The sequence below is a fragment of the Plantibacter sp. Leaf1 genome (genome assembly GCF_001421315.1).
GTDB lineage: Bacteria > Actinomycetota > Actinomycetes > Actinomycetales > Microbacteriaceae > Plantibacter.
Genome location: NZ_LMJX01000002.1, coordinates 878,307 through 934,886 on the forward strand (window position 1 = coordinate 878,307; position 56,580 = coordinate 934,886).

General features: G+C 69.5%; 52 protein-coding genes and 1 riboswitch (2 of these 53 running past the window's edge). Of the genes, 29 read left to right on the forward strand and 23 right to left on the reverse strand.

Features of this window, described 5'->3' with window-relative positions:
* Together efeO and efeB are read left to right on the forward strand one after the other, a co-directional pair.
* A protein-coding gene (gene efeO, locus ASE44_RS06375) for an iron uptake system protein EfeO (RefSeq protein ID WP_056778302.1) crosses the window boundary here: on the forward strand, positions 1–957 show its 3' portion. 255 nt of this gene lie to the left of the window's left edge; only the last 957 of its 1,212 coding nucleotides appear in the window; its start codon lies off the left edge, out of view; its stop codon occupies positions 955–957.
* 110 nt (positions 958–1,067) lie between these two features.
* A complete protein-coding gene (efeB, locus tag ASE44_RS06380; protein WP_056778305.1) occupies positions 1,068–2,399 on the forward strand; it encodes an iron uptake transporter deferrochelatase/peroxidase subunit in 1,332 nt (443 codons plus the stop codon).
* Between the two features lie 41 nt (positions 2,400–2,440).
* Here efeB and ASE44_RS06385 read toward each other — a convergent pair whose 3' ends face one another.
* The 3 genes from ASE44_RS06385 to ASE44_RS06395 form a co-directional block, all read right to left on the reverse strand.
* Positions 2,441–2,872, reverse strand: a complete 432-nt coding sequence (locus tag ASE44_RS06385; RefSeq protein ID WP_056778309.1) for a hypothetical protein — start codon at positions 2,870–2,872, stop codon at positions 2,441–2,443.
* Between the two features lie 70 nt (positions 2,873–2,942).
* Positions 2,943–4,850 carry a translational GTPase TypA gene (gene typA, locus ASE44_RS06390; protein ID WP_056007297.1) on the reverse strand — a complete coding sequence of 636 codons (1,908 nt, stop codon included), beginning with the start codon at positions 4,848–4,850 and terminating at the stop codon, positions 2,943–2,945.
* A gap of 159 nt (positions 4,851–5,009) precedes the next feature.
* A complete protein-coding gene (locus ASE44_RS06395) occupies positions 5,010–6,734 on the reverse strand; it encodes an ABC transporter family substrate-binding protein (RefSeq protein ID WP_162235739.1) in 1,725 nt (574 codons plus the stop codon).
* Positions 6,735–7,030: 296 nt separating this feature from the next.
* On the opposite strand from ASE44_RS06395, the gene ASE44_RS06400 reads away from it, so the two are divergent.
* The 4 genes from ASE44_RS06400 to ASE44_RS06415 are packed head-to-tail and all read left to right on the forward strand — an operon-like array spanning position 7,031 to position 11,703.
* The gene (locus ASE44_RS06400; protein WP_056007303.1) at positions 7,031–8,014 is read left to right on the forward strand and encodes an ABC transporter permease; all 984 of its coding nucleotides are present in this window, start codon (positions 7,031–7,033) and stop codon (positions 8,012–8,014) included.
* Positions 8,015–8,018: 4 nt separating this feature from the next.
* The gene (locus tag ASE44_RS06405; RefSeq protein WP_082456051.1) at positions 8,019–8,942 is read left to right on the forward strand and encodes an ABC transporter permease; all 924 of its coding nucleotides are present in this window, start codon (positions 8,019–8,021) and stop codon (positions 8,940–8,942) included.
* Positions 8,905–11,040 (forward strand): ABC transporter ATP-binding protein, encoded by a 2,136-nt coding sequence (locus ASE44_RS06410; RefSeq protein ID WP_056778313.1) that lies wholly within the window; start codon positions 8,905–8,907, stop codon positions 11,038–11,040. Before ASE44_RS06405 ends, ASE44_RS06410 begins: the two co-directional genes overlap by 38 nt.
* A gap of 48 nt (positions 11,041–11,088) precedes the next feature.
* Positions 11,089–11,703: a hypothetical protein gene (locus ASE44_RS06415; protein ID WP_157579811.1), complete on the forward strand. Its 615-nt coding sequence runs from the start codon at positions 11,089–11,091 to the stop codon at positions 11,701–11,703.
* A gap of 79 nt (positions 11,704–11,782) precedes the next feature.
* Here the strand turns inward: ASE44_RS06415 and ASE44_RS06420 are convergent, their stop codons facing one another.
* The 4 genes from ASE44_RS06420 to ASE44_RS06435 all read right to left on the reverse strand — a co-directional run bounded on the left by ASE44_RS06420 (position 11,783) and on the right by ASE44_RS06435 (position 17,113).
* Positions 11,783–13,534 (reverse strand): ABC transporter ATP-binding protein, encoded by a 1,752-nt coding sequence (locus ASE44_RS06420; protein ID WP_056778319.1) that lies wholly within the window; start codon positions 13,532–13,534, stop codon positions 11,783–11,785.
* Positions 13,531–14,469 carry an ABC transporter permease gene (locus ASE44_RS06425; RefSeq protein ID WP_082455862.1) on the reverse strand — a complete coding sequence of 313 codons (939 nt, stop codon included), beginning with the start codon at positions 14,467–14,469 and terminating at the stop codon, positions 13,531–13,533. The genes ASE44_RS06420 and ASE44_RS06425 overlap by 4 nt, the downstream gene beginning before the upstream one ends.
* A gap of 13 nt (positions 14,470–14,482) precedes the next feature.
* Positions 14,483–15,415: an ABC transporter permease gene (locus tag ASE44_RS06430; protein WP_056007318.1), complete on the reverse strand. Its 933-nt coding sequence runs from the start codon at positions 15,413–15,415 to the stop codon at positions 14,483–14,485.
* Between the two features lie 75 nt (positions 15,416–15,490).
* Positions 15,491–17,113, reverse strand: coding sequence for an ABC transporter substrate-binding protein (locus ASE44_RS06435; protein WP_056778322.1), 1,623 nt, complete (start codon positions 17,111–17,113; stop codon positions 15,491–15,493).
* Positions 17,114–17,449: 336 nt separating this feature from the next.
* Here ASE44_RS06435 and ASE44_RS06440 point away from each other — a divergent pair, with 336 nt between their 5' ends.
* Positions 17,450–18,259, forward strand: coding sequence for a CPBP family intramembrane glutamic endopeptidase (locus ASE44_RS06440; RefSeq protein WP_056778324.1), 810 nt, complete (start codon positions 17,450–17,452; stop codon positions 18,257–18,259).
* A gap of 85 nt (positions 18,260–18,344) precedes the next feature.
* Here ASE44_RS06440 and gcvP read toward each other — a convergent pair whose 3' ends face one another.
* Genes gcvP through gcvT form a run of 3 tightly spaced genes read right to left on the reverse strand, consistent with a single transcriptional unit; the run spans position 18,345 to position 22,768 of the window.
* Positions 18,345–21,266 (reverse strand): aminomethyl-transferring glycine dehydrogenase, encoded by a 2,922-nt coding sequence (gcvP, locus tag ASE44_RS06445; RefSeq protein WP_056778327.1) that lies wholly within the window; start codon positions 21,264–21,266, stop codon positions 18,345–18,347.
* On the reverse strand, positions 21,266–21,640 hold the full coding sequence (gcvH, locus tag ASE44_RS06450) for a glycine cleavage system protein GcvH (RefSeq protein ID WP_056778330.1): 375 nt from the start codon (positions 21,638–21,640) through the stop codon (positions 21,266–21,268). The genes gcvP and gcvH overlap by 1 nt, the downstream gene beginning before the upstream one ends.
* A gap of 3 nt (positions 21,641–21,643) precedes the next feature.
* Complete coding sequence (gcvT, locus tag ASE44_RS06455; RefSeq protein ID WP_056778333.1) at positions 21,644–22,768, reverse strand: glycine cleavage system aminomethyltransferase GcvT; 1,125 nt, start codon at positions 22,766–22,768, stop codon at positions 21,644–21,646.
* 160 nt (positions 22,769–22,928) lie between these two features.
* A riboswitch (glycine riboswitch) is annotated at positions 22,929–23,014 on the reverse strand.
* A 146-nt stretch (positions 23,015–23,160) separates the two neighbouring features.
* Between gcvT and ASE44_RS06460 the strand changes: the two genes are divergently transcribed.
* The 7 genes from ASE44_RS06460 to ASE44_RS06490 all read left to right on the forward strand — a co-directional run bounded on the left by ASE44_RS06460 (position 23,161) and on the right by ASE44_RS06490 (position 29,983).
* Positions 23,161–23,943 carry an NUDIX domain-containing protein gene (locus ASE44_RS06460; RefSeq protein ID WP_056778335.1) on the forward strand — a complete coding sequence of 261 codons (783 nt, stop codon included), beginning with the start codon at positions 23,161–23,163 and terminating at the stop codon, positions 23,941–23,943.
* Positions 23,940–25,247 (forward strand): quinolinate synthase NadA, encoded by a 1,308-nt coding sequence (nadA, locus tag ASE44_RS06465; protein ID WP_056778338.1) that lies wholly within the window; start codon positions 23,940–23,942, stop codon positions 25,245–25,247. Before ASE44_RS06460 ends, nadA begins: the two co-directional genes overlap by 4 nt.
* A gap of 1 nt (position 25,248) precedes the next feature.
* Positions 25,249–26,880 (forward strand): L-aspartate oxidase, encoded by a 1,632-nt coding sequence (gene nadB, locus ASE44_RS06470; RefSeq protein ID WP_056778341.1) that lies wholly within the window; start codon positions 25,249–25,251, stop codon positions 26,878–26,880.
* The gene (gene nadC, locus ASE44_RS06475; protein WP_056778345.1) at positions 26,874–27,725 is read left to right on the forward strand and encodes a carboxylating nicotinate-nucleotide diphosphorylase; all 852 of its coding nucleotides are present in this window, start codon (positions 26,874–26,876) and stop codon (positions 27,723–27,725) included. Before nadB ends, nadC begins: the two co-directional genes overlap by 7 nt.
* A gap of 1 nt (position 27,726) precedes the next feature.
* On the forward strand, positions 27,727–28,869 hold the full coding sequence (locus ASE44_RS06480) for a cysteine desulfurase family protein (protein ID WP_056778348.1): 1,143 nt from the start codon (positions 27,727–27,729) through the stop codon (positions 28,867–28,869).
* A gap of 107 nt (positions 28,870–28,976) precedes the next feature.
* A complete protein-coding gene (locus ASE44_RS06485; RefSeq protein ID WP_056007346.1) occupies positions 28,977–29,192 on the forward strand; it encodes a hypothetical protein in 216 nt (71 codons plus the stop codon).
* Positions 29,193–29,413: 221 nt separating this feature from the next.
* The gene (locus ASE44_RS06490; RefSeq protein WP_056778349.1) at positions 29,414–29,983 is read left to right on the forward strand and encodes a carboxymuconolactone decarboxylase family protein; all 570 of its coding nucleotides are present in this window, start codon (positions 29,414–29,416) and stop codon (positions 29,981–29,983) included.
* A gap of 15 nt (positions 29,984–29,998) precedes the next feature.
* Here ASE44_RS06490 and ASE44_RS06495 read toward each other — a convergent pair whose 3' ends face one another.
* Entirely contained in the window at positions 29,999–31,654 is a 1,656-nt protein-coding gene (locus ASE44_RS06495) for an ABC-F family ATP-binding cassette domain-containing protein (protein WP_056778351.1), read from the reverse strand.
* A 209-nt stretch (positions 31,655–31,863) separates the two neighbouring features.
* Between ASE44_RS06495 and ASE44_RS06500 the strand changes: the two genes are divergently transcribed.
* Both ASE44_RS06500 and ASE44_RS06505 read left to right on the forward strand, forming a co-directional pair.
* Entirely contained in the window at positions 31,864–33,147 is a 1,284-nt protein-coding gene (locus ASE44_RS06500; RefSeq protein ID WP_056007354.1) for an ice-binding family protein, read from the forward strand.
* A gap of 45 nt (positions 33,148–33,192) precedes the next feature.
* Positions 33,193–33,540 (forward strand): LysR family transcriptional regulator, encoded by a 348-nt coding sequence (locus ASE44_RS06505; RefSeq protein WP_056007356.1) that lies wholly within the window; start codon positions 33,193–33,195, stop codon positions 33,538–33,540.
* Between the two features lie 42 nt (positions 33,541–33,582).
* Here the strand turns inward: ASE44_RS06505 and ASE44_RS06510 are convergent, their stop codons facing one another.
* Positions 33,583–34,752, reverse strand: coding sequence for a hypothetical protein (locus tag ASE44_RS06510; protein ID WP_056778353.1), 1,170 nt, complete (start codon positions 34,750–34,752; stop codon positions 33,583–33,585).
* 122 nt (positions 34,753–34,874) lie between these two features.
* Between ASE44_RS06510 and ASE44_RS06515 the strand changes: the two genes are divergently transcribed.
* Complete coding sequence (locus ASE44_RS06515; RefSeq protein ID WP_056778366.1) at positions 34,875–35,393, forward strand: hypothetical protein; 519 nt, start codon at positions 34,875–34,877, stop codon at positions 35,391–35,393.
* A 50-nt stretch (positions 35,394–35,443) separates the two neighbouring features.
* A complete protein-coding gene (locus tag ASE44_RS06520; protein ID WP_056778368.1) occupies positions 35,444–36,157 on the forward strand; it encodes a hypothetical protein in 714 nt (237 codons plus the stop codon).
* A 174-nt stretch (positions 36,158–36,331) separates the two neighbouring features.
* On the opposite strand, the gene ychF is transcribed toward ASE44_RS06520, so the two are convergent.
* Positions 36,332–37,405: a redox-regulated ATPase YchF gene (gene ychF / locus ASE44_RS06525; protein WP_056778371.1), complete on the reverse strand. Its 1,074-nt coding sequence runs from the start codon at positions 37,403–37,405 to the stop codon at positions 36,332–36,334.
* Positions 37,406–37,537: 132 nt separating this feature from the next.
* Between ychF and ASE44_RS06530 the strand changes: the two genes are divergently transcribed.
* Entirely contained in the window at positions 37,538–38,119 is a 582-nt protein-coding gene (locus tag ASE44_RS06530) for an exonuclease domain-containing protein (RefSeq protein ID WP_056778375.1), read from the forward strand.
* A gap of 58 nt (positions 38,120–38,177) precedes the next feature.
* Positions 38,178–39,575, forward strand: a complete 1,398-nt coding sequence (gene rmuC, locus ASE44_RS06535) for a DNA recombination protein RmuC (protein ID WP_082455864.1) — start codon at positions 38,178–38,180, stop codon at positions 39,573–39,575.
* 78 nt (positions 39,576–39,653) lie between these two features.
* On the opposite strand, the gene glpX is transcribed toward rmuC, so the two are convergent.
* Positions 39,654–40,652, reverse strand: a complete 999-nt coding sequence (gene glpX / locus ASE44_RS06540; protein ID WP_056778378.1) for a class II fructose-bisphosphatase — start codon at positions 40,650–40,652, stop codon at positions 39,654–39,656.
* A 50-nt stretch (positions 40,653–40,702) separates the two neighbouring features.
* Complete coding sequence (locus ASE44_RS06545) at positions 40,703–41,698, reverse strand: fructose-bisphosphatase class II (protein WP_056778382.1); 996 nt, start codon at positions 41,696–41,698, stop codon at positions 40,703–40,705.
* 76 nt (positions 41,699–41,774) lie between these two features.
* On the opposite strand from ASE44_RS06545, the gene fbaA reads away from it, so the two are divergent.
* Complete coding sequence (gene fbaA, locus ASE44_RS06550; protein WP_056007380.1) at positions 41,775–42,800, forward strand: class II fructose-bisphosphate aldolase; 1,026 nt, start codon at positions 41,775–41,777, stop codon at positions 42,798–42,800.
* Between the two features lie 62 nt (positions 42,801–42,862).
* Here fbaA and ASE44_RS06555 read toward each other — a convergent pair whose 3' ends face one another.
* Both ASE44_RS06555 and ASE44_RS06560 read right to left on the reverse strand, forming a co-directional pair.
* Positions 42,863–43,465, reverse strand: a complete 603-nt coding sequence (locus tag ASE44_RS06555) for a DUF6264 family protein (RefSeq protein ID WP_056007383.1) — start codon at positions 43,463–43,465, stop codon at positions 42,863–42,865.
* On the reverse strand, positions 43,462–44,493 hold the full coding sequence (locus ASE44_RS06560) for a 4-hydroxy-3-methylbut-2-enyl diphosphate reductase (protein WP_056011366.1): 1,032 nt from the start codon (positions 44,491–44,493) through the stop codon (positions 43,462–43,464). The genes ASE44_RS06555 and ASE44_RS06560 overlap by 4 nt, the downstream gene beginning before the upstream one ends.
* Positions 44,494–44,627: 134 nt before the next feature.
* Here ASE44_RS06560 and xseA point away from each other — a divergent pair, with 134 nt between their 5' ends.
* The 5 genes from xseA (at position 44,628) to ASE44_RS06585 (ending at position 48,934) form a co-directional block, all read left to right on the forward strand.
* Complete coding sequence (gene xseA / locus ASE44_RS06565) at positions 44,628–45,887, forward strand: exodeoxyribonuclease VII large subunit (protein WP_056778385.1); 1,260 nt, start codon at positions 44,628–44,630, stop codon at positions 45,885–45,887.
* Between the two features lie 9 nt (positions 45,888–45,896).
* On the forward strand, positions 45,897–46,133 hold the full coding sequence (locus ASE44_RS06570; RefSeq protein WP_056007389.1) for an exodeoxyribonuclease VII small subunit: 237 nt from the start codon (positions 45,897–45,899) through the stop codon (positions 46,131–46,133).
* Entirely contained in the window at positions 46,130–46,825 is a 696-nt protein-coding gene (locus ASE44_RS06575; RefSeq protein ID WP_056778388.1) for a DUF4245 domain-containing protein, read from the forward strand. Before ASE44_RS06570 ends, ASE44_RS06575 begins: the two co-directional genes overlap by 4 nt.
* Positions 46,822–47,463, forward strand: a complete 642-nt coding sequence (locus ASE44_RS06580; RefSeq protein ID WP_056007395.1) for a carbonic anhydrase — start codon at positions 46,822–46,824, stop codon at positions 47,461–47,463. The genes ASE44_RS06575 and ASE44_RS06580 overlap by 4 nt, the downstream gene beginning before the upstream one ends.
* Before the next feature lie 67 nt (positions 47,464–47,530).
* Positions 47,531–48,934 (forward strand): aspartate ammonia-lyase, encoded by a 1,404-nt coding sequence (locus tag ASE44_RS06585; RefSeq protein ID WP_082455866.1) that lies wholly within the window; start codon positions 47,531–47,533, stop codon positions 48,932–48,934.
* Positions 48,935–49,004: 70 nt separating this feature from the next.
* Here ASE44_RS06585 and ASE44_RS06590 read toward each other — a convergent pair whose 3' ends face one another.
* From ASE44_RS06590 to ASE44_RS06605, 4 genes are all read right to left on the reverse strand, one after another.
* A complete protein-coding gene (locus ASE44_RS06590) occupies positions 49,005–49,526 on the reverse strand; it encodes a prepilin peptidase (RefSeq protein ID WP_056007398.1) in 522 nt (173 codons plus the stop codon).
* 167 nt (positions 49,527–49,693) lie between these two features.
* Entirely contained in the window at positions 49,694–51,097 is a 1,404-nt protein-coding gene (locus ASE44_RS06595) for a PhoH family protein (protein WP_235522560.1), read from the reverse strand.
* Between the two features lie 221 nt (positions 51,098–51,318).
* Positions 51,319–52,485 (reverse strand): aminotransferase class V-fold PLP-dependent enzyme, encoded by a 1,167-nt coding sequence (locus ASE44_RS06600; protein ID WP_082455868.1) that lies wholly within the window; start codon positions 52,483–52,485, stop codon positions 51,319–51,321.
* Positions 52,482–53,264 (reverse strand): isoprenyl transferase, encoded by a 783-nt coding sequence (locus tag ASE44_RS06605; RefSeq protein WP_056007401.1) that lies wholly within the window; start codon positions 53,262–53,264, stop codon positions 52,482–52,484. Before ASE44_RS06605 ends, ASE44_RS06600 begins: the two co-directional genes overlap by 4 nt.
* Positions 53,265–53,337: 73 nt before the next feature.
* On the opposite strand from ASE44_RS06605, the gene ASE44_RS06610 reads away from it, so the two are divergent.
* The gene (locus tag ASE44_RS06610) at positions 53,338–54,054 is read left to right on the forward strand and encodes a hemolysin III family protein (RefSeq protein WP_056007403.1); all 717 of its coding nucleotides are present in this window, start codon (positions 53,338–53,340) and stop codon (positions 54,052–54,054) included.
* Positions 54,055–54,099: 45 nt separating this feature from the next.
* Here the strand turns inward: ASE44_RS06610 and ASE44_RS06615 are convergent, their stop codons facing one another.
* Together ASE44_RS06615 and mca are read right to left on the reverse strand one after the other, a co-directional pair.
* Entirely contained in the window at positions 54,100–54,420 is a 321-nt protein-coding gene (locus ASE44_RS06615) for a hypothetical protein (protein WP_056007406.1), read from the reverse strand.
* Complete coding sequence (mca, locus tag ASE44_RS06620; RefSeq protein ID WP_056778390.1) at positions 54,417–55,292, reverse strand: mycothiol conjugate amidase Mca; 876 nt, start codon at positions 55,290–55,292, stop codon at positions 54,417–54,419. The genes ASE44_RS06615 and mca overlap by 4 nt, the downstream gene beginning before the upstream one ends.
* Positions 55,293–55,459: 167 nt before the next feature.
* On the opposite strand from mca, the gene ASE44_RS06625 reads away from it, so the two are divergent.
* Positions 55,460–55,939 (forward strand): DUF4307 domain-containing protein, encoded by a 480-nt coding sequence (locus tag ASE44_RS06625; RefSeq protein ID WP_056007411.1) that lies wholly within the window; start codon positions 55,460–55,462, stop codon positions 55,937–55,939.
* A gap of 152 nt (positions 55,940–56,091) precedes the next feature.
* Positions 56,092–56,580, forward strand: the 5' portion of a protein-coding gene (greA, locus tag ASE44_RS06630; protein ID WP_235522561.1) for a transcription elongation factor GreA. Its footprint extends 3 nt past the window's final position; only the first 489 of its 492 coding nucleotides appear in the window; its start codon is at positions 56,092–56,094; the stop codon falls past the right edge of the window.

A 56,580-nucleotide genomic window follows, 5' to 3' on the forward strand; every position in this document is an offset into this window, starting at 1 on the left:
CCCGGGCAGACCGTCTCGTACGTGGCGCAGCTGAACCCGGGCACGTACTACACGGCCTGCAAGTTCCAGCTCGTCGGCGCTCCCGTCGGCCTCGCCGAGTTCACCGTCAGCGGTGAGAACGCCGCCGTGTCGAAGGACGAGCAGGAGCTCACCGACCAGGCTGTCACGAACTACGTCGCGTACATCAAGTCGCAGGTCGCCGAGCTCGTGCCGCAGGTCAAGGCGTTCACCGACGCCTACGCGGCCGGCGACGACGAGACCGCCCGCGCACTCTTCGCCTCGACCCGCGTCTCCTACGAGCGCATCGAGCCGACCGCCGAGGCCTTCGGCGACCTCGATCCGAAGATCGACTACCGCGAGGTCGACGCCGTCGCGGAGGGTCTCGACTGGACCGGCTTCCACCGGATCGAGAAGGACCTCTGGCCGCCGGCAGCAGACGCCCTCAACTCCGACGGGACGAGCGCCCTCATGGACTGGACGGCGTCCACGCCTGAGCAGCGTCAGCAGTTCGCCACCGGACTCGTCGACGACGTCCAGCAGCTCTTCGACCTCGTCTCCGAGAAGGACTTCACCGTGAGCCTCGGCGACATCTCGAACGGCGCCATCGGCCTCCTCGACGAGGTCGCCGTCGGCAAGATCTCCGGTGAGGAGGACTGGTGGTCGCACACCGACCTCTACGACTTCGCCGCGAACGTCCAGGGCGCCGAGGTGGCCTTCGGCAACGTGAAGGACATCGCTGCCAGCAAGGGCGACGCGGGCACGAAACTCGTGGGCAAGATCGAAACGGAGTTCACGGCGCTGCAGGACCTGCTCGCCAAGTACGGCAGCCTCGACAGCGGCTTCGTCAGCTACGACACCGTCACCGAGGACCAGCGCAAGGAACTCTCCGACCAGGTCAACGCCCTCGCCGAGCCGCTCTCGCAGCTCACCCACACCGTGCTCGGCGTCGCCGAGTAGACCCCACCGGGTCCGCCGCCGTCGCGGCACACCGGGCCGGAACGACTCAGAGCATTCTGGGGGTTCCGGCCCCGCGGTCTTCCAGCCATCCCTGAATAGCATGAGGTCCGATGACCGAGCAGACTCCCCCCACCAGTCCTGACCCCCAGGCGCCGTCCACCCCGACGGACGACACCCCACCGCGGGGTCTCTCGCGTCGGGCGCTCTTCGGTTTGGCCGGAGCCGGGGCCGCCGGACTCGCGGCAGGCGCTGGCGCGACGGCAGCGATCACCGCGGCCGCGACGGCCTCGGCGAGCAGCGCGGGCGTCACCACCGTGTACCCGTTCGCCGGAGCGCACCAGAGCGGGATCACGACGCCGGCTCAGGACCGGCTGCACTTCGCCGCCTACGACGTGTCGGCGGGCACCACCAGGGAGGAACTCATCGAGCTGCTCCAGGATTGGAGTGTCGCCGCGGCACGGATGACGCAGGGGCAGGAGGTCGCGGCGGGTGGCGCCGTCGACGGTTCCCCGCTCGCTCCCCCGGTCGACACCGGAGAGGCGCTCGGGCTCCCCGCGAGTGGACTCACGATCACCTTCGGGTTCGGTCCCACCCTCTTCGCCGCGGAGGACGGCACCGACCGCTTCGGCATCGCCGACCGTCGGCCGCCCGAGCTGCAGAAACTGCCCCGGTTCACGGGCGACAACCTGCAGGCCGGCCTCACCGGCGGCGACCTCTGCATCCAGGCGTGCGCCGACGACCCACAGGTCGCCGTCCACGCGATCCGCAACCTCAGCCGCATCGCGTTCGGACGCGCCTCCATCCGCTGGTCGCAACTCGGCTTCGGTCGGACGTCCTCCACCTCCACGAGCCAGGTCACCCCGCGCAACCTGTTCGGCTTCAAGGACGGCACCGCCAACGTGAAGTCCGAGGAGACGAAGACGGTCGAAGCGCAGGTGTGGGTGCAGGACGGCGACACGGCCAGTTGGCTGAGCGGCGGCTCCTACCTCGTCGTCCGCAAGATCCGCATGATCATCGAGACCTGGGACCGCGCGCAGCTCCAGGAGCAGGAGCGCGTCATCGGCCGGAGCAAGGGCGAGGGCGCTCCGCTGTCGGGCGGCAAGGAGTTCACGGAACCCGACTTCGCCGCGGTCGGCGCGACGGACCAGCCGCTCATCGACAAGCACTCCCACGTGCGCCTGGCGCACCCAACCCAGCTCAAGGGCACGAAGCTCCTCCGGCGCGGGTACAACTTCGTCGACGGCAACGACGACCTCGGGCGGCTGAACGCCGGCCTGTTCTTCATGTCGTACCAGCGCTCACCGCAGCAGTTCATCGACGTGCAGCGCGCCCTCGCGACGGACGCTCTGAACGAGTACATCAAGCACGTCGGTTCCGCGATCTTCGCCGTGCCCCCGGGCGCGAGCACCGACGGCTGGGTGGGCGAGACGCTCTTCGCGTAGCGTCCGTCGGGCAAACCCCGGACACTGAGCCGGTCGACGTGCTACTTGACGGTCACGGTGTAGAGGATGCTGTCGGCCGAGGCCACGAGCTTCACGTCGTAGGCCGTCGTCGACAGGGTCACGATCGAACCGTCGCCGTTCGCGATCTCCCCGTCGATCGTGAAGCCGGCCGCGACGAGGGCATCCTTCGCGGCCGTCGCGGCGTCCGTCGCCTGCACGGTGACGACGAAGGTGTCCTTGCCGTCGACCGCGCCGCGACCGCCGTTGACCGTGCCCTCCACGACCGGGACGGCGTCCGTCGGATAGCCGTCCGGCAGGCCCTCATCGAGGTTGACGTCGAAGTCCCCGCCGGTCGCGTCTCGGATGCCCTGCTCGACCGAGTCCTTCACGGTCGATTCGATGACGCTGCACCCGGCGAGCGTGGGAGCGAGGACGAGGGCGGCCAGCAGGGCGAGGGAGGCGGGTCGGCGCATGCCATCAGCTTAACGAGCCGACGCCCGGTCTTCCTGGGAGGACCGGGCGTCGGCGATGCGACCGTGCTGCCTACTCGGACTGCTTCTTGAGGCGCGAGTAGCTGCGCTGGCGGGCCTGAGCGTCGAGCTCGACCTTGCGGATGCGCACGTGCTCGGGCGTGACCTCGACGCACTCGTCCTCGCGGGCGAACTCGAGGCTCTCCTCGAGCGTGAGGACGCGCGGCGGCGTCATCGACTCGAAGTTGTCCGCGGAGGACTGACGCATGTTGGTCAGCTTCTTCTCCTTGGTGATGTTCACGTCCATGTCGTCGTTGCGCGAGTTCTCGCCGATGACCATGCCCTCGTAGACCTCTTCGGTCGGCTGGACGAAGAACGACATGCGCTCCTGCAGGGCGATGATCGCGAACGGCGTGACCACACCGGAGCGGTCGGCGACGATCGAGCCGTTGTTGCGCGTCGTGATCGCACCGGCCCACTCGCCGTAGCCGTGTGCCAAGGCGTTGGCGATACCCGTGCCGCGCGTGGCGGTGAGGAACTCGGAGCGGAAGCCGATGAGGCCGCGCGACGGGACGATGAACTCCATGCGGACCCAGCCGGTGCCGTGGTTCGCCATGTTCTCCATGCGGCCCTTGCGAGCCGCGAGGAGCTGGGTGATCGCGCCGAGGTGCTCCTCGGGTGCGTCGATGGTCAGGTGCTCGTACGGCTCGTGGACCTTGCCGTCGATGCGCTTGGTGACCACCTGCGGCTTGCCGACGGTGAGCTCGTAGCCTTCGCGACGCATCTGCTCGACGAGGATGGCGAGCGCGAGCTCTCCACGGCCCTGGACCTCCCAGGCGTCGGGGCGACCGATGTCGAGGACCTTGAGCGAGACGTTACCGATGAGCTCGCGGTCGAGGCGGTCCTTGACCATGCGTGCGGTGAGCTTGTGGCCCTTGACCTTGCCCATGAGCGGCGAGGTGTTGGTCCCGATGGTCATCGAGATGGCCGGGTCGTCGACCGTGATGGCCGGGAGGGCGCGGACGTCCTCGGGGTCGGCCAGCGTGTCGCCGATCATGATGTCGGCGAAACCGGCGACGGCGACGATGTCGCCGGGGCCGGCGCTCTCGGCCGGGTAGCGGTCGAGGGCCTTCGTGATCATGAGCTCGGTCACGCGCACGTTGTGGACGTCGCCGTCGTGGCGGACCCAGGCGACCGTCTGGCCCTTCTTCAGCGTGCCGTTGAAGATGCGCAGGAGCGCGAGGCGACCGAGGAACGGCGAGGCGTCGAGGTTGGTGACGTGCGCCTGCAGCGGGTGCTCGTCGTCGTACTGCGGAGCCGGGATGTGCTCGAGGATCGCTGCGAACAGCGGCTCGAGGTCCTCACTGTCGGGCAGTTCGCCGTTGGCGGGCTTGTTGGACGACGCGCGGCCGGCCTTGCCCGAGGCGTAGACGACCGGGACGTCGAGGACGGCGTCGAGGTCGAGGTCGGGGACGTCGTCGACCATGTCGCTCGCGAGACCGATGAGGAGGTCCTGGCTCTCGACGACGACCTCGTCGATGCGGGCATCGGGACGGTCGGTCTTGTTGACGAGCAGGATGACGGGCAGCTTGGCCTCGAGCGCCTTGCGGAGCACGAAGCGGGTCTGCGGGAGGGGGCCCTCCGAGGCGTCGACCAGCAGCACGACGCCGTCGACCATGGAGAGGCCGCGCTCGACCTCACCACCGAAGTCGGCGTGGCCCGGGGTGTCGATGACGTTGATCGTGATCGGGCCGTCGGTGGCGTGTTCGCCCTTGTACGAGATCGCCGTGTTCTTGGCGAGGATGGTGATGCCCTTTTCGCGCTCGAGCTCATTCGAGTCCATGGCGCGTTCTTCGAGGTGGGCGTGTTCGGCGAAAGAGTTGGTCTGTCGCAGCATGGCGTCGACGAGGGTCGTCTTGCCGTGGTCAACGTGGGCCACGATCGCGACATTGCGCAGATCGGAACGAGTGGCGAGCGCCATAAAAGGGTGGCTTCCTTCAAGTGGATGGGATTCGGGCACGATGGTGCCGACGGACCATCATACCGCAGGCGACCTCTCCAGCGCCTGAACGCCGACGGGCACCGGCGGAGGACCGCCGATGCCCGTCGTTCCGAGGCTCAGGTGAGCCCCTTGTGTCGCCTACTTCTTCCAGCCCACGTTCTTCCAGTCGATGGTCTCGAACTGGGTCGGGCCGTAGTTCACGAGCCCGGTCTTGACGCCGTACGTGTACGGCACGGGGAACAGCGGGATCGTCGTCGCGAGGGCGACGATCTTCTTGTCGATCTCCTTCGCGATCTCGAGACGCTTCTGCGGGTCGAGCTCGGCGTTCGCACTCGCCCACAGCTCGCCGAGCGAGTCGTCGGTGACGCCGGGGAAGTTCTGCCCGGAGTCGGCCGGGTAGAAGATCGACTCCGTGCTGGAGATCGGGAACGCGGTGCCCTGCCAGGCGAAGCTCACGGCGTCGAAGTCGCGGGTCTCGGTGGTGACGTACTTCGTGAAGAAGTCGTCGGCCGGGACCGTGTCGATCTGCAGGTCGAAACCGGCTTCCTTCACCTGGGCCTGCACCTGCTGCGAGGTCTCGGCCGAGACCGGGTTCTCGGAGTCGATGACGTAGCGGATGGTCAGCTTCTTGCCGTCCTTCTCACGGATGCCGTTGCTGCCCTCGGTCCAACCGGCGTCCTCGAGCTGCTTCTTGGCGGCGTCGATGTCGTAGCCGAGCACCTTCGAGGCGTCGTCCTCGTAGCCGTCCTGACCGGGGAGGAAGATGAGGTTGTTCAGCAGGTCGGTCGGGGCGTCGATCGCCGCCAGGCGGGACTCGGCGATGGTCTTGCGGTTGATCGACTTCGCGAACGCCTGACGGACGTCGGGGTCGCTCAGGACCTCGGACGTGCCGTTCAGCGTGATGTGGTTGTAGTTCGTGCCGCGCGACCGCTGGATCTGTGCGTCGCTGCGCTTCTGAGCCGTCTGGTAGTTGTCGGCGTTGGAACCGATGCTGAAGACGTCGATCTCGCTGTTCGAGAACGCCTGGGCGAGACCCGAGCGGGAGACCTGCTTGAAGATGATGTTGTCGAGCTTCGGCTTGTCGCCCCACCACTTCGGGTTGGGCTCGAAGGTCACGACCGCACCGGTCTGGTCGATCTTGCTGACGATGTACGGACCGCCGGAGACGTAGGTGCTGCCGTCGGCGGCGTAGGGGCCGGTCGCCCAGAGGGTGTTGAAGGACTCGGGCGTCGCGCCGAGCCACTTCGGCCAGATGTTGCCGAGGATGGAGGGCCAGTCGGCGTTCTTGTTCTTGAACGTGATGAGCACGTCCTGCGGGCTGTCGCCGGCCGTGACGGACTCGATGTCCTTCCAGACGTTGGTGGCGGTGGGCGCGTACGCGGGGTCGACGCCGTTCAGCGACTTCCACGTCGCGGCGAAGTCGTCGACGCTCATCGCGGTACCGTCCGACCAGACGGCGTCTGGGTTGATCTTGACCTCGACGACCTGCGGGTCCTCGGTCTTCAACTCGACGGAGGTCGCGAAGTCTGGGTTCGCCTCCCAGGTGCCGTCTTCCTTGATGTTGATGAACGACGGCGTGTAGAGGTTGCTGAGGAACTGGTCGTCGACGGTGCCGCTGTCGAGGTTGTACAGGTTCCAGTTCGCGGGGATCGCGTCAACCGCGAGGTTGAGCGTGCCGCCCTGCGCGATCTGGTCGGCGTCCGCTCGCTCCCAACCGGTACCGGACAGCTCGATCGGCTTCGCGGTGGAGCCGCCTCCGCCTGAACCGCCGCCGGTGCAAGCCGTCAATGCGAGGGCGACGATCGAGACGCCGGCGAGGATCATCCCGCCGCGGCGCCGCGATCCCTGTGTTCTGGAACTCATCGAGATCCACCTTTCGTGACGTGTTACTGCACGAGCCCGCACCGATGCGGAGCGGAAGGCGCGCAGGCCAATGTGGACCATCTTGCACCCGCTCCGACGATCCCCCACAAGTGGGCACGAATTGTTACCGTTTCGATTTCTCGACGGCACGAGCCGGAAACATACGTTTCGTTTCCTGAGAACACGCGTCGTTTTCTGATTCCCCGCGGTTGGGGGTTACAGTGTCTCCACCCCACGAGGGGAGCACAGCTGACGGGACGACGCGGTCCCCGTCCACGACTTCGCAAGGCTGGTACATGATCGGGTTCATTGCACGGCGGTTGGTCAACTACCTGTTCCTCTCCGCGATCGCCACCATGCTCGGCTACGTCCTCGTGAGCATGACCCTCCAGCCCTCGGCCCGGTTCCTCGGCAAGAACCCACCCATCCCCCAAGCCTCGATCGACGCCGCGCTGGACAAGATGGGCGTCAACCCGAAGGTGCCGTTGCTCGAGCGCCTCTGGGACTGGGTGACGCACCTCGTGACCACCGGCTCCCTCGGGGTGAGCACCCGCGGGACGCAAGTGACGGCGGACATCTTCGAGCGGTCGGGCACGAGCCTCCGGTTGCTCGTCATCGGCACGATCCTCGGCGCGGTCATCGGCGTCGCCCTCGGCGTCTGGGGCGCCGTCCGCCAGTACCGGGCCAGCGACCAGATCATCACCTACGCCTCGTTCACGATCCTGGCGATGCCGGTGTTCGTCATCGGCGTCGTGCTCATGATCCTGGCGACGACGCTCAACCAGACGGTCGGCACGAACATCATCAACTTCACCGGCGAGTACACCGCCGGCCTCCAAGGCGGCTTCTGGACCCAGCTCGGCGACCGGGCCATGCACCTGCTCCTCCCCACCATCACCCTGACCGTCGGCGCCGTCGCCTCCTACTCCCGGTACCAGCGGAGCGCGATGCTCGACGTGATGAGCGCCGACTACATCCGCACCGCCCGGTCGAAGGGTCGCACCCGCGGCTCGGCGATCATCCGACACGGCGTCCGCGTCGCCCTCATCCCGATGTCCACCTTCTTCGCCTACTCGTTCGGGCTCATCCTCACGGGTGCCAGCGTGACCGAGAACGTGTTCAGCTGGCACGGCATGGGCGAGTACCTCCTCACCAGCGTCTCGAACTCGGACATCAACGCCGCGGCCGGGACCATCCTCTTCACCTCCATCCTCGTCCTCATCGCCGGAACGCTCTCCGACGTGATCTATGCGGCGCTCGACCCGAGAGTGCGGGTGTAACGACATGGCACTGACCGACCCAACGACGCTGACCGTCGGTGAACCCGAGACGATGCGCGGCGCACCCAAGCGCCCGCAGTCACGTGGTCGCACGATCCTCCGGAAGGTGCTCGCCACGAAGCGCGCACGCATCGGTGGCGGCGTCCTGCTCTTCATCATCCTGTGGGCCTTCATCGGACCGCTGCTGTCCCCGTGGTCCTTCACCGACCAGGACGGCCTCGCCTTCAGCCAGCCGCCGTCGTTCGACCACTGGTTCGGCACGAACAACATCGGCCAGGACGTGTACGCGCAGACCCTCGTCGGGCTGCAGAAGTCGATCGTCATCGGACTCATCGTGGGACCGGGGGCGGCCATCATCGCCGGGCTCGTGGGCGCGATCGCCGGCTACGTCGGCGGCGTCTGGGACAAGGCGATCGTCTGGTTCATCGACCTCCTCCTCGTCATCCCCGGCTTCTTCCTCCTCGTCCTGCTGAGCCCCGCGTTCAAGTCGCTCTCCTGGCTCGCCCTCGTGGTGTTCCTCGTGCTCTTCGGATGGATGGTGCTCGCCCGGGTGATCCGCGGACAGACGATGTCCCTGCGGGAGCGCGAATACGTCAAGGCGGCGCGGTTCATGGGCGTCCCCGGGTTCACCATCATCCGTCGGCACATCATCCCGAACGTCGCCAGCCTCCTCATCATCGACGCGACCCTCGGCATCGGAGCGGCGATCCTGTCCGAGACGACCCTGAGCTTCTTCGGCTTCGGCGTCCAGGCACCCGACGTCTCCCTCGGCACCCTGCTGGCCGCGGGCGCGAGTGCTGCCGTCACCCGCCCCTGGCTGTTCGTCTTCCCCGCAGCGATCCTCGTCATCACCGTGCTCGCGTCGAGCCTGCTCGGCGACGCCCTCCGCGATGCCATCGACCCGACCTCAGGAGCCAACCGTGACTGACCCCCAGGCGGCCAAGCCGCTCCTCCAGGTCCGCGACCTCAGCGTCACCTTCCCGAACGCCGGAACACCGGTGCACGCCGTCCGCGGCGTGTCCTACGACGTCCACCGGGGCGAGTTCCTCGGGATCGTCGGCGAGTCCGGCTCCGGCAAGAGCGTGTCGTCGATGGCCGTCATGGGCCTGTTGCCGACCAACGCGCAGGTCAGCGGCAGCATCCGGTACGACGGCGTCGAGCTGCTCGGGCAGTCCGACCGCGAACTGTCGCGGATCCGGGGCCGCGACATCGCGATGATCTTCCAGGACCCGCTCTCCGCGCTGACCCCGGTGTACACCATCGGCCAGCAGATCGCCGAGGGACTCCGGCTGCACGACTCGGCGCTCTCCCAGCGCGCCGCCGACACCCGCGCGGTCGAACTCCTCAAGATCGTCGGGATCCCGAACGCGGAGCGCCGGGCGAAGTCCTTCCCGCACGAGTTCTCGGGCGGGATGCGCCAGCGGGCCATGATCGCGATCGCGATCGCGAACGACCCGCAGCTCATCATCGCCGACGAGCCGACCACCGCCCTCGACGTCACCATCCAGGCGCAGATCCTCGAGGTGCTCCAGGAAGCGAAGGACATCACCGGCGCCGCCGTCGTCCTCATCACCCACGACCTCGGCGTCGTCGCCGGCAACGCCGACCGGGTCGCCGTGATGTACGCGGGCCGGATCGTCGAGACGGCCCCGGTCGTGCCGCTGTTCCGCGAGCCACTCATGCCCTACACGATCGGCCTGCTCCGGTCGATGCCCAACATGGCGGCGAACCAGCAGGAGCGGCTCGTCCCCCTCGAGGGTCGTCCCCCGCTGCTGACGAACGTCCCGACCGGTTGCCCGTTCGCCCCGCGCTGCCCGATCGCCGTGGCCGCGTGCCTCGAGGGCGAACCGGCGCTCCTCCCCGTGCTCGACGGCCCGGCCACCGATCCGGCCACCTCCATCGAGCACACGGCCGCGTGCATCCGCGCCGGCGAGATCGCGGACGGATCGCTGCTCCGCCCCGACATCTTCCCCCGGCCTGACGAGGTGCCGGAGGAACTCGTCGCCGAGGTCGCCCCCGAGACCGTCCTCGACGTCAAGGACCTGACCCGCGCCTTCCCGCTCACGAAGGGCGTGGTCTTCCGCCGCAACATCGGCACCGTCCGCGCCGTCGACGGCGTCTCCTTCAGCGTCCAGCGCGGCCGCACGCTCGGCCTCGTCGGTGAGTCCGGTTGCGGGAAGACGACGACCATCATGGAGATCCTCGAGCTCGCCCGGACGCAGGGTGGCACCATCCACGTGAACGGCGTCGACACCGCGACCCTCTCGAAGCCCGACCGCAGGAAGTTGCGCAGCGACATCCAGGTGGTCTTCCAGGACCCGATGGCCTCGCTCGATCCACGGATGACGATCGAGGACATCATCGGCGAACCGTTGACCGTGCACGGCGTCTCCCCCGCGGAGATCCGGAACCGCGTCGGTGCCATGCTCGAACTCGTCGGCCTCGAGCCGTCGTTCGCCGGCCGATACCCGCACGAGTTCTCCGGTGGCCAACGGCAGCGCATCGGCATCGCCCGGGCGCTCGTCGTCGAGCCGAAGATCCTCGTCCTCGACGAGCCGGTGTCCGCACTCGACGTCTCCGTCCAGGCCGGCGTCATCAACCTCCTCGAGGACCTCAAGCAGCGACTCGGCCTGTCCTACCTCTTCGTCGCGCACGACCTCGCCGTCGTCCGCCACATCGCCGACGACGTCGCCGTCATGTACCTCGGCCGCATCGTCGAGTACGGGCCGAGCGCGACGATCTTCGCCGACCCCAAGCACCCGTACACCCAGGCACTCCTCTCGGCCGTGCCGGTGCCCGACCCGGAGCTCGAACGCAGCCGGCAGCGGATCCTGCTGAACGGCGACCTCCCCTCCCCCAGCGACGACCGCGTGGGCTGCAGCTTCCGCAGCCGCTGCCCGCTGTACCAGCTCCTTCCGGCGGACAAGCAGTCGGTCTGTGAGCAGGATGATCCGCGTGAGCGTCCCGTCGACGGTCGCCTGGTCGCGTGCCACCACGCGGAGAGCGATCGACTCGTCACCGCCTGACGGACGCGGCCGACGACCACGGGTCGGCGGCCTGGAAGGATGGACGACGTGAACGACGCGACGAACGCCCGCAACCGGACCACCCTGAGGAGCACCAGCGGCTACTGGATCCTCGGGGTCACCGCCCTCCTCATGGTCTTCTTCATCATCGACGCCGTGGGCCGCGGCGCCTGGGGGTTCGCCCTCCTGGCGCTGCCCTGGGAGCTGCTCGTCGTCTGGCTGGTGTACCTGGTCCTCGTCCGCCCCTGCATCGTCATCGAGCCCGAGCGGCTGACGATCGTGAACGTCGGTCGGCTCCACGAGATCCCCTGGTCTCGCCTGGAGGAGGCGACGAGCCGGTACCAGCTCACCGTGCTCCTGCGCGACGGTCGGAAGATCACCAGCTGGGGTGCGCCGAGCGCCGGCCTCGACCGCCCCTCCCTGACCGGCGGTCGCGGACGACGGGACGTCGACCACCAGGAACGCGCCTCGGGCGTCCGCCGACCAGGACGGGCGGGCAACGAGGGCCCCTCGGCCGTCGACCTCATCGACCGGGCGCACGAGCGCTGGGGGAAGATCGACCCGGCCGACACGCGCCTGGCCGCCTCACGTTGGGACGTCGTCGCCCTCGGGGTCACCGCCGCGCTGATGGTCTGGGGCGCCGCCTCGGCGCTCCTCGGCTGACCCTCCGGCCCATCCCGGGAACGACGAAGGGCGGTGCTGCGGATCGCTCCGCGGCACCGCCCTTCGGCGTGACGGCTCGTTACAGCGCGAGCTCGATCCCGGCGCCGGGGATGGCGTCGAGGAGTTCACGCGTGTACTGCTGCTTCGGGTTCTCGAAGACGTCGTCCGTGGTCGACGCCTCGACGATCTTCCCCTTCTGCATGACCGCCACGTTGTCGGCGATCACCCGCACGACCGCGAGGTCGTGGGTGATGAAGAGGTAGGTCAGCTGCAGTTCCGACTGGAGGTCGGCGAGCAACTGCAGGATCTGCGCCTGCACGAGCACGTCGAGCGCGGACACGGCCTCGTCGAGGACCACGATCTCCGGCTTCAACGCGAGCGCCCGGGCGATCGCGATGCGCTGACGCTGACCACCCGAGAGCTCGTTCGGGTAGCGCGTCGCGACCGACTGCGGCAGCGACACCTGGTCGAGGAGTTCCAGGACGCGTGCGCGTCTGGAGGCCTTGTCGCCGACCTTGTGGGTCTGCAGCGGCTCCGAGATGGTGTTCCCGATGTTGCGCAGGGGGTCGAGCGAACCGTAGGGGTCCTGGAATACCGGCTGCATCGTCCGGCGCAGCGCGAGGAGACCCTTGCGGTCGAGTCCCTCCATCGCCTTCCCGCCGATGCGGATGCTGCCCGAGGTCGGTGTCTCGAGCTGCAGGAGGAGCTTCGCGACGGTGGACTTCCCCGAACCGGACTCCCCGACGAGCGCCATGGTGGTGCCCTTCGGGATCTGGAACGAGACGCCGTCCACGGCCTTCAGCTCACTCGCCTGGCCCTTCTGTCCACGGATCTTGTAGACCTTCTCGAGATCGTCCACGACGATCGCCGGCTCCACCTTCGCGAGGTCGAGCTGCGCCGCCGCACGATGCTCGGCGGCGACGATCAGGTCGATCCCCTCCGAGCCGGCCGGAGCCTCGTGCTCGAGCGTCTCGAGCGGCCCGGTCGCGGACTGGATCCGCCGCGAGGCGAGGCTCGGCGCTGCGGCCACCAGGCGCTGCGTGTACGGGTGCACCGGGTTCTGCAGGATCTCGACCGAGGGACCGGCCTCGACGATCTGCCCCTTGTACATGACGATGAGCTTCTCGGCACGTTCGGCCGCGAGGCCGAGGTCGTGCGTGATGAAGAGCAACGCCGTTCCGCTGTCGCGCGTCAGGCTCTCGAGGTGGTCGAGGATCTTCCGCTGCACGGTGACGTCGAGCGCCGAGGTGGGCTCGTCAGCGATCAGCAGCTTCGGGCTCGAGGAGAGGCCGATGCCGATGAGCACGCGCTGCCGCATACCGCCGGAGAACTGGTGCGGGAACTGCTTGAGGCGACGGTCGGCGTCGGAGAGACCGGCCTGCTGGAGGACCTCGATCGCCTTCGCCCGCACGGCCTGCTTGCCCTCGGCGATGCCGTTGGCGCGGATGGCCTCCTCGACCTGGAACCCGATGTTCCAGACCGGGTTGAGGTTCGACATCGGGTCCTGCGGCACGAAGCCGATCAGGCGACCGCGGACGTCCTCGATCTCCTTGCGCGGGAGCTTCGAGAGGTCGCGACCCTCGAAGAGGATCTCACCGCCCGTGATCTTGCCGGTCCCGGGGAGGAGGTTGATGATGGCGTGCGCCGTCGTCGACTTCCCGGATCCCGATTCGCCGACGATCGCGACCGTCTCACCGGGCATCATCGTGAAGCTGGTCTTGCGGATGGCCTGCACGGTGCCGCTCTGCGTGCGGAACCCGACCTCGAGGTCCTTGACCTCGAGGAGCGGCTGCCCGGTGCGTGCACCGGCCTGGGGTGTGGGGGTGCTCAACGGAGTGCCCTCGCCTTCGGGTCGAGTGCATCACGCAGGACCTCGCCGAGCATGATGAAGCTGAGCACGGTGAGCGAGAGCGCGATGGACGGGTAGATGAGCACCTGCGGAGCGGTCCGCAGGTCGCGCTGCGCCTGGGAGATGTCCGCGCCCCACGAGATCGACTCGGATCCGAGTCCGACGCCGAGGAACGACAGGGTCGCCTCCGCGACGATCGCCGAAGCGAGCGACAGCGTGATGACGACGATCACCGGGGCGATCGAGTTCGGCAGGACGTGGCGCACGAGGATGCGGAACCGCGAGACGCCGAGGGCGATCGAGGCCTGCACGTAGTCGGCGTTCTTGACCCGCAGGATCTCGGCACGCAGGACTCTCGCGACGCTCGGCCAGACGAACAGACCGACCGCGAGCGAGATGGTCCAGACGCTCCGGTAGGCGGCGAGGGCCGACATGACGACGACGGCGGCGAGGATGTACGGGATCGAGAAGAAGATGTCGCCGATGCGGGAGAGCACCGAGTCGACCCAACCGCCGTAGAAGCCCGACAGCGCGCCGAAGCTGATACCGAGCACGCAGACGATCGCCGTGACGATGAGGCCGACCGCGAGCGAGGTGTTCGCGCCGAAGATGACCCGCGAGTAGATGTCGCAGCCCTGCTTCGTGAACCCGAGCGGGTGCGCGAGCGACGGGTCACCGAGGCTGTTGTCGAGGTTGCAGCTGCGCGGGTCGACCTGCGAGAACAGGCCGGGCAGGAGCGACACCACGACGACGAGGACGATGAGCACGGCCGAGATCCAGAACATCGGCTGACGGCGCATGTACGCCCAGGCGTCGGTCCAGAGGTTGCTCGGCTTCTCGTCGACCTTGACGGCGTCGATCACCGCGAGCGGCGTCTCCTCCAGCGGGGCGACGAAGTGCGTGGATGAACGCTTCATCTGTGGTTCCTGATCATGACTTGACATAGCGGATCCTCGGGTCGAGCACGGCGTACAGCAGGTCGACCAGCAGGTTGACGAGCAGGTAGACGAGCACCATCACGGTCACGAAGGACACGACGGTGGGTCCTTCGCCACGGATGATCGCCTGGTAGAGCGTCCGGCCGACGCCGGGCACGTTGAAGATGCCCTCCGTGACCGTCGCTCCGACGATGAGCACACCGAAGTCGACCGCCAGGTAGGTGACGACCGGGATCAGCGAGTTGCGGAGGATGTGCACCGGGATGATCCGGCGGCGGCTGAGGCCCTTCGAGGCCGCGGTGCGCACGAAGTCGAGCGACTGGGTCTCGATCACGGCGCCGCGGGTCAGGCGCGTGATCTGCGCGAAGCTGATCGTCGCCAACACGAGTGCCGGGAGTAACAGGTCTTGTATCGGCGCACCGGCACCGACCGTGACCCGGAACCAGCCGAGCTGGATGCCGAAGACGAACTGGGCGATGAACGCGACCACGAAGACCGGCAGGGAGATGAGGATGAGGCTCACGACGAGGAACGACGCGTCGAAGATGCCGCCCTTGCGGAGGCCGGAGACGAGGCCGATCGTGATGCCGGCGACCATCTCGAAGAAGACGGCGAGGACGGCGAGACGCAGCGTGACCGGGAAGGTCTGCGCGAGGATCTCGGCGACCGGCTGACCGGAGAACGAGGTGCCGAGGTCGCCCGTGAGGATGCCGCCGAGGTACAGCAGATACTGCACGATGAACGGCTTGTCGAGGTTGTACTCCGCGCGGAGCTGCTCGAGGACGGCCGGGCTCGGCGTCCGGTCGCCGAAGAGCGCGAGGATGGGGTCGCCCGGGAGCGCGAACACCATGAAATAGATGAGGAACGTCGTACCGAGCAGGACCGGGATGGCCTGCAGGATGCGGCGGAGGATGTAATTGCCCAAAGCGGGACTCCTGAACTCGTGAAAACTGGGTGGGCCCGGAAGAACCGGACCCACCCAGTTGTGCCGTCTACAAGATTACTTGGTGATCTCGTAGTAGAGAGGCACGGAGTTCCAACCGAACTGGACGTTCTGGACGCCCTCGCCGAATCCACCGCTCACGTTCTGGTACCAGAGCGGGATGGCGGGCAGGTCCTTGAACAGGACCTCCTGAGCTTCCTGGAACTTCTTGTTCGCGGCGTCGAGGTCGGACTCGGCAGCACCCTCGGAGAGGAGCTTGTCGAACTCGGGGCTCGAGTAGTCGCCGTCGTTCGAGGAGGCGCCGGTCGCGTACAGCGGGCCGAGGAAGTTGTACAGACCCGGGTAGTCGGCCTGCCAACCGCTGCGGAACGCGGTCTGGATCTGACGGCTCGTGATGCTCTCACGGAAGTCGCCGAAGACCGCGACCGGAACACCGGAGGACTCGATGCCGAGGGTGTTCTTGATGTTGTTCGTCACGGCGTCGACCCAAGCCTGGTGCGGGCCGTCGGCGTTGTAGGCGATCTGGAAGGAGCCGTCCCACGGGGAGATGGCGTCAGCCTTGGCCCAGAGTTCCTTGGCCTTCTTGTCGTCGTTGGTCAGCACCTCGTTGCCGGGGATGTCCTTCGAGTAGCCGTCGATGACGGGCGAGGTGAAGTCGGTCGCCGGGGTGCGGGTGCCCTCGAAGATGACGTCGGTGATCTGCTTGCGGTTGATCGCGTAGGAGATCGCCTGACGACGCAGCTCGCCTTCCTCGCCGCTGAAGTGCGGGAGGCGGGACGGGATGGTGAAGGACTGGAACACGGCGGCGGGCTGGTTCACAGCGCGGTCACCCAGGTCGTCCTGGAAGGTGGAGATCGCGGAGTCCGGGATCTGGTCCAGGACGTCGAGGTTGCCACCGAGGAGGTCGGCGTACGCCGCGTCGAAGCTGGCGTAGAAGTTGATCGTCACGCCACCGTTCTGCGGCTTACGACCACCGTTGTACTCTTCGTTGGTGACGAGGGCGATGGACTCGTTGTGCTTCCACGCCTTCTCACCGTCGAGCTTGTACGGGCCGTTGCCGACCGGGTTCTGACCGAAGTCGGCCGTGACCTTGCCGGCCTCGTCGAACGCCGACTTGGGCAGCGGGTAGAACGAGGAGTAGCCGAGGCGCAGCGGGAAGTCCGAGCGAGCCTCGTTGAGCTCGACCGTGAAGGTCGTGTCGTCGACGACGTTGAGGCCGGTGAGGGGCTGGTCGGCGTCGTAGCTGAAGCCCTTGATGTCCTCGAAGAAGTAGCTGTTCTTGCGCGCGTTCGAGAGGAGCGCGGCGTCCTGCCAGGCGTTCACGAACGACTCGGCGTCGACCGGGTCACCGTTGGTGAACTTCTGGTCGGGCTTGATCTTGATCGTGAAGGTGATCGAGTCGTCGGTCTCGATGGACTCGGCGAGGTCGTTGACCGGCTTGCCCTTGGCGTCGTAGTAGACGAGGCCTGCGAAGATCTCGTCGAGGATCTTGCCGCCACCCACCTCGTTGGTGTCGCTGGGGATGAGACCCGACTCGGGCTCGGAGCCGTTGGTCGTGATGATGGCGGATGTGTTGCCGCTGGTGCTCTCGCTGCTGGAACCGCCACCGGAACATCCGGTGAGGACGAGAGCCCCTGCTGCGATGATGGCGGCGGCAGAGCCGAACCGACTGAACTTCACAGTTCCTCCTTGGGGAAAGGGCAAGCGAAACCGGCGCATCGTGTGCGCTGGACCACTCTTTGAATACTCTGACGATAAGTTGAAGCAGGACGACGAGCAAACTGGGACGCCAAACGTTACACAGCGGTAACCGAATCGGAGGATTGTTGCTCGCCGACGAGTTTCCGTGCACGTATCCCGCCCGCGACGCAAGAGAACGACGCTGATCGCAAAACTCGTGCGGGAGGAGTCCGGCGGCGGATACGAATCGTAAGCCCGCCCGCCGGCGGTGGCCGGGACGCGGGCGTCCAGGTGGTATGCGGTGCACGTGAAGCGAAGAGCCCGCACAATGGACCGGTGAACGAGCAGAACGCGACCGTCCCGCAGCCGGACCTCCCCGAACGGTCACCGGTCGCGCGCCGCTGGTGGGAGATCGGGATCGTCCTCGCCCTGAGCCTCGGTGCCTCGGCGGTGTACTCCGTCATCTCGCTCATCGCGAAGCTCACCGCGGGGCCGCCGCTCGCCGACCAGTCGGCGGCCATCAACACGACGCAGGCGACCCGGGAGTGGCTCGACTTCAGCTACCAGTTCCTCGGGCTGTTCTTCCAGCTCGCGCCCGCCGCGCTCGTCATCTATCTGCTCTGGCAACCGGGGCGAAGCGGTTTCACCCGCATGGGACTCGACCTCCGCGCACCAGGACGCGACCTCGGACGTGGCGCGCTGCTCGTCGCCGCGATCGGCATCCCCGGTATCGGGGTGTACGCGCTCGGCCGGGCGCTCGGGGTCACGGTCGCGGTGTCGACCTTCCCCGACACCATGTACTGGTGGACGATCCCGATCCTCGTCTTCTCCGCGCTCCGCGCCGGGCTGCAGGAGGAGGTCATCATCATCGGGTACCTGTACACCCGGCTGCGCGAGATCGGATGGGGGTGGTGGACGATCATCCTCTCGACCGCCGTCCTGCGCGGGAGCTACCACCTGTACCAGGGCATCGGACCGTTCTTCGGCAACGTCGCCATGGGGATCGCGTTCGGCTGGTGCTACAAGCGCTGGGGCCGGGTGATGCCGCTCGTCGTCGCGCACACGATCATCGACGTGATCTCCTTCGCCGGATTCCCCCTGGCGGTCGCCTGGTGGCCGGGCATCTTCGCCCCGACCTCGTCCTGACCGACACCCCGCCCGTCCTCCGACGAACGAGGACTCCCCCGCCCACGACGGGGCGAGGGAGTCCTCGTTCGACGGTGCGCTCCGCCTAGGCGAACGCCTCGGGCGGCGGGCAGGCGCACACGAGGTTGCGGTCGCCGTACGCCTGGTCGATCCGGCGGACCGGCGGCCAGTACTTCGTCCGCACCAGCGTGTGCACGGGGTACACGGCGAGCTCACGCGAGTACGCGTGGGTCCACTCCCCCTCGATCACCGACTGCGCCGTGTGCGGCGCCCCGACGAGCGGGTTGTCGTCGGCCGGCCACTCGCCAGCTGCGACGGCGTCCGCCTCGGCCTTGATCGCGATCATCGCGTCCACGAAGCGGTCGACCTCGGTGAGGTCCTCGCTCTCGGTCGGCTCGACCATGAGCGTCCCCGCGACGGGGAACGACATCGTCGGCGCGTGGAAGCCGTAGTCGACGAGGCGCTTGGCCACGTCGTCCACCGTGATCCCGGTCGTCTCCTTCAGCGGGCGGAGGTCGAGGATGCACTCGTGCGCGACCAGGTCGCTGTCGCCCGTGTAGAGGACCGGGTAGTGGTCGCGGAGCCGTGCGGCGATGTAGTTCGCGGCGAGCACTGCGGCACCCGTCGCCTCACGGAGGCCCTCCGAGCCCATCATGCGGACGTAGGCCCACGAGATCGGCAGGATGCTCGGGCTGCCGTAGGGCGCCGCCGAGATCGGCCCGCCCGCGTGCACGACGGTGCCGCCGCCGAGCAGCGGGTGCTCGTCGCGCTGGGCGAGCGGGTGCCCGGGCAGGAACGGAGCGAGGTGCGCCTTCGCGGCGACCGGACCGACGCCCGGACCACCGCCGCCGTGCGGGATGCAGAACGTCTTGTGCAGGTTCAGGTGCGAGACATCGCCACCGAACTCGCCGAAGCGCGCGTACCCGAGCAGGGCGTTGAGGTTCGCACCGTCGACGTAGACCTGGCCGCCGGCGTCGTGGACCGCCTGCGTGATCGTCTTCACCTCGTGCTCGTACACGCCGTGGGTCGACGGGTAGGTGATCATGAGGGCTGCGAGGGACTCGGCGTTCGACGCGATCTTCGCGCGGAGGTCGTCGAGGTCGACGTTGCCCTGCTCGTCACAGGCGACGACGACGACGCGCATGCCGGCGAGGACCGCGGAGGCCGCGTTCGTGCCGTGCGCGCTCGACGGGATCAGGCAGACCGTGCGCTGCTCGTCGCCGTTCGCGCGGTGGTAGCCACGGATCGCGAGCAGACCCGCGAGCTCCCCCTGGCTGCCCGCGTTGGGCTGCAGCGAGACGGAGTCGTAGCCGGTGACCTCGGCGAGCCACGTCTCGAGCTGGTCGACGAGTTCGAGGGAACCGGCCACGTCCTCCCGCGGCGCGAACGGGTGGAGTCCGGCGAACTCCGGCCAGGTGACCGCTTCCATCTCCGTCGCCGCGTTGAGCTTCATCGTGCACGAACCGAGCGGGATCATCCCCCGGTCGAGCGCGTAGTCGCGGTCCGCGAGCTGCTTGAGGTACCGCATCATGGCGGTCTCGGAGTGGTGCGTGTTGAACACCGGGTGCGTCAGGTACCCGGTCTCGCGGGCGAGCGCGGCCGGGTACGCCGACACGGCTCCCGGTCCGAAGGCCGAGGCGGACGAGGCCTCGTCGAAGACGTACGCGGACGGCTCGCCGGCCGTGGCCGCCCCGGCGGTCGTGAGGACCTCGACGAGGGTCGGGACGACGCTCTCCTGGGCACTCACCTCGTCGAAGCTCATCGAGACGGTCGTCTCGTCGACGGCCCACAGCAGGAGGCCGCGGTCGTGCGCTCCGGCCACCACCGCCGCGCTGTCGTCGACGCGGACCTGCAGCGTGTCGAAGTACTGCTCAGTGAGCACCTCCACCCCCGCGGACTGCAGGAGGTGTGCCGCGGTCGCGGTCGCCGCGTGGACCGACTGCGCGATCCGCTTGAGCCCGGCGGGGCCGTGGTAGACGGCGTACATCGCGGCCATGACGGCCAGCAGGACCTGCGCGGTGCAGATGTTGCTCGTCGCCTTCTCGCGGCGGATGTGCTGCTCGCGGGTCTGCAACGTGAGCCGGTAGGCGGGGTGACCCGCCGCGTCCTGGCTGACGCCGACGAGCCGTCCTGGCATCTGTCGCTCGAGTCCCTTGCGGACCGCGAGGTACCCGGCGTGCGGGCCGCCGAAGCCCATGGGGACCCCGAAGCGCTGCGTCGTGCCCACGGCGATGTCCGCACCGAGGGAACCGGGCGAGGAGATCAGCGTCAGGGCGAGGAGGTCCGCCGCCACGACGGAGACACCGCCACCGGCCTTCACCGCCGCGAGGACCGCGGACGGGTCCCAGACGAGTCCGGAGGCTGCGGGGTACTGCACGAAGACGCCGAACGCGGCCGGCAGGTCGGTCGGTGCGGTGCTCGAGAGCGGCAGCTCGACGAGGTCGATGCCGACCGCTTCGGCACGGCTGTGGAGGAGCGCCTTGGTCTGCGGGTAGGCGTCGGCGTCGACGATGAAGGTCGTCTCGGCGAGCTTCGAGGCGCGACGGGCGAGCAGCATCCCTTCGACGACGGCCGTGCTCTCGTCGAGCATCGAGGCGTTCGCCGTGTCGAGGCCCGTGAGGTCGGACACCATCGTCTGGAAGTTGATGAGCGCCTCGAGGCGCCCCTGCGAGATCTCCGGCTGGTACGGCGTGTACGCGGTGTACCAGGAGGGGTTCTCGAGCACGTTCCGCTTGATGACCGCTGGCGTGATCGTGTCGAAGTATCCGAGGCCGATGAGGCTCCGGTTCACCGTGTTGCGGCCCGCGAGCTCGCGGAGTTCCGCCAGCGCGGCGCGCTCGCTCGCGGCGGCGGGGATGCTCGACGACGCCAGTTCCGCTGCCGTGATGGCCGACGGGACGGCTGCCGACAGCAGCTCGTCGACGCTCGCATACCCGACCGCTGCGAGCATGGTCGCCTGGGCGTCGGTGTCGGTCCCGATGTGCCGATCTGCGAACCGGTCCGCCATCACTCGCCCACCAGCTTGCTGTAGTCGTCCCAAGTGAGCAGCGTGTCGGGCAGCGCGTCGTAGCGCACCGAGACGAGCCAGCCGGCGCCGAACGGGTCGCTGTTGACGAGCGACGGGTCGTCGACGACGGCGTCGTTCGCCTCGACGACCTCGCCGTCGAGTGGCGCGAACAGCTCACCGACGGACTTCGTGGACTCGATCTCACCGACGACGGTGCTCGCGGAGAGCGCCGCACCGACGGCCGGCAGGTCGACGAACACGACGTCGCCGAGCTTCTCGGCGGCGTAGTCGGTGATGCCGATGACGGCGAGATCGCCCTCGACGCGGATCCACTCGTGCTCGGCGGTGTACTTGAGGGTGGTCTTGTCGGCCATGGGTTACTTCTCTCTCGAATAGAAGGGGAGCGTGGTGACGGTCGCGGGGATCCGCGTGCCGCGGACGTCGAGGTCGAGCACGGTGCCCGGCTCGGTGTGGTCGGGGTGCACGTAGGCCATCGCGATCGGGTGCCCGAGGGTCGGTGACAGCGCGCCGCTCGTGACCTCGCCGACGACGTCGTCGCCGGCCAGGACGGCGTAGCCGGCGCGACCCGCACGACGTCCCTCGGAGACGAGCCCGACGAGCACGCGTGCGTCGGCGGCCGGGCCGGCCTCGATCGCGTCGCGCCCGACGAAGGAGCCGTGCTTGGCGAGCGCGACCACCCGGCCGAGCCCGGCCTGCACCGGCAGCATGTCCGGGACGAGCTCGTGACCGTAGAGCGGCATGCCTGCCTCGAGGCGGAGCGTGTCGCGGCTGGCGAGTCCGGCCGGGACGAGGCCGAGCGGCGTTCCGGCGGCGACGATCGCGCTCCACAGTTCCACGGCGTCAGCGGCGTCGACGTACAGTTCGAAGCCGTCCTCGCCCGTGTACCCGGTGCGTCCGATGAAGACGGTGCCGTTCTCGAAGGAGGCACCGGTCGCGCGGTAGTACTTGACCTCGTCGAGCGAGGGCAGTTCGTCGAGGACGTGCAGTCCCTCGGTCGCCTGCAGGATGGCGCGCGAGGCGGGGCCCTGGACCGCGATGAGTGCGATCTCATCGCTGCGGTCGACCACGGCGAGGTGTTCGAAGGCGGCTGCGCGCTCCGTGAGCGCGGCGACGGCCGCCTCCCGGTTGCCGGCGTTCGCCACGACGAGGTATTCGTGCTCACCATTGCGGTAGACGACGAGGTCGTCGATGATGCCGCCCGCCTCGTTCAGCAGCAGCGAGTACTTGGCCTGCAGCAGCTCGATCGCCGAGAGCCGACCGGCGAGCGCCTGGTCGAGGAAGGCGGCGGCGTCCTCGCCGACGACCTGGATCTCGGCCATGTGCGAGATGTCGAAGATCCCGGCCGCCGTGCGGACGGCGTGGTGCTCGGCGAGGTCGCTCGAGTAGCGCACGGGCATCTGCCAGCCCGCGAAATCGGTGAAACTCGCGCCGGCGGCTTCGTGGACGGCGTACAGCGGGCTGGTTCGTTCGGGGTCGGTCACGAGTTCTCCGGGGTCGCGTGGTGCGCTGCGGACGCCTACCGGCGTCCGTTGGGAACTCCCCCTCTGTCATTGGCCTGAGAGCTTCGCGGGGCCGATGGCGCGGGCCCTGCTTTCACCGTCGGCGAGCGCGCCAGGAACGTGCGCTGCTTTCCAGAGTGGCCAGTCCGATGCGGTACAGGACCTGAGAGATTGGCGGGGAGGCTTGCTCCTTCGGTGCCGGCGTACCGGCTCTCCCGCATCGTGTTTGCGGCCCGATGTTCGATTAGAGCGCCAGCATATCGCGAGTCGTCGGTGCAGCGGGGGCATCTGTTCAGGTCGGGTGTACACTAAGTCTCAGGCGAGTAAGTGTCAGGTGAACCATAAGACGCTGCAGCCCCGATCCAGGAGCCACCATGCAGCGCACCACGACGCCAGCGGAGCACGAGGCGACGCCCGTCGAGCTGGCCGTCTCGACGGTGATCTTCACCCTGCGGGCCGACGACGGCTTCGGGGCGGGCGACGCGACGCCCGCCATCTGGCTCCCGCTCGTGCGCCGGATCCGGGAACCGTACGACGGACGCTGGGCGCTGCCCGGCGGACCACTCGGGGCGGCGCAGTCCCTCGCCGACGCCGCGGCGTCCACCCTCGAGGCGACCACGTCACTCCGCCCGCGGTACCTCGAACAGCTCTACGCCTTCGGCGACCTCGACCGCTCCCCCGCGGAACGCGTCGTCTCGATCGTCTACTGGGCCCTCGTCGGGTCCGAGGAGGCGAAGCGCACCCACCTCGGGCAGAACGTGCGCTGGTTCCCCGCCGACGCGCTGCCGCCGCTCGCGTTCGACCACCGGGAGATCGTGGAGTACGCGCTCTGGCGCCTCCGCAACAAACTCGAGTACAGCCACATCGCCCACGCCTTCCTCGGCGACACCTTCACCCTGTCGGAACTCCGCGAGGTGCACGAGGCCGTGCTGCAGAAGCAACTCGATCCGGCCAACTTCCGTCGCCAGGTGGAGGCGTCCGGCCTGGTGCTCGCGACGGACGCACTCCGGACGGGTGGCCGGCACCGTCCGGCACGGCTGTACCGCTGGACCCAGCCGATCGCCCGACCGGACACGCCCGCCGCGTCCCGTCCGGCGAGCGCCCGCACCTCGAACACCCCCACCACCCCCCGAGCGACGTCCCAGGAGCCAGCATGACGATCACCGCATCCGTCGACGACACCATCCAGCAGATCACGGAGGGCACGTCGGACGGCGCGACCTGCGCGCCAGAGCTCGCGGCGGGTCCGTGGGTCTTCGACCTGCAGCCGCCGAGCTACGGCCCGGGAGCATCCATGGGCGACGTCATCCCGACCGGCTCGCCGCGTCAGGGGCAGTTGCCGGTCGCCTACCGCGACGCCGCCCCCGAGGACCTCCACCGACGCATCGTCGCCGCGAAGGAGACCCTCGGCGACCGCGTCGTCATCCTCGGGCACTTCTACCAGCGCGACGAGGTCGTGCAGCACGCGGACTACATCGGCGACTCCTTCCAGCTGGCGAACGCCGCCAAGGCCCGCACCGAGGCGGAGGCGATCGTCTTCTGCGGCGTGCACTTCATGGCCGAGACGGCCGACCTCCTGTCGGGGCCGGATCAGGCGGTGATCCTGCCGAACCTCGCTGCCGGGTGTTCCATGGCCGACATGGCGGACATCGACCAGGTCGAGGAGGCCTGGGAGGCGCTCGAGGCGCTGTACGGGACCGAGCCGGACGCAGACGGCCGCGTGCCGGTCATCCCGGTCACCTACATGAACTCCTCCGCCGCGCTGAAGGGGTTCTGCGGCCGGCACGGCGGGATCGTCTGCACCTCGAGCAACGCGGAGACCGTGCTCCGGTGGGCGTTCGAGCGCGGCCAGCGGGTGCTGTTCTTCCCCGACCAGCACCTCGGGAGGAACACCGCCAAGAAGCTCGGTGTGCCGCTGGAGCGGATGCCGATGTGGAACCCGAACCGCCCGCTCGGCGGCAACGAGGCACCGGCGCTGGCCGAGGCCCAGGTCATCCTGTGGCACGGGTTCTGCTCCGTCCACAAGCGGTTCACCGTGGACCAGATCGACCGGGCGCGCGCCCAGCACCCCGGAGTGCGGGTCATCGTGCACCCCGAGTGCCCGATGCCGGTGGTCGACGCGGCCGACGAGGCGGGCTCGACGGACTACATCCAGAAGGCGATCGCGGCGGCACCGGACGGCACGACCTTCGCCATCGGCACGGAGATCAACATGGTGCAGCGTCTGGCGGCGCAGTTCCCGCAGCACACGATCTTCTGCCTCGACGACGTGATCTGCCCGTGTTCGACGATGTACCGCATCCACCCCGGCTACCTCGCCTGGGTGCTCGAGGGACTCGTCAGCGGTGAGGTCCTCAACCGCATCACGGTCTCCGACGACGTCGCCGTGCCCGCGAGGCTGTCGCTCGAGCGCATGCTCGCCGCGAAGCCGCCGGCGACCACCGTGCCGCAGGTCGGCTGACATGGCCAGGGTGCTCGTCGTCGGGAGCGGGATCGCGGGGCTCGTGGCCGCGATCCGTGCGAGCGAGCGTCACGAGGTCGTCGTCGTCACGAAGGACGTGCTCGGCCAGAGCAACACGCGGTACGCCCAGGGCGGGATCGCCGGGGTCATTTTCGAGGACGACCGCGTCGAGGACCACGTCCGCGACACCCTGCTGGCGGGAGCGGGGCTCTGTGACGAGGCCGCGGTGCGCGTGCTCTGCTCCGAGGGTCCTGAGCGGATCAGGGAGCTCATCGCCTTCGGGGTGGCGTTCGACCGCGACGGCGAGCAGTTCGCGAAGGGGCTCGAGGCGGCGCACTCCTATCCCCGCGTGCTGCACGCGGGTGGCGACGCGACGGGCGCGGCGATCGAGACGGCCCTCGTCCGGACGCTCGGGGCCCGCGGTGTCCCGGTGCTCGAGCACACCGTGCTCCTCGACCTCGACCTCCGGGACGGCGTCGCCGTCGGCGCCCACCTGTGGTCCGCCGAGCGCGGGCACGTCACGCTTCCCGCGGACCACATCGTCCTCGCGACCGGCGGGGTCGGCCAGCTCTACCCGTTCACCACCAACCCGTCGGTCGCGACCGGTGACGGCGCAGCGGTGGCGCTCCGGGCCGGAGCGGTCCTGGCGGACGTCGAGTTCGTCCAGTTCCACCCCACCGCCCTGACCACCCCGGAGCGCTTCCTCGTCTCGGAGGCGGTCCGTGGTGAGGGTGCGGTCCTCCGAGATGCCGCGGGCCAGCGGTTCATGCAGCTGTTGCATCCCGACGCCGAGCTCGCACCGCGGGACGTCGTCGCTCGCGGGATCGCGCAGGCCATGGCGGCGCAGGACGGCCGTCCAGTCACCCTGGACGCGACCGCGCTCGGGGCCGAGCGGCTGGCCGAACGCTTCCCCGGCATCGACGCGCACGTCCGCGCATCCGGGGTCGACTGGTCGACCACGCCCGTCGAGGTCGCTCCGGCCGCCCACTACTGGATGGGCGGCGTGGCCACCGATCTCGACGGCCGGACGACGGTCCCCGGGCTGTACGCGATCGGCGAGGTGGCCCGGACGGGCGTGCACGGGGCGAACCGGCTCGCGTCGAACTCCCTCCTCGAGGGCGCCGTCTTCGCCGTGCGAGCCGTCGCGGCGATCGACGCGTGCGGAAGCGGCGGCCCGGTCGCCGGTCGCCCGGTGCTCGGCTCCGTGACGATCGACCTCGAATCCACCGCCACCGCCCTGGACGGCACGGCATCGGCCGCGCCGCCGTTCAGCCGCCAGGCTCTACACGACCTCATGTGGCGACATGCCGGACTCGTCCGGAACGCGTCCGGGCTCACCGAGGCTCAGGCGACCCTCGCGGGTTGGGCGATGCGGTCAGCAGCTCGACCTGATGAGCCCGACACGCTCTCGGCGGTGGAGGACCGCAACCTGCTGCTCCTCGCCCGCGCCGTCGTCGCCGCGGCGTTGCAACGCACCGAGTCCCGCGGTGCCCATGCCCGGGACGACCACCCGGCCATCGACGTCACCGATGCCCGGCCGATCTCCGTCACCCTCGCTCCGGCGCTTGTACCGCCGCCCTCCAGCCCGCCGCCCCTCCCGCTCTTGAACGGATCCGTGCTCTCGCCATGCTGACCCCTCGACTCATCGACACCGTCGTCTCCGCCGCTCTCGACGAGGACGCTCCGTGGGGCGACCTCACGGCCGACGCCCTCATCCCCGCAGATGCCACGGCGTCGGCCTCCCTGAACGCCCGGGAACCCGGCGTGTTCAGCGGCGCGGCGGTGTTCGAAGCCGCCTTCCGCCTCACCGATCCGGGGATCAGCGTCGCGTTCCTCGTCGCCGACGGTGAGTCGTTCTCCGCCGGCGACACCATCGCGATGGTCTCCGGCCCGGCCCGGGCGGTGCTCACCGCTGAGCGGGTCGCCCTCAACTTCGTGCAACGGATGAGCGGGATCGCGACGATGACCGCGGCCTACGTCAGCGCCGTGTCCGACACCCGGGCGCGCATCGTCGACACCCGGAAGACCACGCCCGGCCTCCGCGCCTTCGAGCGGCACGCGGTCCGATCCGGTGGTGGCCGCAATCACCGCCACTCGCTGTCCGATGCCGTCATGGTGAAGGACAACCACCTCGCGGTGCTGCTCGAACGCGGCCTCACGATCACCGAGGCGTTGCTCCGGGCGCGCGAGGAGCTCCCCCACACGACGAGCATCGAGGTCGAGGTCGACCGGCTCGACCAGATCGAGGCCGTGCTGGCCGCCGGTGTCGACACGATCATGCTCGACAACTTCACCCTCGACGAGCTCCGCGAGGGTGTCGCGCTCGTCGCCGGCCGGGCGGTCGTCGAGGCGAGCGGCAACGTGACCCTGGCGACGGTCCGCGACGTCGCCGCGACCGGGGTCGACGTGATCTCGTCGGGGGCGCTCACCCACAGCGTGCGGTCGCTGGACCTCGGCCTCGACGTGTCGGTGGACTGAGGTGCTGTACCTCGACAACGCCGCGACGACACCTGTCCGGCGGGAGGTGATCGAGGCCATGTGGCCGTACCTGACGAACACCTTCGGCAACCCGTCGAGCCACCACACCGTCGGTGAGGCGGCCGCCGCCGGACTCGACGACGCCCGACGCCGCATCGCGACGGTGCTCGGCACCCGCCCCGGCGACATCGTCTTCACCGCCGGCGGGACGGAGGCGGACAACCTGGCCGTGAAGGGCCTCACACTCGGCTCGATCACGCGCGGCCGGCACGTCGTCACCTCGGCCGTCGAGCACGAGGCCGTCGCGGAGTCCTTCGCCTACCTGCGCCGCTTCCACGACGTCGAGGTCACGACGCTGCCGGTGGACCACACGGGCCGCGTGGATCCGGAGGAGTTCGGGGCTGCGCTCCGGCCGGACACCGTCCTCGCGAGCATCATGGCCGCGAACAACGAGATCGGCACGATCCAGGACCTCGCCGCCCTCGGTACGATCGCGCGAGCCGCACGGGTCCCCCTGCACACCGACGCCGTCCAGGCGGCGGGATGGCTCCCGCTCGGGCTCGATCGGCTGGGCGTCGACGCCCTCAGCCTGTCCGGACACAAGGTCGGCGCTCCCAAGGGGGTCGGGCTGCTGGCCGTCCGCGGCGCGCTCCCCCTCGAGCCGCTCGTCCATGGCGGCGGGCAGGAGCGCGGGCGACGGAGCGGGACGGAGAACGTCGCCGCAGCCGTCGGCCTCGCCACCGCCGTCGAACTCGCCGAACAGGAACGACTCGGTGCCACCGAACGCGTCACCCTCCTGCGGGACGCCTTCATCGCGCGGGTCCTGCAGGAGGTGCCCGGTGCGCGACTCACCGGTCATCCCGAGCAACGCCTGCCCGGCATCGCCTCGTTCGTCTTCCCGGGGACGAGCGGCGAGGCGGTCCTCCTCGAACTCGAACGCCGAGGCGTCGTGTCGTCGAGTGGCTCCGCGTGTGCCGCGGGCAGCGACGAACCGTCCGCCGTCCTGCTCGCCATCGGCGTCGAACCGACGGTCGCGCAGACGGCCGTGCGTCTCAGCTGCACGACAGCCGTCACCGCGCGGGAACTCGACGATGCGGCGAGCGCCGTGGTCGCCGCCGTCGCCGCCGTGGCCGCACTCGGTTGACGAGGGTCTAGCCCCGTTCAGCTGGGAACACAACCGGTTGTCGCCGTCCGGGCGGTTCGGCAGGGTGGATCCTGTGACCGAGACTCGGGAGCAGAGACGGAGCTGACATGGGATTCCTGGACAACGCCAAGGACGCGGCTGAGGCGACCGGTCGGAAGATCGGCGAAGCCGTCGAGGACACGAAGGAACGTCTCGGCGACAAGGTCGACGAGGCCAAGGCCGACGCGAAGGTGAAGCAGGCGGAGGCCGACGTCAAGAAGGCCGAGGCCGAACGCGACTCCACCGAGGCGAAGAACGACTACAAGGAGCAGCTGCGCGACTGACGCGCTCTCCCCCTGAACGACGAGGACCCCGCCTGGCGAACGCCGCGGGGTCCTCGCTCATGCGTGGGGTGTTGGTCTCCCCGGCGACAGACGGGCCTGGTGAGGTCGACGTGATCGCCGACGTCCAGCGAAAGACGTACTGACAGCACCTGTGTCGAGTGCCATCATGAGCGGTAGCCGCGGACGCCCGGCCCGCGACCCGTTCCGGCGAGGTGGCCGACATGTCGATCCTGCGAACCATTCCCGAAGCCGATGCCGATGCGACGACGGCCGCGCTGTACGACGACGACGTCGCCGACCAGGGCTTCGTCGCTGCGCACACGAAGGTGATGGCGTTGAACCCCGAGGCATACGCCGCTTGGGAGGCGCTGATCGGGGTGATCGCCCGGCCGCTCGGCAAGCGACGCTACGAGCTCGTGACGCTCGCCGCGTCGCGAGGGACGCGGTCACGTCACTGCCGTCTCGCTCACGGCCGGAAGTCGCTCGGCCTGTTCAGCGAAGACCAGCTCGTGCGCATCGCAGCGGACTATCGCGACGCCGGCCTGAGCCCGGCAGAGGTTGCGATGATGGCCTTCGCGGAACGGGTGGGTCGCGACTCGGACCGGATGACCGACGCCGACAGCCTGACCCTGCGCGAGCACGGCTTCTCCGATCGGGAGATCCTCGACATCGCTTTCGCCGCGGCCGCCCGCAACTATTACAGCCGGGCACTTCAGGCGCTCGCGGTCGACGTCGACGTTCCTGAGGACATCAGACCCGAACTGCGTGACGCTCTGGTCCGGGACCTCTGAGACCAGCGCCGCGCGCTAGTGCTCCGTGACCTGCCCCGCCTCGACGACCCAACGCCGTTCGATCCGGACGGTGTCGAGCATCCGGCGGTCGTGCGTGACGAGGAGGAGTGTCCCCTCGTAGCTCTCGAGCGCCTCCTCGAGCTGTTCGATGGCCGCGAGGTCGAGGTGGTTCGTCGGTTCGTCGAGGACGAGCAGGTTCACACCGGTGGCCTGCAGCACGGCGAGCCCGGCTCGGGTGCGCTCCCCCGGCGACAGCTCGTCGACCGGGCGGTTGACGTGGTCGGCCTTCAACCCGAACTTGGCGAGCAGCGTCCGGACCTCCCCCGGCGACAGTTCGGGCACGATCGCCTCGAACCGGTCCGCGAGCGGCTCCGAGCCGACGAGCAGTGAGCGAGCCTGGTCGATCTCACCGATACGCACACTCGATCCGAGGCTCGCCGTGCCCTCGTCGGGCGTCCGGCGGCCGAGCAGGGTTGCGAGCAGCGTCGACTTCCCCGCACCGTTCGGACCGGTGATGCCGATCCGGTCGCCGACGTTCACCTGGAGCGACAGCGGACCGAGCCGGAAGTCGCCCTGCTGCACCACGGCCTGCGACAGGGTCGCGACCACCGTGCTCGAGCGAGGTGCGCTCCCGATGGTGAACTGCAGCTGCCACTCCTTGCGAGGTTCCTCCACCTCGTCGAGGCGGGCGATGCGGCTCTCCATCTGGCGGACCTTCTGCGCCTGCTTCTCGGAGGACTCCGCTGAAGCCTTCCGGCGGATCTTGTCGTTGTCCGGCGCCTTCTTCATGGCGTTGCGGACGCCCTGGCTCGACCACTCGCGCTGCACCCGGGCTCGGCCGACGAGGTCGGCCTTCTTGTCGGCGAACTCGTCGTACGCGTCGCGGGCGTGCCGCCTGGCGACCTCGCGTTCCTCGAGGTAGGCCTCGTACCCACCACCGAAGACGCGGTTGCTCTGCTGCGCGAGGTCGAGCTCGAGCACGCGGGTGACGCAGCGGGCGAGGAACTCGCGGTCGTGGCTGACGAGCACGACGCCGCCGCGGAGCCCCTGCACGAAGCGTTCGAGTCGTTCCAGACCGTCGAGGTCGAGGTCGTTCGTCGGTTCGTCGAGCAGGACGATGTCGAAGCGCGACAGCAGGAGCGCGGCGAGTCCGACCCGGGCGGCCTGGCCTCCGGACAGCGACGTCATCATGGTGGACGACACGTCGGCGTCGAGGTCCAGTCCGAGGTCGGCGAGCACCGCCGGGATCCGTTCCTCGAGGTCGGCTGCGCCGCTCGCCAGCCAACGGTCGAGGGCGGCGGAGTAGACGTCGGCCGGGTCCTCGCCGGCCTGGGGCGGTTCGGCGAGCGCCGCCGCCGCCGCGTCCATCGCCTCGGTCGCTGCGGCACACCCGGTGCGTCGGGCGATGTACGCGGCGACGCTTTCACCGACGACGCGCTCGTGTTCCTGCGGGAGGGATCCGACGAAGGCGTCCGACGGCGACAGGGTGATCGTGCCGGCCTGCGGTTCGAGGGAGCCGCCGAGCAGCTGGAGCAGCGTGGACTTACCGGCCCCGTTCATCCCGACGACGCCGATGACGTCACCCGGCGCGACCGTCAGATCCAGGCTGTCGAACAGGGTGCGGTGGCCATGTCCGCCGGCGAGGCCTTGGGCGACGAGCGTTGCAGTCATCCTGCAATCGTCTCATTCCGGCGGACGAACCCTGACCGTTCATTCCGCGCCAGGCGCGCGCGTGCGCCCGCATAGCACAACATCACGATTGAGTACAATCCACCCCGCTACGGGTCGCGGCACCCCCCATTGGTGTTACACAGGGAGCAGTTGCGGTTGATGTCGCCATCCTCTTGGCTTCGCGCCCCTCCCACACGGAAGGGGCACGCATGCGCCTCGAATTCTCTCCACCCACCCGATGCGCCAGACCCGGTCGCCTGCGCACTCGCCTCTTCGGTGCAGCGGCAATCGTCACCGTCGGGCTCCTGGCCATCGGTACCGCACCCGCGAACGCCGCGACCACGATCGACGGCCCGATCTTCCTCGGCACGGCTGCCGATTACGGCGTCCTCGCATCCTCGGCCATCACCAACACCGGCGCGACCACGATCAACGGAGACCTCGGGCTGAGCCCGGACAGCTCCGTGACGGGCTTCCCGCCGGGCATCGTCAACGGCACCCAGAACGTGACGAACGAGCCCGCCGCCCTCGCGAAGGACGACCTCCTCACCGCGATGGGCGTCGCCTCCAGCCTCACGCCGGACCCCCAGCAGGTCGGCGATCTCACCGGCCTCGACCTCGACCCCGGCGTCTACGCCGGCGGAGAGATCTCCCTCACCGGGAACGTGACGCTCACCGGCACTGCTGAGTCGGTCTGGGTCTTCCAGGCGGCCAGCACCCTGAAGACCGGCACCAGCTCCTCGGTCACCCTCGTCGGCGGCGCGAGCGCCTGCAACGTGTTCTGGCGCGTCGGCAGCTCGGCCACCCTCGACGGCGGCGGGCCCTTCGTCGGTACGATCCTCGCGGACGCGTCGATCTCCACGGGATCCGGCACGGTCGTCGAAGGACGCCTGCTCGCGTCCACCGGCGCGGTGACGCTCATCAACACCGTGATCACCCGTCCTGTCGGCTGTGACGACGGCAGCGGATCTGAAGTGACGACGAGCCCCGAGATCACCTCGGCGCCCCTGCCCGGAGGGACGGTCGGCACGACGTACGACAGCACGGTCACCTCGACCGGTAGCCCGGACGCCACCTACACCGTCACCTCGGGTGCCCTTCCCCCGGGTCTCGTCCTCGACAGTGTGACCGGCACCGTGAGCGGCACCCCGACGACTCCCGGCAGCTACCCCGTCACCGTCACCGCCAGTAACGGCACCGCACCCGACGACACGATCGAATCGACGATCGTGATCCAGCCCTTGGTGCCGCCGGTCGTCGTCCCTCCGGTCGTCACCCCGCCCGTGGTCACCCCGGTGATCCCGCCGGTCTCCCCGCCGGTGAACGCCCAGCCGAACACCCCGACGGTCCCGGTCAGCGACATCGACCGCCTGGCTGAAACGGGTGTGAACGGGACGCTCATCGTGGCCGTCGGTGCATCTCTGCTGCTGCTCGGCATCCTCGTCGCCGTCGGCTCGGTGTTCCTCCGCCGCCGTCGCGCAATGGACAACTGATCCACGCTGGTCTGTGGTCCGACGCCGCCCCCGTAGGCTGAGGGCATGGACCACAAGCAGCTGCGCTCCTTCGTCGCCTCCGCGGAAACGCTCCACTTCGCGAAGGCGGCGAAGGAGCTTGGTGTGCCACGCAGCACCGTCGTCGCCGATGTCCGGAAGCTCGAGGAGATCCTCGGCGCGGAGCTGTTCGCCCGCGACGTCGAATCCACCCAGCTGACCGATGCCGGCTCCGCGTTCCTCATCGACGCCCGGCGCCAGCTCGACGCCTCGGCTGCGGCCGCCGCCAAGTCGGCTCCGGCCCCGGGCGGCAAGGCCAAGGCGAACAAGGGCAAGGGCCGCGCTCCGAAGGTCAAGGGCGAGCCGCTGCCGTACAAGAAGCGCCAGGGTCGCTGAGCCCGAGGCCGTTCGGCAAGCCCCGGCTGCAAGGGAGCTCGGTCAGCGATCGAGCGACTCGGACTCGGTGTGCGCGAGCCGCAGGAGTTCACCACGCCGCTCCGCCTCGCCCCTCGCCGACCGTGCCGCGGCCGTGAGCCTGGCGACGGGAAGCGGCGGTTCAGGATCGATCGCGGCGCCGAGTTTCGCGGCGCCGGCGAACCCGTCGAGGTGCACGACGACCGCCTCCCGGTACCCGGCTGCGATACCGGTGGAGAGGTCACGCAGGCCCGCCACACCGACGGGCCCGTCCTCGACCGCCATCGCGACGAGCACGATCCCCCCGCGCACGCGGGTGCAGACGGCGCCCGACGGGAGCTCACGGAACACGGCCTCGGCGAGCAGCGCCTCGAGTTCTCCGGCCGAAGCCAGACCGTAGGCACGCCGCAGGTCCCCGTACCCGTCGATCGCGACCTCGACGACGGCGAGCCGTTCGCCCGACTCGAGCGTCGTCCGGAGCGCGGTCGCCTCGACTTCGAAGGCCCGGCGACCCACGGTGCGGATGCCCTCGCGTTCGGAGGCGAGCCGCTCCTTGCGCTCCCATGAGCGGAGCAGGACGAGGCCGACGGCGACCAGGACCACGAAGACGAGGTTCAGGTAGGTCACGAAGGCGGTGCCGAAGATCCGCTCGAACGCCTCCGAATGCGGACCCGCAGCGATATACACCACCAGGCGGACCGCGGTGAACGCCGCGTGCAGGCTGAGGACGATCACGAGCACGAGCGACGCCGAGGCCGTTCGCATCCGACCGCGTCGGGCCTCGAACACCACCAGCAGCGACAGGACGATCAGCGAGCCGAGCCGGGCGATCGTGCCGGCCCACTCGGGATCGTCGGTGGGGTCCAGGACGGCCGAGAGCGCCGTCACGCCGACGACGAGCGTTCCGAGGAGCACCAGGCTGCGTCGTCCGTTGAACAGCCGACAGCCCACCCACAGGGCGGCGATCGCGGCGACCATCGAGGCGTTGGCGATGGCGACGATCCACACGGAGTCACCGTTGAGGGTGGCGGCGAGGTAGCTGACCGCCGAGAGGAGCGTCGTGGCAAACCCGGACATCCAGGCGGCCATGTGGCGGCCGGCGAGGGTGCGCGCGCTGTCGAGCGCGTAGAAGATCCCGCACGCGGCGCAGACGATCACTGCGACGACCAGCATGCTCGCCAGATCGATCGTCACCGCTTGCCTCCTGGAGGCGCCGGTTCGCGTGACGCCTTATCGAGCGTACCGCCCGTTTCGGCCCGCGGCGCGGCAGTGCGCGGCCGTCGCGGTGTGCACGTGTGACGTGCCACCATCGATCCATGCGTGCATCGCCTGTCCGACCGGTCGCCGTCCGTGCGACGGCGTTCCGCGGCACGTCCAGATGGCGTGGGCGGCCGGTGCGGTTCGTCGGCTACGACGCACTGCTACCGGACGGATCCGTCCAGTTCGACGTGGATCTCGCCTGGGCGATGCCCGCGCACCCGGCTGATGCCTCCACCCGCAACGCGAACGTCCACGACCGCTGCCCCGAGGTCGGAGCCGGGCCGTGGGTGGACGAGTTCGGGCGAGCCGTCGACGGGCCCGACGACGCCGGCCCGCCGCTCAGCGCGCGGCGCCGGGCGCGCCCGCGACCCAGCGGCCTGCCCCCTCGCCGCGCGTCGGCGAAGCCCGGGCGCCGCTGGCGCGCCGGGCTCGGCGTGGCCGCGATCGCCCTCGGCATCCTGATCGTCGTCGGGCCGCTCCGCGACACCCCCGCGGGCTTTGTCGGGGTGGTCTGCACCCTCGCCGGGCTCGCAGCCCTCCTGGACCTGATTCCCCGCGTCAGACGCTGGTGGTGACCGAGGAGCCAACGCCTCCGGCCGTCGGCGGTTGCCGGGAAGATAGAGCTATGACAGATCCGAGCGAGGAGTTCCGTTTCTTCGAGGACGCCCTTCGACTCCTCGGCAACGACGTGCAGTCCGATCTCGCCTCTCGAGGATGGGCGGTCACCGACCTCAGGGTCCCCGACGGCCAGCCTCTCGAGTGGTTCTGGCCTCCGACGGCACCGGTCGGTTACGGCGGTCTGCCGGACTGGAGCGACGAGGTCATGCGGCGCCGGCCACAGATGCACGGACCGCGACACACCCCGTGGCGGGTACCGACCAGAATCACGAACACCATGAACGGGTGGCGAGTCGAGTACGGCGAGGCGATCGCCCAGGAACCGGATGCGGTGGCGGAATACGCGGATGACGCGTCACTGCTCGCAGACCTCGAACGCATCGAGTGCTGGCCGATGAACCTCGACGAGGCTCGCCTGATCCGGAGGGAACGCCTCTTCGCCGTCACCACGGCGCTCGCGCAGGATGCCCACTACCAGGGCTTCACGGTGACCGAGCCGTACAGCAGTCGGATCAACGCCATCCGACCTCACCTGATGTTCGAACGGAGTCGCGCCGTCGGACTCGCTGCCACCGCCCCTCCTTCAACTCCTCGCCCGCGAGGTGACCTTGCCGCGCACATGAACCTGATCGACGCCGAGGCGTGGGCGTCCGCAGTGCGCACGGCGCGCGCCGGCGGCGAGGGGTGGGGCGTCAGCGGTCCCGAAAGGCCGCGCGTGTAGATCTCATCTGCCGACCTGCATGCGGGACGCATCAAGAACGGTGACCGGGTTGCGGGTCGACCCAGTCGTGATCGTCCAGCCGCTCCACCTCGTGCTTCGCCTGCTCGGCTGTGACACGGAGCGGTTCCGGCTCAAGGCTCCTGACCGACGAGGGACGCTTCTTGCAGCCCTCACCTACACGTTGAAGCGGAACTCCACCACGTCGCCGTCCTGCATGACGTAGTCCTTGCCCTCCATGCGGGCCTTGCCCTTGGAGCGGGCCTCGGCGACGGAGCCGGTCTCGACCAGGTCGTCGAACGAGATGACCTCCGCCTTGATGAAGCCCTTCTCGAAGTCCGTGTGGATCACACCGGCAGCCTGCGGCGCCTTCGCACCCTGCGGGATCGTCCACGCACGCGACTCCTTCGGACCTGCGGTGAGGTAGGTCTGCAGGCCGAGCGTCGCGAAGCCGATGCGGGCGAGCTGGTCGAGACCGGACTCGGTCTGGCCGGTCGACTCGAGCATCTCGCGGGCGTCGTCCTCATCGAGGTCGACGAGCTCCGACTCGAGCTTCGCGTCGAGGAAGACGGCCTTCGCCGGCGCGACGAGCGCAGCGAGCTCGTCGAGCTTGCCCTGGTCTTGGAGGACGTCCTCGTCGACGTTGAACACGTAGATGAACGGCTTGGCCGTGAGGAGGCCGAGCTCCTTGATGGGCGCGAGGTCGATCTTCGTCGCCGAGAGCGGGGTGCCGGCGTTCAGCGCGTCCTGCGCCTCCTTGGCGGCCGTGAGCACGGAGGGGTCGAGCTTCTTGCCCTTGACCTCTTTCTCGAACCGGGTGACGGCCTTCTCGAGGGTCTCGAGGTCGGCGAGGATCAGCTCCGTGTTGATCGTCTCCATGTCGGAGGCAGGGTTCACGTCGCCGTCGACGTGCACGACGTCGGGATCGGCGAAGCCGCGGACGACCTGCGCGATGGCGTCGGCCTCACGGATGTTGGCGAGGAACTTGTTGCCGAGCCCCTCCCCCTCGCTCGCGCCCTTGACGATGCCGGCGATGTCGACGAAGGACACCGCGGCGGGCAGGATGCGCTCGCTGCCGAAGATCTCGGCGAGCTTGCCGAGTCGGGCGTCGGGCAGTTCGACCACGCCGACGTTCGGCTCGATCGTCGCGAACGGATAGTTCGCTGCGAGCACGTTGTTGCGCGTGAGCGCATTGAACAGGGTGGACTTGCCGACGTTGGGCAGGCCGACGATGCCGAGAGTAAGAGCCACGAGGGTCTATCGTACGCGGCCGAGACGGCCCGTGCGTCGCCGCTCGGATCGGGCGACGGATCGGGCCGGTCGATCGGGCGTGACGCGGCGAGCCGACCGGGCGGTGTCGGACCCTGGTGCGAGGGTGAGGACGTGCCACTGGATTTCACCGCCATCGACTTCGAGACCGCGAACTCGTCATCCGCCTCCGCCTGCAGCGTGGGCCTCGTCCGCGTGCGGGACGGCATCGTCGTCGACCGCGCGGGCTGGCTCATCCGGCCCCCGGCCGGGCACGACGCGTTCCTCGAGTGGAACACCCGCATCCACGGAATCGTCGCGAGCGACGTCCTCGGGGCGCCGGGTTGGGCGGACCAGCTCGACACGCTGCTCGACTTCGCGCAGGACGACGCACTCGTCGCGCACAACGCCGGCTTCGACATGGGCGTGATCCGCGGCGGATGCGCGGCAACCGGGCTCGACTGCCCCGAGCTCAGCTACCTCTGCAGCCTCAACGTGGCCCGCAAGACCTACCAGCTCGACTCCTACCGGCTCCCCGTCGCGGCCCTCGCCGCCGGGTTCGACGACTTCCAGCACCACGACGCCACGGGCGACGCCGAGGCCTCCGCACACATCATCATCCACGCCGCCGCCCGCCACGGTGCCTCCTCCATCGCCGAACTCGCCCAGCTCACGAGCGTGAAGATCGGGCGGATCGGCACGGCCGTCGCCGCCTGACGGTCCAGTCGCCGCGCGGCCTCCGATCGATGTCGGCGGCCCACGACACACTGAGGACATGGACAGCGCACTCGCCCTCGGGATCGGCCTCCTCATCGGACTCGTCATCGGCGCGGCCGTCATGGTGATCCTGCTGCAACGCCGGAACGGCGGAGCGACGATCGACCCCGCGCTCCTGGAGGCGAGACATGCCGCCCAGCTGGCCGACGTCCGTGGTCAGCAGGCCCAGCTCCTCGCCGAGTCCTCAGCGCGGGAGGCCGACGTCCGCGCCGCCCTCCGCGCCGAGCTGGCCGCGCTCGACGCCACGGCCGACGGACTGGGGCGCGAACTGCAGGCCCAACGCGAGCAGTACCGCGAACTCCTCGAACGCCAACGCGCCGATGCCGAGCGACGCTCGCGCCAGGAGCACGAGGAGAGCCAGGTCCTCCAGGCTCTCGCCCCCGTCCAGCACAGCCTCGAACACATGCAGGCGAAGGTCGCGGAACTCGAACAGCAGCGCAGCCGCCAGCACGGCGAACTCGCCCAGCAGCTGAAGACGGCCTCCGAGTCGGAGGAACGCCTGCGCTCGACGACGGAGTCGCTCGCCTCCGCGCTCCGCAACAACGCGACGCGTGGCGTCTGGGGCGAGACCCAGCTCCGGAACGTCGTGGAGGCCGCCGGGCTCACCCAGCGCGTCGACTTCGACCTCCAGTCGAGCATCACCTCCGACAACGGCACTGGCCGACCCGACATGGTCGTGCGCCTCCCCGGCGGCAAGTCGATCGCCGTGGACGCGAAGGTCCCGTTCGCGCAGTACCTCGAAGCCAGCACGATCCCGGTGACGGCGACGGGCGAGGAGGCCGCTCGACGCACCGCGCTCCTCGCGCAGCACGTGAAGGCGGTGCGTTCGCACGTCGACGCACTGTCCGCCAAGGGGTACTGGCGCGGTCTCGAGTCGAGCCCGGAGTTCGTCATCTGCTTCATCCCGAGCGAGTCACTCCTCGCGGCCGCCCTCGAGGCCGACGCGAGTCTGCTCGACTACGCCTTCGGCAAGCGGGTGGCGCTCGCCTCCCCCGTCAACCTCTGGGCGGTGCTCAAGACGGTCGCGTTCACCTGGCAGCAGGACGTCCTCACGGAGGACGCCAAGCGGCTGTTCGACCTCGGCAAGGAGCTCTACCAGCGGCTGTCCACGCTGTCGGACCACGCCGACCGCCTGCGCCGCTCCATCGAGAGCACCGTCACGAACTACAACCAGTTCGCGTCCTCGTTCGAGACCCGGGTGCTCGTCACGGCCCGCAAGCTCGACGCCCTCGACGAGGCCACGGTCATCGGGCAGGTGAGCCAGAGCGACGCGTCGCCGAAACGCCTCACCGCACCGGAGGCACAGCCGGCACCTGAGACACAATCGTCACCCGAGCCGTCGCCTCCGGAACCGAGCGAGCTCGAGGCACGTCTGGCTCACCGCCTGCAGGACTGACCACGCCTGCCCCGAACGACGAAGCGCCCGGCCCCACCGAGAGGAGGGACCGGGCGCTTCACGCTGCACGAGGAGCGGCTAGAGCCACTTCTCCGCGAGGTGGTCGGCCTCGACACGGCGGATGGTGCCGGAGCGCGACCGCAGGACGAGGCTCTCCGTGCGGATGATCGGGCCCTTGCGCTGGACGCCGTCGACGAGCTCACCGTGGGTGACGCCCGTCGCGACGAAGTAGGTGTTGTCGCCACGGACGAGGTCGTTCGCCCCGAGGACGCGATCGAGGTCGTGACCGGCCGCGATGGCGCGCTCCCGCTCCGCGTCGTCCTTCGGCATGAGCTTGCCCTGGATGAGCCCGCCGAGCGCCTTCACGGCACACGCCGTGATGATGCCCTCGGGGGTGCCGCCGATGCCCACGCACATGTCGATGCGCGAGTCGTAGCGTGCCGCGTTGATGCCGCCCGCGACGTCGCCGTCGAGGAGGAGACGCGTCCCGGCGCCGGCGGCCCGGATCTCCTCGATGAGCTGCGCGTGACGCGGACGGTCGAGGACGGCGACGCGGATGTCCTCGGGCTGCTTGCCCTTGGCCTTGGCGAGCTCGCGAATGTTGTCGCCGATGGACTGGCTGATGTCGACGACACCGATGCCGTCGGAACCCGTGACGATCTTGTCCATGTAGAACACGGCCGAGGGGTCGAACATGCTGCCGCGGTCGGACACGGCGATGACCGAGAGCGCGTTCTGACGCCCGGCGGCCGTGAGGCTCGTCCCGTCGATCGGGTCGACCGCGATGTCGCAGGACGGACCGCGGCCGTTGCCGACGTGTTCGCCGTTGAACAGCATGGGCGCTTCGTCCTTCTCGCCCTCGCCGATCACGACCACGCCGTCGAAGTTGACGGTGCCGAGGAAGGCGCGCATCGCGTCGACGGCGGCACCGTCGGCGGCGTTCTTGTCGCCACGACCGATGAACGGCGCGGCGCGGATGGCCGCAGCCTCCGTCGCTCGGACGAGCTCCATGGCGAGGTTGCGGTCGGGCTGCAGATAGTGGGAGCCGGTTTCAGGCTGGGTCACTGGATCCTCCATGGATCGCTCGCCTCGTGGGACACGACGCTTCGGTGGATGAGGGTTTCAGCCTAGCGAACGGGGCTGGGAAGGCCTCGGGGCGTGTCGGGATCGAGGCGCTTCCGTGACCTCGTGAGCGGGCTGCCCGGTCCGACGACGACCGACTCCACCGTGACACCTCCGTCCGCGTCGAGTCGCACCCCGGCGAGTTCGGCCCCGGCGGCGAGCGCGGTGGAGGTGACGGCGCTGAGCAGCAACCACGCGTCTGCGGTGCAGAGTTCGTCGAGCGGCACCTCGCGGGCGAGGTCGACGCCGACCTTGACCAGTCGCGCGTGCTCCTCCGGTGACTGCGGGGCGAACCGCGCGGTCATCCAGCCGCCGAGCGCTCGGACCGCGGCGGCCGTCAGGACGCCTTCGGGAGCACCGCCGATCCCGAGGAGCAGATCGAGGTCGCCGTCGGCCGCCGCGGCGCGGAGCGACAGCGCGACGTCGCCGTCCGCGAAACCGACCAGCTCGGCCCCGGCGGCCCGGACGGCCTGCGCGGCCGCGGCGTTCCGCGGCCGGTCCTGGACGGCGACCCGCAGCGTCGAGACCGGGCGTCCGAGGCTGGCGGCGAGCCGGCCGAGCGTCACTGCGATGGGGTCCGCGAGGGATAGACCACGACCGGCGTGCGCGGTGACGAGCTTCTCGAGGTAGTAGGCGGGTCCGATGTCGAACATGGCGCCGCGCGGGGCGACCGCGATGACCGCGACGGAGTCGGGCCTGCCGGCGGCCGCGAGCTTGGTGCCGTCCACGGGGTCGACGGCGAGGTCGATCGCAGGGCCGGCGCCCGTGCCGAACCGCTCGCCGACGAAGAGCATGGGCGCCTGGTCCTTCTCGCCCTCCCCCACCACGACGCGGCCGTCGACGGCCAACGGCTCGAGCGCCCGACGGAGCGCGTCGACGGCCACCCCGTCGATCCGCATGCCGTCGCCGCCACCCACGAGACCCGCGACCGCGGCCGCCGCCGCCCGCGTCGCGTCGAGGAAGCCGTCGAGGAGGTCGGTGTCCGGAGTGTGCTCGGTCATGTCCTCATCGTGCCCTATGCCGCATGGCCCGATTCACTAGACTTCTAGGCGAATCGTCCCCACGCAAGGAGAAGACATGCCCGTCGCCACCCCGGAACAGTACGCAGCGATGCTCGACAAGGCGAAGTCGAACGGGTTCGCGTACCCCGCGTTCAACGTCTCGAGCAGCCAGACCATCAACTCCGTCCTCCAGGGCCTCACCGAGGCCGGTTCCGACGGCATCATCCAGGTGACCACGGGCGGCGCCGACTACTTCGCCGGCCACACGGTCAAGAACCGCGCTGCGGGCGCCATCGCCTTCGCGAAGTTCGCCACCGAGGTCGCCAAGAACTACCCGGTCACCGTGGCGCTCCACACCGACCACTGCCCGAAGGACGCACTTGACGGCTTCGTCATGCCGCTCATCGCCGCCTCCGAGGAAGAGGTCAAGGCCGGCCGCAACCCGATCTTCCAGTCCCACATGTGGGACGGCTCGGCAGTGCCGCTCACCGAGAACCTCGAGATCGCGACCGAGATGCTCAAGCGCACCAAGGCCATCAACGCCATCCTCGAGGTCGAGATCGGCGTCGTCGGCGGCGAGGAGGACGGTGTCAGCCACGACATCAACGAGCACCTGTACACGACGCTCGACGACGCGATCGCGACCGTCGAGGCGCTCGGGCTCGGCGAGCAGGGCCGCTACATGGCCGCCCTCACCTTCGGCAACGTCCACGGCGTCTACAAGCCCGGCAACGTCAAGCTCCAGCCCGAACTGCTGAAGACCATCCAGGACGGTCTCACCGCGAAGTACGGCCACGGCCCGAAGCCCCTCGACCTCGTCTTCCACGGCGGATCGGGTTCGACCGACGCCGAGATCGCCGAGGCCGTCGCGAACGGTGTCGTCAAGATGAACATCGACACCGACACGCAGTACGCGTTCACCCGCTCGATCGCCGGCTACATGCTCTCCAACTACGAGGGTGTGCTGAAGGTCGACGGCGAGGTCGGCAACAAGAAGCTCTACGACCCGCGCGCCTGGGGCAAGGTCGCCGAGTCGGCCATGGCCGCCCGCGTCGCGGAGGCGACGAAGCAGCTCGGTTCGTACGGCACCAGCACCTCCTAGCCGTCGCACCACCAGAACGGGCCCGGCATCGCTGCCGGGCCCGTTCTGCGTGTGGTGCGCGACTACGGCTGCTGCGAGCGCACGTACTCCATGAACGCGGGGTCGGCGCCCATGGCGATGGCCAGGCAGATCACCACGACGATGTTCGCGGCGACGCCGGCGACGAGCGGGATCCAGAACGTCAGTCGTCCGGCGCGCAGCGAGCGCCCGGAGAGGATGATCGCTCCGACCCACAGGGCGATCTGGAGGCCGAGCGCCAGGACGCCCATGGCACTCGCCAGGCCGTCGGACGAGTAGCCGGAGACACCCATCTGCACGAGCGCCGGGCGGATGAGACCGGGGAGGTCCAGCAGCCCCGGCATCATCACGATGAGGCTGACGAGGCCGAGACCCAGCAGGATCGACGTCGCGAGTCGGTCGCCGGTCACCGGTCGTCGAGGGGTCCGTCCGGTGGATGGAGCCGGAGCCGTCACCGGGGCCGCGTCGGTCGTGTGACGGGTCTGTTCACGCAGGGTCGGCTGCGCCGGCCCGTGATCCGCCGGGACGACGGGTGCCACACCGAGCTCTTCGGCTCGCTGGGCGTCGATCGGCTCGGCGATGCTCGCGCGTTGTTCCTCGGGAGTCGCGTACTCGCCGAACTGCGGACGGGGGCGGGGTTCGCTCATGTTCTGCGCCCTCCAAGGGCGCGCGGATCGGTCGTGCCCGCAAGGTCTTTGCGGAGCTCCTTCGGCAGGGAGAACATGAGGTCCTCCTCGGCCGTCTTGACTTCCTGCACGGTGCCGTAGCCGGCGCCCGCGAGCTCTTCGAGCACTTCGTCCACGAGGACCTCCGGCACGGAGGCACCGCTCGTCACGCCGACCGTGCCGACGCCTTCGAGCCAGGCCTGCTGGATCTCGTGCGCGTAGTCGACGCGGTAGGCCGCCTTCGCGCCGTACTCGAGCGCCACCTCGACGAGACGGACCGAGTTCGAGGAGTTCGCCGATCCGACGACGATCACGAGGTCGGCGTCCTGCGCGACCTTCTTGATCGCCACCTGGCGGTTCTGGGTCGCGTAGCAGATGTCGTCGCTCGGCGGATCCTGCAGCTTCGGGAAACGCTCACGCAGGCGTCGGACCGTCTCCATGGTCTCGTCCACCGACAGCGTCGTCTGCGACAACCACACGACCTTCTCGGGGTCGGCGACGACGAGTCCGTCCACGGCCTCCGGGCTCGTCACGAGGGTGACGTGGTCGGGTGCCTCGCCGGCGGTGCCCTCGACCTCTTCGTGCCCCTCGTGTCCGATGAGCAGGATCTCGTAGTCGTCGCGAGCGAAGCGCACGGCCTCCCGGTGCACCTTGGTGACGAGCGGGCAGGTCGCGTCGATCGCGAGCAGGCCGCGCTCGGCCGCAGCGTCGACGACGGCGGGTGAGACTCCGTGCGCGCTGAACACGATGTGCGCACCGGAGGGGACCTCGTCGACCTCCTCGACGAAGACCGCACCCTGGGCCTCGAGCTGATCGACGACGTGGACGTTGTGGACGATCTGCTTCCGGACGTACACGGGCGCACCGTAGTGCTCGAGCGCCTTCTCGACGGCGATCACGGCTCGGTCGACACCCGCGCAGTAGCCGCGCGGGGCGGCGAGCAGCACGCGCTTCTCACCGGCGACCGGGAGGTCGACGAGGCGTCCGGCGACGCGTCGGAGCCTCGGCATGCCGAGGCCGATGGCTGGGGCGTCGCGGAGATCGGTCACGAGTGGATTCTACGCGGCAGCGCTCGGGAGTCGGCCGTGAGCGGACCGCCGCCGCCCGGCCGCGTCCCGTCGGTGCCCGCGGCTAGGCTGGAGGGATGAGCGATGCACCGGCCACGATGGAAGCCCCCTGGCCGGTCGCGCTCCTCGGAACGAAGCTCCGCGACTACATCGACCGCCTCGGCACGGTCTGGGTCGAGGGCGAGCTGACCCAGTGGGGCGCCTCGGGCGGCAACGTCTACGGCAAGCTGAAGGACCTCGAGGTCGACGCGACCGTCGGCTTCACCATCTGGTCGTCCGTTCGGGCGAAGATCCCTGCCGACCTCAAGCAGGGCGACCACGTGGTCGCGCTCGTCAAGCCGAACTACTGGCTCAAGGGCGGCACCCTCACCATGCAGGTGATGGCGATGAAGCACGTCGGGATCGGCGACCTCCTCGAGCGCCTCGAGCGGCTGCGGCGTCAGCTCGCCGACGAAGGGCTCTTCGACGCGTCCCGGAAGCGCGCCCTCCCCTTCCTGCCGCAGTGCATCGGCCTCGTGACCGGCAAGGACTCCGACGCCGAGAAGGACGTCCTGCGGAACGCGGAGCTGCGCTGGCCGTCGGTCCGGTTCCGTGTCGTCCACGCCGCGGTCCAGGGCGACCGCACGCCGGGCGAGGTGGTGAGCGCCCTGCAGACCCTCGACGCCGATCCAGAGGTCGACGTGATCATCGTCGCTCGCGGCGGCGGCGACTTCCAGAACCTCCTCGGCTTCAGCGACGAGCGGGTGGTCCGGGCGGCCGCCGCGTGCAACACCCCGCTCGTGAGTGCGATCGGCCACGAGGCCGACCGCCCTCTGCTCGACGACGTGGCCGACCTCCGGGCCTCCACGCCCACGGACGCCGCCAAACGGGTCGTCCCCGACGTCGCGGAGGAGTTCGCCCGAGTGCAGCAGGCACGCACCAGGCTCTCGTCCCGCGTGACGTCGATGATCGGTCACGAGATCGACCGACTCGCCACCCTCCGGACGCGTCCAGCCCTCGCCGACCCGTCGTGGATCGTCGACTCCCGAGCCGACGAGCTCACCCGCACCGTCGCGCGCGGCGCGGAGCTGGTCGACCGCGCCGTCGAGCGCGCCCAGCGGGAGGTCACGGAGCTCCGCGCCCACCTCCGCGCCCTGTCGCCGCAGCGGACGCTCGATCGCGGGTACGCCATCGTCCAGCGGGCCGACCCGCAGGGGGACGTGCCCGGCGGCGCGGTCATCCGTGCCGACGGCGACGCCCCGGCGGGCACCGAACTCCTCATCACCCTCGCCTCCGGCGCGATCGGCGCCGCCAGCACCGGCCCGGCCACGGCTGCCGTCGTGACCGACGACGAATAGGATGGAAGCATGCCAACCCCCTCCGATGTCCAGGAGCTCAGCTATGAGCAGGCACGCGACGAACTCGTGCGTGTCGTGTCCGAGCTGGAACAGGGCTCGGCCTCGCTCGAGGACTCCCTCCGGCTCTGGGAACGCGGCGAACAGCTCGCCCAACGCTGCGAGGAATGGTTGATCGGCGCGAAGGCCCGGCTGGACGCCGCCCGCGCGGCACAGCTCGGATCCGCACCGACGGACGCGCCACGGTGAAGGACACCAAGCCCCCTCGCGTCGTGGCCGAGCTCGGCCGCCCGGAGACGCCGCAGGAGACCGCCGACCGCAAGGCCGAGAACTCCCGGCTCTACCGGTCCCGCAAGACCGTCAACAACCTCGTCCTCTCGCTCCTGGCCACGGTCGGGCTCGTCGTCGTGATCGTGCTCGCCGTCCCCCGCGGTGAAGCACCGGAGCGTCCGACCGTCGACTACGCGCAGCTCGCCGGCCAGGCACAGCCCGACCTCCCGGTCCCGCTGCTCACGCCGGAACTCGGCGACGACTGGGGCAGCAACTACGCGGAGGTGCGCACCGGCAGCTCGCCCGTCGCCGGCACCCCCGACATCCGCTCCTGGAACGTCGGCCTGATCTCCCCCGACGACGAGTTCGTCGGCCTCGTGCAGGGCGTCGACGCGAACGACACCTGGCTGGTGGCCGAACTGGACGACGCCCGCCCGACCGGCACCGTCACGATCGACGGCGTCGACTGGGTCGAATACGCGAACGGGAGCGGTGCCGAGGACGGCAACGTCGGCTACGCCCTCTCGACCGTCGCCGGGCGCAGCACCATCGCCGTGTTCGGCACCGCGAAGCCCGAGTACGTCCTCGACGTCGCACGCTCCGTGCGCGCCGGGGTCACCGCCAACCTCGACGCCCCATCGGGCGCCCCTGCAGAAACGGACTCCGAATGACCCAGAAGCGCCCCGGTGCCGTCTGGCGCGAGATGCAGCGCGGCAACGCGCGGTTCGTCGCCGGACAGCCAGCCCACCCCCGCCAGGACGTCGAGCGACGAGCGACCCTCGCGCACTCGCAGGCTCCTGAGGCCGTCATCTTCGGCTGCTCGGACTCCCGTCTCGCCGCTGAGATCATCTTCGACAAGGGCCTCGGCGACCTCTTCGTGGTCCGCAACGCCGGCCAGATCGTCTCCGACTCGGTGCTCGGCACCCTCGAGTACGCGGTCGGCGTCCTGGAGGTCCCGCTCATCCTCGTGCTCGCGCACGACGAGTGCGGTGCGGTCCGCGCGGCGATCGACTCGCAGATCGAGGACGCCGTCCCGCTGCCGCCCTACATCGACCAGCTGATCCAGCAGATCGTCCCCGCCGTGAGCGCGGTCGCTGGCCCCGCGCCGATCGACGCCGCCTCGGTGGACACCTCCGAAGTCGGACGACGCCACCTGCGCCGCACCGTCATGGAGGTCGTCTCACGCTCCGAGCTCATCAGCGACGCCGTGGCCGCCGGGACGGTCGCGATCATCGGCGCGAACTACAAGCTCCTCGAGGGCACCGCCGTGGCCGACATCGTGATCGGCGACGTCACCGTCCCCGAATGACCTCCACCGCGCCGGCCGACCGGTCGAGCGCAGCACCGACGCAATCGCACGAAGGAGAACGAACAGCGTGGTAGACACCTCAGCAACCGAGTACCGCATCGAACACGACACCATGGGTGAGGTGCGGGTCCCCGCGAACGCGCTCTACGGTGCGCAGACGCAGCGGGCCGTCGAGAACTTCCCGATCTCGGGCAGCGGACTCGAGTCGGCGCAGATCGCCTCGCTGGCACGGATCAAGAAGTCCGCGGCACTCGCCAACGCGAAGCTCGGCGTCCTCGACCAGGGTGTCGCCGACGCGATCGCCGCTGCGGCCGACGAGGTCATCACCGGCGCGCACGACGCGCAGTTCCCGGTGGACACGTACCAGACCGGCAGCGGCACCTCCTCGAACATGAACATGAACGAGGTCCTGGCGACGCTCGCGAGTGCGCGTCTCGGAAGCCCCGTGCACCCCAACGACCACGTCAACGCCTCGCAGTCCTCCAACGACGTGTTCCCGACCTCGGTGCACATCGCGGTGACGAGCGCGCTCATCGACGACCTGATCCCCGCGCTCGACCACCTCGCCGTGTCGCTCGAGCGCAAGGCCGAGCTCTGGAAGACCGCCGTGAAGCCCGGCCGGACGCACCTCATGGACGCCACCCCGGTGACGCTCGGCCAGGAGTTCGGCGGATACGCCCGCCAGATGCGCCTCGGGATCGAGCGCGTCCGCACGGCGCTCCCCCGCGTCGCCGAGGTTCCGCTCGGCGGCACCGCGACGGGCACCGGCATCAACACGCCGAAGGGCTTCCCGCAGCTCGTGATCGAGCTGCTGGCGCAGGAGACCGAACTGCCCATCACCGAGGCCCAGGACCACTTCGAGGCCCAGGGCGCTCGCGACGGACTCGTCGACGCCTCCGGTGCCCTCCGCGTCATCGCCGTGAGCCTCACGAAGATCTGCAACGACCTCCGCTGGATGGGTTCCGGGCCGAACACCGGCCTCGGCGAACTCCACATCCCCGACCTCCAGCCGGGCTCCTCGATCATGCCCGGCAAGGTCAACCCCGTGATCCCCGAAGCCGTCCTCATGGTCGGCGCCCGGGTGATCGGGAACGACGCGACCATCGCCTGGGCCGGTGCCTCCGGTTCCTTCGAACTCAACGTCGCGATCCCCGTCATGGGGACGGCGCTCCTCGAGAGCATTCGACTCCTGTCGAACGCCACGCGGGTCCTCGCCGACAAGACCGTCGATGGCCTCGAGGCGAACCTCGACCGCGCTGCAGCCCTCGCCGGCTCCTCGCCGTCGATCGTGACCCCGCTCAACAAGATCATCGGGTACGAGTCGGCAGCGAAGATCGCGAAGCACTCGGTCGCGAAGGGCCTGACCGTCCGCGAGGCCGTCGTCGACCTCGGCTTCGTCGAGCGCGGCGAGATCACCGAGGAGCAGTTGGACACCGCCCTCGACGTCCTCTCGATGACGCACCCCGGCTGAGTCTCGACGCTTCGCGCAGACCCACCGTGTCGGCCCCGGATCCCCTCGGATCCGGGGCCGTTCCGTCGCCCTAACCGGTGATGACGAGCAGGGCGACCGCACTCCAGCAGCCGAGCAGGAGGAAGGGTCCGAACGGGATCCTCGTCCTCCAGCCGGCCGAACCACCGGTGGACCGCGTGGCGACCACGACGATCGCGCCGACGACCCCGGCGGAGCAGATCGACACTACGGCGAACGGCAGCACCGCCGTCATCCCGAAGCACCCCACCGTCACACCGAGCAGGGCACCGAGCTTGACATCGCCCATGCCGAGGCCGCCGAAGGCTGCGCACGCGTACAACGCTCCACCGACGAGCAAGCCTGCGAGGAGCGGCTCAGTGGGCATCCGCCCGACGACCAGCGCGTCGAAGATGCCGAGCGGAACGGCGACCGCGAGCGCCGGCAGCACGATGCGGTTCGGCAGACGATGCTCGGCGAGGTCGATGCGGACGAGTGGCGGCGTGATGCAGGCGAGCCACACCAGCAGGACCGCCACCGGGCGGAGGTGCAGCCCCTCACTCGCCACCGTGCCGGCGATGAGCACTGCGGCCATCGGGACCATCCATACGGCCGAGGAAAGCCTGCGGCGCGAGCGAGGACGGCTCCTCGGACGTGTCGGCATGCCGTCAGGATAGGTCGGCCGCCGCCACCGCCGCGGGAGTTCTCCACAGCCCCGGGTGGAGCCGAGGTCGACCGACCCCGACTCCGCCCGGGCCAGGACTAGGCGAGCTCGTTGCCCTCGAGCATCTCCGTGACCAGCGCCGCGATCGCCGAGCGCTCGGAGCGCGTCAGCGTCACGTGGGCGAACAGCGGGTGTCCCTTGAGCGTCTCGATCACCGACGCGACCCCGTCGTGGCGGCCGACCCGGAGGTTGTCGCGCTGCGCGACGTCGTGCGTGAGCACCACCCGGGAATTCTGCCCGATCCGGCTGAGCACCGTCAGCAGGACGTTGCGCTCGAGCGACTGCGCCTCGTCGACGATCACGAACGCGTCGTGCAGCGATCGACCACGGATGTGGGTCAGCGGGAGCACCTCGAGGATGCCGCGCTCCACCACCTCGTCCAGGACGTTCTGCGACACGACGGCACCGAGGGTGTCGAAGATGGCCTGTCCCCAGGGGTTCATCTTCTCGCCCTGGTCGCCGGGCAGGTACCCGAGCTCCTGACCACCGACCGCGTACAGCGGGCGGAACACCATGATCTTCTTGTGCGCCTGGCGTTCGAGGACCGCTTCGAGACCCGCGCAGAGGGCGAGCGCGGACTTCCCCGTCCCTGCTCGACCTCCCAGCGACAGGATCCCGATCTCGGGGTCGAGCAACAGGTCGATCGCGAGGCGCTGCTCGGCCGAACGACCGTGGAGGCCGAAGACGTCGCGGTCGCCTCGGACGAGCTTGTAGCTGCGCTTGCCGGTCACCCGCCCGAGTGCCGAGCCGCGATCCGAGTGGATGACGAGTCCGGTGTTGACGGGCATGTCCTCGACGAGCGGGGTGGTCCCCTCCTCGCGCTCGTACAGGACGCTCATGTCGTCGGCGCCGAGGGTGATCTCGGACATCCCCGTCCAACCGGAGTCGACCGCCAACTCCGCGCGGTACTCCTCCGCCTGCAGACCGATGGACGCCGCCTTGACCCGGAGCGGCAGGTCTTTGGAGACGACTGTGACGGCCAGGCCGTCGTTGGCGAGGTTCAGGGCCACCGCGAGGATGCGTGAGTCGTTGTCGCCCAGCTGAAGCCCCGACGGCAGAGCCGCCATGCTCGAGTGGTTGAGCTCGACGCGCAACGAGCCGCCGTCACCGACGGGGATCGGGAAGTCGAGCCGCTCGTGCTCGATCCGCAACTCGTCGAGGATGCGGAGCGCCTGACGCGCGAAGTACCCGATCTCCGGGTCGTTGCGCTTGCCCTCCAGCTCGCTGATGACCACGACCGGGATGACGACGGCGTGCTCGGCGAAGCGGAAGAGCGCCTTCGGGTCCGACAGCAGCACGGAGGTGTCGAGCACGTAGGTGATCTCGGCCTGCGCCTGACCACCTCCGCTCGCCGTGCGGTCTGCGGGTCGTCGGCGTGTGTCCGTCGACGCGGTCCGCGTCTCGGTGTCGGCTGACGTGTTCTGGATGTCTCGCGAGGCCACAACCACTCCCACCCCGAGCAACTGATGCTCGGATCACTGTGCGAAACGGCCGCCTGCAGGGTTTCGAGCCGAACTTGTGTGGCCGTCTCGACCGGGCTCCATGCCCGATGAGATGAACGTACGTCCGGCCACCGACATCGATGCGACGACACGCCCCGTGTCCTGTTACGGGGAGGTGAACAGATGGGGGTCGCCCGACGAACCGGGGGTGGAGCGGCGGATCAGTAGCTCGCCGCGGTCGCGAACGACACCAGTGCCCCGCGGAGCAGCTCCAGCGTCTCGCGCGTGGTGCCGGCGTGCACGCTGAGCCGCACGGTCGTGCCGCGCGTGGTCGCGGTGACGCCGTGGTTCGCCAGCGACGTCGACAGGGTCTCGAGGACCGCCTCCTCGGGCTCCAACGCGACGATCCCGGCTCGTTCACGCTCGTCGCGCGAGGTGAGCACGGGGATGCCGAACTCGTCGGCCAGCTCGATGACCTCGCTCACGAGTCCGGCGATCGTGCTCTGGACGACCGGTGTGCCCACGGCCAGGGTGGCCTCCAGGGATGCGGCGAAGCGTGCAGCCGCGAGGGGGTCGGCCCGGGTGATCGAGTACGCGCTCGCAGTCCGGCTCGGTTCCGGGGTCGCGCTGAACGGCCAGGGTTCGTCCGTTCCGGTGACCCCGGAGAGGACGGGCTCGAGACGGTCCAGGGCCCGATCGCTCATGGCGAGGAACCCGGTGCCCCACCCGGCCCGCATCCACTTCTGTCCGCCGCTGGCGACGACGTCGGCCGCCTCGAACGGCGCGTCGACGACGCCGAAGCCCTGGATGGCGTCGACGATCAGCAGACGGTCCCCGATCACCTCGCGGATCGCGTGCAGGTCGGCCAGGAACCCCGTCCGGTAGTCGACGAGGCTGACGGCGACCGCGGTCACCTCGTCGTCGAGCTGCGCGCGGATGCGGTCCGGGGTCACGTGGCCGCGATCGGTCTCCAACCAGCGCGGTGTGAGGACGCCCCGGTGCTGCGACGCCCGCTCAGCCGCCAACGGGAGCGAGGGGTACTCGGCCGCGGAGAGGAGGACGACGCCGCGCAGGCCGAACATCGTGTGGACGAGGCCCTGCGAGGTGTTCGGCTGGGCGACGATCTGATCGGGCCGGAACCCCGTGAGCGCACCGACGGCGGCGCGCATCCGCGCGTCCATCGCGTCGACGTCGACGAGCCCGCCGAACGCCGCCTGACCGAGCACCTCGTTCCACCGGGCGGCCTCGGCTCCGGCGCTCCGGGACAGCGGCCCGACGCTGCCGTAGTTGAGGTAGCCGGTGTCCTCGCCGAAGTCGCCCTGGAAGGCGGGCAGACGGTCGTCGGCGTCGCCCTGGTCCGCGGTCTGCTCGTCGGGGTTCCGGTTCATCCGCCGAACCGCCGCTGCCGCCTGGAGAAGTCGCGGAGGGCACGCAGGAAGTCGACCTCTCGGAGGTCTGGACCGAGCGCCTCGACGAAGTAGAACTCACTGTGCGCGCTCTGCCACAGCATGAAGTCGCTCATCCGCTGCTCCCCGCTCGTGCGGATCACGAGGTCAGGGTCGGGCTGGCCACCCGTGTAGAGGTGCTCACCGATGAGGTCGGGGGTGAGCAGGGCAGCGAGGTCCTCGAGACTTCTGCCCTCGAGGTGGTGCTTGGCGACGATCGCCCGCATGGCGTCGACGATCTCCGTCCGTCCGCCGTACCCGACGGCGAGGTTGATGTGCATCCCCGCGCGATCGGCGGTGCGCTCCTCGGCGCTCTCCAGCGCGGTGCGCAGCGATTCGGGGAGCCCCGCGCTCGACCCGACGTGCTTCACCCGCCAGTCGCGGTAGTGCGAGAGTCCCTCGGCCAGATCGGCGATGATGTCGACGAGGTCGTCGAGTTCGTCCGGGGCCCGGTTCACGAGGTTGTCGCTCGAGAGCAGGTACAGGGTGACGACACCGATGCCGAGGTCGTCGCACCAGGTGAGGAACTCGCGCATCTTCGCTGCACCGGCGCGGTGACCGTGGGCCGCCGTCTCGTAGCCGAGCTGCTTGGCCCACCGCCGGTTGCCGTCGATGATCATCGCGACATGGTGCGGCAGTGTCTGCGGACTGAACGTCTTCCGCAGGCGTCTCGCGTAGAGGCCGTACAGGAAGCCGTCCACCGGTGCGGAATGCCTCGTCATCACCCTGCAACGCTAGTGCAGTTTCCTCCGCTGCTCCCAGGAGGAGTTCCGCACCACCCCGTATCCTGAGCACATGACGACCGGAGAGCCCGAGCTGCCGAACCTGCCCTTGCTCGAGGTCGCCGCCGTCGACGCCGCCACACCGGACGAGGTCAAACCGAGCTGGCGCGGCTGGCTCCACGCCGGGATCTTCCCCATCTCCATCATCGCCGGGATCGTGCTCGTGACGCTGGCGCAGGGTGCTGCGGCGAAGTGGAGTTCGACCGTGTTCGTGCTCACGTCGATGCTGTTGTTCGGCAACTCGGCGTTGTACCACCGGTTCTCCTGGCGGCCCCGCGTGAAGCTGCTCCTCAAGCGGATCGACCACGCCAACATCTTCCTGCTGATCGCCGGCACCTACACCCCGCTCGCGGTCCTCGCCCTCCCGCCGGAGCAGGGAACGCTCCTGCTCGTCCTCGTGTGGGGTGGCGCGCTCCTCGGCATCGGGTTCCGAGTGTTCTGGATCGGTGCTCCGCGCTGGCTCTACGTCCCGCTCTACCTCGCGCTCGGGTGGGGCGCAGTCGCCTACCTCGGCGAGATCGCGAACAGCAACGTCGCGACGATGGTGCTCATCGCGACCGGCGGGCTGTTCTACACGGTCGGGGCGATCATGTACGCCATGAAGCGGCCGAACCCCTGGCCCGGGCGGTTCGGGTTCCACGAACTGTTCCACCTGTGCACGGTGCTCGCGTTCCTGTGCCACTGGAGCGGCATCCTGCTGATCGCGATCGACCCGGTGTACCACCGCTGATCATCGTCGCGTCGGGCGCACGCCCGACGGTGCGACACCGTCGGCTCAGCGGCGCGGGTCGTCCGGCTTCCGGAGGGGATCGGTCGAGCCGCCATCGGGGGCGATCGGACCGTCAGCGCCGTCGGCGCGTGCCGCATCCCGCTCGGCGACCTCCGCCTGGAGGCGCTCGTCGATCTCGGCACGGTAGTTGACCCGGCGAACACGGCGCACCATGTCGATCACGAGGAAGACCACGATGCCGGCGATGGCGAAGGTGATGACGAAGCCCCAGGGCCCCGGCGTCACCTGGTTCTCGTCGAACTGCGGTGAGGGTGACGGCGACGGCGTGACCGCCAGGACGAGCTCGGTGAGCAGGTGGTGCATCATGCGGTTCCTTCACTGGTGTCGACGCCGTCGAACAGCTCCGACTCTGGGGTGGCCGACGCGACGTGCGAGGTGACCAGCTGGTAGTCCTCGAACGGCCACGCGGCGCGCAGGACGTCGTTCGGCCAGAAGAAGAACGGTGAGTCCGGCGGCACCTGGCTGCCATGGGCCCGGAGCGCGTCGTCGCGTGCCTCGAAGAAGTCGCCGACACGCACGTGCGTCGTGGCGAGGTCCGGCCGACCGGCCATCCACTCGCGCATCTCCGCCAGTCGCTCGACCGCCGGGTCGTCGGGGTGGTGCTCGAGGAGATAGGCGTACACCGCCTCGAGCCTGGCCGGGCTGAACGAGCGGTCGTAGTAGAGCTTGTCCACGCGCCAGGGGTCGCCGGCCTCCGGGTAGCGGTCGGCGTCGGCCGCGGCGTCGAACGCGGCGACGCTCACCTCGTGGCACCGGATGTGGTCTGGGTGCGGATACCCGCCGTTCTCGTCGTAGGTGACGATGACCTGCGGACGGAACGACCGGACGATCCGCACGAGCACGCCGGTCGAGACCTCGAGCGGGATGTCGGCGAAGCTCGCCGGCGGGACCGTGCCGTCGTCGCGGGCCATGCCGCTGTCCTGGTAGCCGAGCCAGCGGTGCTCGATGTCGAGGATCTCCTGAGCCGCGGCCATCTCGAGGCGGCGGTACCCGGGGAGGTCGCGCTCGATCATCGCGACGTCGGCGAGTCCGGGGTTCTGGAGGTCGCCGCGTTCGCCTCCTGTGCAGCTCACGACCATGACCTCGGCGCCGAGGCTGCGGTAGTACGCGAGCGTCGCGGCCCCCTTGCTCGACTCGTCGTCGGGGTGGGCGTGCACCGCGAGCAGTCTCATGGTCATGGTGCTCCGCCTTCCGGCTGATCTCCGCGAGGAACGGCCTCGCGACTCGTGACGTGGCGACGCGGTCGGGACGCCGCATCCAGGAAGAGGCAATACGCTTGAGGTGTCGACCTCGAGCCGTCTCGCGCTCCTGGTCAAGCTTAACCGTTCGAACCGGAGCCCGTGACGTGACCCCCTCCCCTCGGAACGCCGCCCCGCACGCGGCCGACTCCCAGGACACCGCACCGCCGTCGGCGGTCCTCCCGGACGCCATCGCGGCCCGGTACGGACGCACGTCCCGGAACCGGGCTCGGGACCGCCGCCTGATCTGGTCCGCCGCGGCCGCGTTCGCCGTCGTCTTCGTCGCCTGGGTCGTCTGGGCGGGCCTCGACGGCAGCCGCCCGAGCATCGAGTCGCGCAACACCGCGCACGAGATCGTCGACGACACCCTCGTCAGCGTCTCGTTCGAGGTCACCGGCCCGCAGGACACCCCGATGGCCTGCTCGGTGCAGGCGCTCAACGAGCAGTTCGCGGTGGTCGGTTGGAAGGTCGTCGAACTGCCGCCGTCGGAGCAGCGCACCCGGAACCTCACCGAACTCGTCCGGACCACGGAGCTCAGCAACACCGGCGTCGTCGACACGTGCTGGGTGGTCGAGGACGGTTCCTGACCCGGAGCACCCCGGCCCGCGCCGCACTCCTGCGGCGATCGTGCGATACTCGATGGACGTACTTCTCACGCCCCGGCATTCCGCCGGGGCGTCTGGCATATGACGGGCGTTTCGGCCGTCGTGTGCGACCCACCATGCAAAGGAGTTCCATCGTGTCCGAGCAGATCCAGGAGACGTTCCTCACCCAGCAGGCCTTCGACCGGCTGCAGGCAGAACTCGAGCACCTCAGCACCACGGGCCGCGAGGAGATCGCCAAGCGCATCGAAGCGGCTCGCGAGGAGGGCGACCTCAAGGAGAACGGCGGTTACCACGCCGCGAAGGACGAGCAGGGCAAGCAGGAGGCGCGCATCCGCACGCTCACGCAGATGCTGCGCGACGCCAAGGTGAGCGAGGCCCCCGAGTCGAACGGCGTCGTCGAGTCCGGCACCGTCATCACCGCGGTCGTCGCGGGCGGCGAAGAGCGCTTCCTGCTCGGCAGCCGCGAGATCGCCGGCAACACCGACCTCGACGTCTACAGCGAGGGCAGCCCGCTCGGGGCGGCCATCCTCGGACTGAAGATCGGCGAGACGACCACCTACGAGGCGCCCAACGGCAAGGAGATCACCGTGTCGATCAGCGCCGTCGAGACCTACACCGGTTCC

What these genes read in the sequence shown, in the direction of transcription:
- efeB (WP_056778305.1), top strand. Translation starts at nt 1,068, where the DNA reads ATGACCGAGCAGACTCCCCCCACCAGTCCTGACCCCCAGGCGCCGTCC.
- ASE44_RS06385 (WP_056778309.1), bottom strand. Translation starts at nt 2,872, where the DNA reads ATGCGCCGACCCGCCTCCCTCGCCCTGCTGGCCGCCCTCGTCCTCGCT.
- typA (WP_056007297.1), bottom strand. Translation starts at nt 4,850, where the DNA reads ATGGCGCTCGCCACTCGTTCCGATCTGCGCAATGTCGCGATCGTGGCC.
- ASE44_RS06395 (WP_162235739.1), bottom strand. Translation starts at nt 6,734, where the DNA reads ATGAGTTCCAGAACACAGGGATCGCGGCGCCGCGGCGGGATGATCCTC.
- ASE44_RS06400 (WP_056007303.1), top strand. Translation starts at nt 7,031, where the DNA reads ATGATCGGGTTCATTGCACGGCGGTTGGTCAACTACCTGTTCCTCTCC.
- ASE44_RS06405 (WP_082456051.1), top strand. Translation starts at nt 8,019, where the DNA reads ATGGCACTGACCGACCCAACGACGCTGACCGTCGGTGAACCCGAGACG.
- ASE44_RS06410 (WP_056778313.1), top strand. Translation starts at nt 8,905, where the DNA reads ATGCCATCGACCCGACCTCAGGAGCCAACCGTGACTGACCCCCAGGCG.
- ASE44_RS06425 (WP_082455862.1), bottom strand. Translation starts at nt 14,469, where the DNA reads ATGAAGCGTTCATCCACGCACTTCGTCGCCCCGCTGGAGGAGACGCCG.
- gcvP (WP_056778327.1), bottom strand. Translation starts at nt 21,266, where the DNA reads ATGGCGGACCGGTTCGCAGATCGGCACATCGGGACCGACACCGACGCC.
- gcvH (WP_056778330.1), bottom strand. Translation starts at nt 21,640, where the DNA reads ATGGCCGACAAGACCACCCTCAAGTACACCGCCGAGCACGAGTGGATC.
- ASE44_RS06460 (WP_056778335.1), top strand. Translation starts at nt 23,161, where the DNA reads ATGCAGCGCACCACGACGCCAGCGGAGCACGAGGCGACGCCCGTCGAG.
- nadA (WP_056778338.1), top strand. Translation starts at nt 23,940, where the DNA reads ATGACGATCACCGCATCCGTCGACGACACCATCCAGCAGATCACGGAG.
- nadB (WP_056778341.1), top strand. Translation starts at nt 25,249, where the DNA reads ATGGCCAGGGTGCTCGTCGTCGGGAGCGGGATCGCGGGGCTCGTGGCC.
- nadC (WP_056778345.1), top strand. Translation starts at nt 26,874, where the DNA reads ATGCTGACCCCTCGACTCATCGACACCGTCGTCTCCGCCGCTCTCGAC.
- ASE44_RS06485 (WP_056007346.1), top strand. Translation starts at nt 28,977, where the DNA reads ATGGGATTCCTGGACAACGCCAAGGACGCGGCTGAGGCGACCGGTCGG.
- ASE44_RS06490 (WP_056778349.1), top strand. Translation starts at nt 29,414, where the DNA reads ATGTCGATCCTGCGAACCATTCCCGAAGCCGATGCCGATGCGACGACG.
- ASE44_RS06495 (WP_056778351.1), bottom strand. Translation starts at nt 31,654, where the DNA reads ATGACTGCAACGCTCGTCGCCCAAGGCCTCGCCGGCGGACATGGCCAC.
- ASE44_RS06500 (WP_056007354.1), top strand. Translation starts at nt 31,864, where the DNA reads ATGCGCCTCGAATTCTCTCCACCCACCCGATGCGCCAGACCCGGTCGC.
- ASE44_RS06505 (WP_056007356.1), top strand. Translation starts at nt 33,193, where the DNA reads ATGGACCACAAGCAGCTGCGCTCCTTCGTCGCCTCCGCGGAAACGCTC.
- ASE44_RS06515 (WP_056778366.1), top strand. Translation starts at nt 34,875, where the DNA reads ATGCGTGCATCGCCTGTCCGACCGGTCGCCGTCCGTGCGACGGCGTTC.
- ASE44_RS06520 (WP_056778368.1), top strand. Translation starts at nt 35,444, where the DNA reads ATGACAGATCCGAGCGAGGAGTTCCGTTTCTTCGAGGACGCCCTTCGA.
- rmuC (WP_082455864.1), top strand. Translation starts at nt 38,178, where the DNA reads ATGGACAGCGCACTCGCCCTCGGGATCGGCCTCCTCATCGGACTCGTC.
- glpX (WP_056778378.1), bottom strand. Translation starts at nt 40,652, where the DNA reads ATGGAGGATCCAGTGACCCAGCCTGAAACCGGCTCCCACTATCTGCAG.
- ASE44_RS06545 (WP_056778382.1), bottom strand. Translation starts at nt 41,698, where the DNA reads ATGACCGAGCACACTCCGGACACCGACCTCCTCGACGGCTTCCTCGAC.
- fbaA (WP_056007380.1), top strand. Translation starts at nt 41,775, where the DNA reads ATGCCCGTCGCCACCCCGGAACAGTACGCAGCGATGCTCGACAAGGCG.
- ASE44_RS06555 (WP_056007383.1), bottom strand. Translation starts at nt 43,465, where the DNA reads ATGAGCGAACCCCGCCCCCGTCCGCAGTTCGGCGAGTACGCGACTCCC.
- ASE44_RS06560 (WP_056011366.1), bottom strand. Translation starts at nt 44,493, where the DNA reads ATGCCGAGGCTCCGACGCGTCGCCGGACGCCTCGTCGACCTCCCGGTC.
- xseA (WP_056778385.1), top strand. Translation starts at nt 44,628, where the DNA reads ATGAGCGATGCACCGGCCACGATGGAAGCCCCCTGGCCGGTCGCGCTC.
- ASE44_RS06570 (WP_056007389.1), top strand. Translation starts at nt 45,897, where the DNA reads ATGCCAACCCCCTCCGATGTCCAGGAGCTCAGCTATGAGCAGGCACGC.
- ASE44_RS06580 (WP_056007395.1), top strand. Translation starts at nt 46,822, where the DNA reads ATGACCCAGAAGCGCCCCGGTGCCGTCTGGCGCGAGATGCAGCGCGGC.
- ASE44_RS06590 (WP_056007398.1), bottom strand. Translation starts at nt 49,526, where the DNA reads ATGGCCGCAGTGCTCATCGCCGGCACGGTGGCGAGTGAGGGGCTGCAC.
- ASE44_RS06600 (WP_082455868.1), bottom strand. Translation starts at nt 52,485, where the DNA reads ATGAACCGGAACCCCGACGAGCAGACCGCGGACCAGGGCGACGCCGAC.
- ASE44_RS06605 (WP_056007401.1), bottom strand. Translation starts at nt 53,264, where the DNA reads ATGACGAGGCATTCCGCACCGGTGGACGGCTTCCTGTACGGCCTCTAC.
- ASE44_RS06610 (WP_056007403.1), top strand. Translation starts at nt 53,338, where the DNA reads ATGACGACCGGAGAGCCCGAGCTGCCGAACCTGCCCTTGCTCGAGGTC.
- ASE44_RS06615 (WP_056007406.1), bottom strand. Translation starts at nt 54,420, where the DNA reads ATGATGCACCACCTGCTCACCGAGCTCGTCCTGGCGGTCACGCCGTCG.
- mca (WP_056778390.1), bottom strand. Translation starts at nt 55,292, where the DNA reads ATGACCATGAGACTGCTCGCGGTGCACGCCCACCCCGACGACGAGTCG.